Below are 57671 nucleotides of genomic sequence, written 5' to 3'. Positions count from 1 at the left end.
AACATAATTTACTTTTGTCGCGATCGGGCTTTTGTATCCCATTCTACTACATAGGGTAAGTTTTGCCCGATCGCCCCCAATGAACTCCAAATGAACTCAAGCCGTTGCCTTCCCAAGGATATCCGACTTCAGCCCTATGAGGATGTTCCCGCACGCACCAGGTATTATATATGGGCGATCGCCCCCAAGCCCGCTTGCCATCGAGCTTAACAATAGATATTACCCCAAAAATCAATCAACACACGAAGACGATCGCACTCAAGCGATCTACGAACACGGGCGATCGGGTAAACTAGAAAGGTCGATCGCACCCAACCCCCGTGCCATTGACTCAAAGCCCAAATTAAACTATATCGAGATCGAGCAAATTTTTAAGGAGAGAGGTTAACTATGGATTTTTGGCAAGTACGGAGAAACATTGCTTCTCAATACCTAAGCGGCGAGGGAATAGAAGTAGGAGCCCTTCATGCCCCTCTAGAAGTTCCGGCAGGCGTGAAGGTTCATTACGTCGATCGGATGTCTGTAAGGGATTTGAGGAAGCAGTATCCAGAGTTAGCGGCGGTTAATCTAGTAGAGGCGGACATCGTAGATAATGGTGAAACTCTCTCATCCATACCTGACAACTCTTGGGATTTTGTGATCGCCAATCACATGATAGAACACTGTCAAAATCCGATCGGCACTCTAGAAAATTTTTTGAGAGTTCTGAAACCGGGAGGACTGGTGTATATGGGGGTACCAGACAAACGCCATACATTTGACATCGATCGGCCTCTAACTTCGATCGACCACCTCATTCGGGACTATAAAGAAGGGCCGGAATGGTCTAAGCTCGGTCATTATGAGGAATTTATCAGGCTAGTTGACAAACCTCCAGAAGAACAAGTGGCTGTACGGATACAGCATCTACTTGACATAGATTACAGCATTCATTTTCATGTCTGGACCGCAGAGAGTTTCCCTGAGTTGCTCGAATATTGTCAAAAACAGCTAGGCTTTGATTTTACTATAGAACTCTTGCAAGAAAACTCTATGGAAATTGTCCTGATTCTCAGGAAAAAAGCAAATTGACATCAAGCTTAGGAATGAAAAATAAATAAGGTGACTAATAGAGCAATAGTTTACCTTGGAACAAGGCTTCTGGGGTTTAATTGTGCAATTTATTTTTCATCCCTTACTCTTTGAGTAATGCTCATTTGAGCTTGGCAGAATATCCAGGCTTAGCTAAATTTTATGCTGTTCCACGTTTAGCTAAATATTGTACTATTAGCGGGCTATTTCAACACATCATCTCTGAAAACAACGTTACGCAATTACTAAAGTTATGGCCATCTTAGAACAAGACGAGAACTTAATATTAGCGATAGACCATTCATGGTCTGATGACTGCGGACTCGGAATCCAAGGATGGATTGTGGGCAAAAAAGAAGGTGTTCTCGATGAAGTAGTAGTTGGTGTGGGTGATACCTTCGTCCCCATCTCTGCTTGGTATCCCCGCGCTGATGTAGCAGCAGCCTACCCCCAATACAACAGCAACCCCAACTGTGGCTTCATTGTCTACTTACCTCGGACGGCAAAACATCAACTTACTTTCCACGCCAAAGCTCAAGGTGTGAGTTACAGCAAAAATGTAACCTTTGCCGGGTCAAAGCCCTCAGTATACGATTTCGCAACTTTCACAAATGACGGTAACGGTATTTTCCTTGATTTTATGAATCGGGTTAATAACAATAATCTCCGGATTCTAGAAATTGGCTCGCGCATCGTAAGTCCTGGAAGCAGCAGCAAAAGAGCTTTATTTCCTGGCGCAGCGTCTTACACTGGATTTGATTACTACCCAGATGGCAACACAGATGTAGTTGGGGATGCTCACAAACTCTCTCAATACTTCAGTAACCAGAAGTTTGATGCCATCTTTTCTGCATCTGTATTTGAACACTTAGCAATGCCTTGGGTAGTGGCAATGGAAATTAATAAGTTGCTAGCAGTTGGTGGAATAACATTCCACAGTACCCACTTTGCCTGGCCTCTTCACGAGAGACCTTGGGACTTCTGGCGTTTCTCTGACGAGGGTCTTAAAGTTTTATTTTCTCAGGCTATAGGATTTGAAGTAATCAGATCGGAGCTTTATGCTCCTTTACGAATGCACTTAGACACCATGATACAAGGTCAAGAAACACTAACAACTCAGCCAGCCTTTGGAGGAGTTGCCATCCTTGCCCAAAAAGTAGGTGAAATTAATTCAGAAAAATTTAGATGGGATGTAAGCATAACCGATATTTTGACATCAGAAAGCCATTACCCCAAGCCAGCAGCTTAACTGTTCGGATTGTCATACTCCGCAACAATTTCCTGTCAGCCCAAGCAAATCAAAACTTCCTGACGGGGTGACAAATCCACCAATTGTCACTTCCTATCAACACACAGCGGAAACCGCTGTTATGAGGTACACCCACTTGTCGTTCAATCCTCGTAGGGACACGGCATTGCCGTGTCCCTACCGTGTTTCATAACAGCGGGAACTGCTTTAGCTTCATGGCTGTAACCTTTTTCAAGCATGATTCCTAGCTATTTTGTCACCCCAGTATCAATCAACATCTAGCCAAATAAAATGTAGGATGGACTATTGAAAGTTGAGAAGTCTGTTGCCTTTGACATTCCTCCTGAAGTACAGGATAATCATGCAAAAACTTTTCTTCAACAAATAAAAGCATATTTTGAGAAAACCAAGGAGCTACATTTTGATTATTCCAAACTAGCTTCCTCAGACAATCAACAACAATAAAGCCTCTCTCGTGAAAAGACTGCACCCAATAATCCTGCCACTGTTCATTACAGTTGTTAAATCCACCTTGATATGGGATAGCAGCAGAAAAAAGGCAGACTTTCCCTAATTTCACTAAAGAATCAATAAAAATATCTTTCTTGTCAATGGGAATACGTTCTGCCACTGCCAAAGAAACTACTAAATCAAATTGTCGATCAATCAGCAAAGGTTCCTCTAAATTTGCTACTAAAAAGTGGTCGGGTATTTCTAATATTTTTTGATCTATCCACTCTCCATCCACGCCGCAAACATCTTCCACGCCATGTTCTCGAAAAACAGATAACCAACTGCCCAACCCACACCCTACATCAATCAAGGTTTTAGGTTGAAGAAATTTCATTACTAGGGGGACAACCTGTTGAGCAGACTGTCGCGAAGTATGCTGTACTTCTCTATAAAAACTTTCTGGGTAAGGATGCCGAGTGATGTTATCAGAAAAAGCGAGACTTTGACAACTACCTTTTTGCGAGCATTTAGACACAAACAATTCAGGATGAATCAAAGAGTGCTGTAAACTGTTATTGATGAGTTCTCGTTGTAATAAGGGATAGTTTTTAAGACAGTATGATTTAACAAATAAAAATAGGTTTTGTTTATACCACCAAGCAACTTTAGTATTGTTCCAAATCTTTTTACGAAGACAATCAATGACTACATATCCTCTATCTTGAAAGCGTTTAATCCAATATTCAGGCCATTGCTCATTCACATGATGAACCCCACCTTGTTGACAAATAGCCGCTGAGAACAGACAGGCTGAACCTAGCTTTTCTAGGGAATCTAAAAACACTTCTGCTTTTTCTGAATAAAGATGTTCAGCAACCTCTAGAGAAACAACCAAATCAAACTTTTGTTCTATCGGTAAAGGTTCTTCTAAATTGGCCACTAAAAAATTTTCTGCTGGTATTTTCAACCTGTTTGAGTCAACCCAACCCCCATCTACCCCTATGATTTCTTCAACCCCATGCTCTTTAAATACTGATAGCCAAGTTCCAATGCCACATCCAACATCTATCATGCGTTTGGGAGAAAGTAATTCCAAAACTAAAGGAACCACCTCTTCTGCTGAATTACGGGAAGTAGATTCAACCATGTAATAAAAACTGTCGTTGTAGGTTTCCATAAATTTTGTGACTATTCCTATAAGATAGTTGTTTCTGAGAGTATTGGCAGGCTGGCAAGACAAGGAGTACAATTCTTAGTTGAAGATATTTCTCCTGAATATTTGATGAACTATTCAGGATATCAGAGGATCGTACAAAGCTCCCGGATTTTGAGATTCTGCTGCATAGAGGGTGCTGACTAGCTCTTCTCCTTTTTGTTGGTATTCTCTATACCAAATTCTCCAATGTAAACCAGCAGCTTCAGGCAGATTAGGAGCAGATTCGTAGGCTTTACCACCATTTACTATTTTACTTCTAATATGTTTTTTAGAACGTAACTGATAGTGTCTGAGAAACATACCAAAGTCTTCGGCGGGTATATGGGCTAAAATGCTGCCATCACTGTTACGAACACCATGATTGCCTTGATCGATTACCATTCCTCGTTGCCAACGGACTATAATTTTAGCATTTAATTGATCTTCTTTTCGGCGATAAACTATCCTTTTCAATACATTTGGTTCAGACTCATTATCAAAGGATGTCGTAATCTGTGTTCTCATTGGCAGCCCCAAACAACGATGTTGATTAATAGAATTCAAAACTATTTTTAATGGAGCACGATATAGATACATGAATTCATCAGCATCAAAAGGATAAATCCATTCTACACCCCAGATTGCATAAGCAATTTCAGCTAATGCTGTTAGCTTCTGACTCTGGTAATAACCAACTTCATTGTCTTGAATTAGGTGGACTTTAGCGTCAGGATAATCCTTAGCAAAGCGTTGAATTTCATAAGGCGTATCATCACTAGATAAATTATCGAGAATAACGAAATTGCGAATCCCTAAATAATAATGCCATAGGAGATTGATGTAGGCAACATCACCTTCATCTTTAAACATAGATATAGCTGCTATGTTATTGGTTGCTGGCATGAGGGGTACTCCAGGTAAATCAGCAGATGTTGGTCTCCACTTTAGCTGATGGAATTCTTTGTCTATTGTTGTCGTTGTTTCGGGATTTAATTCAATCATGTGCGTAACTTCCTGGACAGAGAGATTCCTATTATGTTTATCTACGGTGGTCATACCTGCGGGCGCGAGGTGAGAGGTGAACTAAGTAAGTAAGTGACTCTAAAAAAAATCTTGGACATGGGCTCAAAGGTCGTTCCAGTAATTTTTCCCCGGCTTTACAGAGTTACCTTGAATCAGGGCTATCTACTTAGTCACAACATTGAGTCTGGCTAAGGGTTAAGTCTTAACAGCCCCCATTCACTATACTCCCAACACAAATTGATTGCGCTTCGGAAAACAGATACCGCCTCCTCAAGCTGACCAACTTTTGCCAGACATTCCCCGAAGTTATAGTACAAATCGGCTTCATTAGGGTTGGAGGCAACGGCGTGGCGGTAAACAGGGATAGCCTCTTCTAGTTGACCTGCTTTTAATAAGGCATCGGCCAGATTGCGGTAAGGCCAAGGCAAGTCAGGAGCGAGGGCAACGCCTTGGTGGTAGACAGCGATCGCCTGTTCCCATTGTTCCTGTTTCAGCAGCGCCTCTGTTAAACGGCAGTAAGCCCAAGGCAAGTCAGGGTTGAGTTCTAAGGCGCGGCAGTAGGCGGGTACTGCGTCTTCCCATCGTTCCAACTCGATCAGTGCTTCCCCTAAGTGATAATGGGACCAATAGAACTTTGGATTAAGGGTTATGGCCTGTTGATAAACCTCAACCGCGTCCTCCCGCCGTCCCAAACGGATTAAACAATCCCCTAAACTACTATAAGCCCAAGAAAACTCCCGATTCAAGTCACAAGCCCTACGATAGGCACACACCGCGTCTTCCCATTGTTCTAACTTCTCCAAGCTCTGACCTAAATTATAATAAGACCAGAAAAACTCCGGGTTTAACTCAGTGGACTTACGATAAGCAGCCGCGGCTTCTTCCCACTTTTCTAACTTGAATAGGGCTTCCCCTAAGTTATGATAAGAGCCAAAAAAGTCTGGGTTTAATTCACAGGACTTACGATAGGCTGCCGCGGCTTCTTCCCACCGTTCTAACTTTAACAGGGCATCGCCCAAACTATAATAGGACCAGGCAAACTCCGGGTTCAGCCCGATCGCGTTCTGATAAGCATCAACCGCGTCGAGCCATTTTTCCTCTTCTAATAAACTCTTGGCTAAATTATATTGATTCCAAAATTTCTTTTCTGGGCTCAATTCTACTTGTTTATTAGGCGCGATCATGCCCTGCACTTCTCCCGTTTGTCCCAGAAGTCCCCCTAATTTTTGACGTACCTCTGACAAATTGGGTTCAATTTCTATGGTTTTGCGGTAATGCGCGATCGCCTCATCCCGTTGCCCTTGAGAGAGAAGACTATCACCCATTTTCCCATAAGCTTCTGCACAATCAGGCTTTAAATAAACCGCCCGACGGAAACAAATCATAGCTTGTTGGGGTTTCTGGACTTGTAATAACGTATTTCCTAAAGTCAGATAATCTTCTGCTGTCCCCGTATTAGGTTCTAACATGAACGCGACATACCAACACTCACAGGCTTCGGCTTGATTATTTAGTTGGGCAAAGACTTTCGCGAGATTGCGATAAAATCCAGCACAGGGCTGAATCGCGATCGCTTTTTGATAGGACGCGATCGCCTTTTCCCACTGTTGCTGCATAGCATAAATTGTACCCAAATTCGCTAAAGCCGGAGCAAAATCTGGTTGAATTTCCAGAGCGCGAATGTACCAACTCTTTGCCTCATCCAGTTTACCCTGAGCTTGCAAGACATTCCCCAAGGTCTTGTACGCCGGAGCAAATTTGGGTTGAATCTTTAATGCTTGCTCGCAGACTGCGATCGCATCTTCTAACTTTCCTTGAACTAAATACAACTCTGCCAGTTGATTTAACGGAACCGCTGCACTCTCCATCTCTCGCAGTTTAGTCTGAGCTTCGATTAGCTGAGACTTGGTGTGTGCGAGTTCTTCATGAGTCTTGTGGCATTGAACCTGCCAGAGTTCAAGCTCTTCTTTAATTGGTTGCATTTTTTCTTGAACTTGTTGTAGTTTGGTTGTCAATTGCTCAAAATCCCCTGGATTTTGGTGCAGTTTTGTTTCAGATGCCTCTAATTCCATTTGCATCTGGTACAGCTTAGTTTTCAAGCTCCACTGTTCCGTTAAAATCTGCGCTATTCGAGATTGTGGTTGCGGTTCAAAATAGATGACTTTCGCACCAATTCCTATGAAAAAATCTGCTTTTTGTCCGATATTAGCTCCGACATCAAATATAATTTGTCCGGCTTCTACAAAATCACGAATTAAATCTATAACCATTTGTTTGCTCGTTTTTAGTCAATTAAATTATCAATTAAACGTGAAATCTTGGGAAGCGAACTGGCTCAACAAATTCGCTTTCAAATATGCGATCGATTACATAACTTAAATTGGGAAAACTTGGATCTATGCCGTCCTTCATCTTTCGATAATCCCGATCGCAACTAATCACCCCTTGGTTAGTATAAGCGATCCACTGACCCCGATATTTCTTCAACTCTCGGCGGTTGGCTTTATACCACTCCTTAGCTGTTGCATATTCTGCATCCATATTTTCACCTCATAATTTTCCCTCAAATCATCCTCGCTTCCACCATCATCCGCACCACATCGGGCATTTTATACTTCGCCTCCCACCCCAACTTTTGCTTCGCCTTAGCCGGATTTCCCCTCCCCACAGCAATATCCGTCAGCCTGTAAAGACTCGCATCCGTTACCAAATGTTCCCGCCAATCCAAACCCGCAGCAACAAAAGCTGTCTGCACAAACTCCTCCAAAGGATAGCTTACACCCGTTGCAATTACATAATCGTCCGGTTCTTCCTGCTGCAACATCAAATACATCGCCTCCACATATTCCGGCGCCCAACCCCAGTCCCGCTGCACTGAAATATTTCCCAAATGCAGTTTTTCGGAACTACCCGCAGCAATTCGGCACACAACAGATACAATTTTTTGGGTAACAAACCTCTCCGGTCGCAGCGACGACTCGTGATTGAACAGAATACCAGAGCACGCAAACAAATTGTACGCTTCTCGATAATTCGCTACTTCCCAAAATGCGGTTGCTTTCGCTACCGCGTAAGGACTTCTGGGGCGAAAAGGCGTATTTTCATCGGCTGGATTGCCTCGGGTATCCCCAAAACATTCGCTGGAACTGGCATTGTAAAGTTTGATTTTTCCGCCTGTAAACCGAATTGCCTCTAAGAGATTCAATGTGCCTGTGGCAATGCTTTCGAGGGTTTCTACGGGCTGTTCAAAAGACAGACCCACGGAACTTTGACCTGCTAGATTGTACACCTCATCTGGCTCAATTTTCGCTAGAACCTGTAAGACGCTGCGAAAATCGTTGAGAGACATGGATTCTAGTTTTACTCTGTCTCGGATTCCCAAACGCGCCAGGTTTCCGAAACTAGACATTTGGGCGTCCCTGGAGGTGCCGCAAACTTCATAACCTCGATCGAGTAACAGTTTAGCTAAATAAGCTCCGTCCTGACCTGATATACCACAAATTAGCGCTTTTTTCATATCAGATTTTGTTGGCAAAACTACACCGTAGCTGTTGCTATTTTTCCAGGTTTTTAACTTTTATCGTCGGTATTTTTATTTTTTTAATATTTGGGATTTTCCGAAAACTTATTACAGCAATTTTAAACGGTTACTACGAACAAACAACAAATTTATCATCCAGCAGAGCCGAAAGCCCGATCGAAGTATGATTGCAAAAAGTTCGATAGCTGGGAGTAACAGCATACGGATATCGTAGGGAGACGGCACTACCCATTGGTGTCAACTTAACGTCAAACCCTGTCACAGACGGCTGTTTGACTATTAACCCTAGATCCCCCCGGCGCCAAGGGCGGGCACGGGGGCACCGCCCCTACGAAGGGGGGGGACAAGAGTCTTATCAAAGTCAACCCCTACTCCCCAACAATCAGGGGGATTTAGGGGGATCTAGACTTGGCTATGAACAAGAGATACCAAGGCTTTCAGGCTTAAGTTGACACCTGTGGACACTGCCGTGTCCCTACGATATTTCATCTTCTACTCGCCAACTATCGACTGCCAAAAGTCTCTAGGGCTCGAAACAGAAATAACCAGTCAGCTAGAAATCGACTCACAAGTAAAAAATATCAGCATTTTTTAGCTTCTGCCGAATGACTAATACCTTCTGCCTTCGGGTACTAGGCTTCCCACCTTTCGGCGACTAATTCAGCCAAGTCAACCACCCGCTGACTGTAGCCCCACTCATTGTCGTACCAAGCCAAAACCTTTACCATGTCGCCATCCATCACCAGCGTTAAGCTGGAATCCAGAATCGAAGAAGCATCACTTCCGCGATAGTCGCATGAAACTAAAGGCAAATCGTTGTACTCCAAAATCCCTTTCATGGAGCCTTCGGCTGCTTCTTTGAACACTTGATTTACTTGCTCGGTAAAAGTCTTTTTCTCTACCTGAGCCACAAAATCGACTACGGACACATTGGGAGTCGGCACGCGCATGGCAATACCATTTAACTTGCCCTTCAATTCTGGAATCACCAAAGCCACAGCTTGGGCTGCTCCGGTAGAAGTCGGCACAATATTCATTGCTGCCGCCCGGGCCCGCCGCAAGTCGCGGTGGCTGGCATCCAGCAAGCGCTGGTCCCCAGTATAGCTGTGGGTAGTGGTCATCATGCCTTTGACGATGCCAAAATTTTCGTGCAGCACTTTCAGTACAGGAGCTAGACAGTTAGTAGTACAGCTAGCATTGCTGATGACAGTGTAGTCACTGTGCTTGTAGTTGTGGTGGTTGACTCCCATCACATAAGTGCCAACTTCAGAACCCTTGCCGGGAGCGGTAATTAGCACTTTTTTAGCGCCGGCAGTGATATGCTTCGATGCACCAGCTTGGTCAACGAAGACGCCGGTCGCTTCAATAATCAGATCAATACCCCAATCTTTCCAAGGCAAGTTTAGCGGGTTGCGATCGCTCACGCATTTAACTGTCTTCCCATTTAGGGTAATGGAATTTTCATCCGCACTGATGTCCACATTCTTCAACGTTCCCATCATGGAATCGTATCTGAGCAAGTGAGCATTACTTCTGGGATCGGAAGTGTCATTAATAGCTACCAACTCTAGCTGGCTGTTTTCTCTGCCCAGCCAGCAGCGCGCAAAACTGCGCCCGATACGTCCAAAACCATTGATCGCGACTCGAATCACTTTAGTACCTCCTAACGATGGCAGCCCCTAGCTCAGGCTTAAATTTTGGAAAAATTTAAGAATTGACTTATGACACAAGATCATATCGCAAAGGTCGATCCTTTATAACTTTTTGTGTCGATCAAAAAAGCTTGAACTTTTCTAGAAGGCTGAAATTGCAAGGCAGAAGGCATTAGGCTTTCTGCCGCTGGTTACTGGTAAAGCTGATGGGCTGCAATATAAGTCCCGACAACTTCCGGGACTAAGTAGCGGAGGTCGATCTTTTCGGCGCAGCAGCGGCGGATGTGGCTCGACGAAATTTCGATCGCCGCCATCGAAAGCACCTCCCAGCGAATTTCCACGTCCAGAAGAGCCATTTGTTCGGCAACTCGCCGGCCCACAGCATTTGCCTGAACCTGCATCCTGTCCCCCCCGGAATCGAGGGGTTTTCCACCCGGACAATCTCCCCACTCGGACAGTCCCCCAATCTCGCCGCTTTCTGCTGTCACTCGATCTCTCTGAGTCGGACGTGGGGCCACCAACCAGTCGCACAACCGGGCAATTTCGCCGCACCGGTGCCATTTGGGAAGAGTAAGGAGTGCGTCACTACCAATAATCCAGTACCAGCGATGATCGCCGGGATACAATTTTTGCAAATACAGCAGGGTGTCGATCGCAAAACAACTGCCTCTGGGATTTGCCGACTGTGGCGAAATTACGAAGTCTGGGCGATCGGCGATCGCCAAAGCGAGCATTTCCCGCCGCTGCTCAAAACTTGCCAAATCCGGGCGCTCTTTGTGAGGAGGAGAGCGATCCGGTACCCAAATGACTCGATCGAGAGCAAATTGACTCGCAGCCGTCTCGGCTACCAAAACGTGACCCCAGTGAACCGGGTCAAAAGTTCCCCCCAAAATCGCTATTTTCCCCATATTTCCCCAAAATCAGGATTAATACAGACATCGCGCCAATTTTATGTTTATACACTTTTAACCGTAAACTCTATCGCTTTTCGACTTATTCGACTAACTGCATAACTTGGTATATATACAATTAAGTGAGAATACATATTATCTATAGTTGAGTTGCGATCGTGTCAATCTCTGACTTTCAAGAAAAAATAACCGTAGGAGTAGATAAATGACTACAAAATGAGCGAAATTTTGTTGTTCGTGGTAGTGTTTGTAAATCCTTATGGGTTTTACCCTCAATCTTGGTAGAAAGGTTGTGGGGCTTTTGCTGCCGTATCCCAGCACAGCAGGCGGATAGAAATAGAAAGAATGCAGGAGTATGCAACCACCCAAAATTAGTCTATTGGCACAGGCCCCAGACCCCGTTTTCTCTTACCTGCAATTTTCGAGCTGTGACTGTTCCGGAAAACTACTCGGTACTAAGTCATATAGGATACAAGACAAACATCTCTACAAGTCCCTCAAATCTAGGGACGCGCAGAGAATTTTGTACAAAATCTCTAGCGAACTGTATCCTGAAAAAACAATTCTTGATATGATATCGCGTGTTATTGGCGTGGTGTGGTGTGTGAGGAGCAAAGATGCCGAGTTCTGTTGATTTTAGCGGTAGACCATTTCATTTCATCGGCATTGGTGGGATTGGGATGTCAGCCCTTGCCTACATTCTAGCTAAACGCAAGTTGCCTGTGTACGGCTCCGACATTAAATCGAGTCACATAACCGAGCGCTTGCAAGGAATGGGAGCTCATATTTTTTGGAGTCAAGACGCCAGCAATTTTGAACTATTTCAAACGGCCCTTAACGGTAGCAGTCCCGACAGCGGGCAACAGGAAAGGGCAGTATCCTCGATAGTCGCGGGTACGGTAGGGACTTCTGTCGCGACAGCCAAAGCTGTCCAATTGAACGGCAACGGTTCAAGCGCCCAAGCAGTTCCGGGATTGCCTCAAGTAGTATGTTCGACGGCTATTCACCCAGCCAATGCCGAATATCGAGCTGCTTTAGATTTGGGCTGTCCGATTTTTCATCGATCGGATGTGTTGGCAGCGTTAATTCAAGATTACCAAAGCATAGCCGTAGCCGGGACTCATGGCAAAACTACTACTAGCAGCTTAATCGGCTTCATGCTGATGGCAGCAGGTCTAGACCCGACCATCGTAGTAGGAGGCGAGGTAAATGCTTGGGAAGGCAATGCCCGTTTGGGGGAAGGCCCCTACTTAGTGGCCGAGGCTGATGAATCCGACGGTTCTCTCGTTAAGCTGGTAGCCAAAATTGGCATAGTAACGAACGTGGAACTGGATCATCCAGACCATTACGATACCCTTGACCAGGTAATAGACACTTTTAAGGTCTTTGCCCAAAACTGTCAAACCTTGGTGGGCTGCATTGACGACCAAATCGTCAAAGACTGCCTTCACCCTCATGTCACTTATAGCTTGCAGCCGGACAGCGGTGCTGACTACACGGCATCGGGCGTGGAGTACGGGGCCGAAAGTACCAAGGCTCGGATTTGGGAGCGAGGAGCTTTCCTGGGGGAAATGGAGTTGAAGTTGCTGGGTACACACAATCTCAGCAATGCACTAGCTGCGGTAGCAGTAGGCCGATTGTTGGGGTTAGAGTTTTCGGCGATTGCCAAAGCGATTGCTGGCTTTGAAGGAGCTCGCCGCCGTTTTGAGGTGCGGGGTTTTCACAATGACATCCTGTTTGTGGATGACTACGCCCACCATCCTAGCGAAATTCGTGTCACCTTGGCGGCGGCTCGCTTGCGTATCGAAGGTAGTGAAAAAAATCCCAAATCCCGAAGAGTGGTTGCAATTTTTCAACCCCACCGTTACAGCCGGACTCTGACATTTTTGCCAGAATTTGCTCAATCTTTTGGGGATGCTGATTTGGTTGTGGCTTGCGATATTTATAGTGCTGGGGAACCGAATTTAGGAGAGATTAGCGGGCAGCAGGTTGCTGATTTGATTGCTAAAGAAGGCCGAGAGGTTGAGTTTGCGCCTTCCCTGGAGTCAGTCACTAAGTTTTTAACCCAAAATCTGCAACCGGGGGATTTGGCTCTGTTTTTGGGCGCTGGTAATCTGAATCAGATTATTCCAGAGGTTATGGCTTTTTATCAACAAGCCGATCGCCCCGATTAGCTCGCGAACAGAGTAGAGTTGATCGACATTATGGCGTTGCACGTTGTGCCGAAACTTCTGTCGGACGGCTCGCTCAAAGGGGCGACATAAGTTAGCTAAATGGATTTTCAACCACGTCTTCGAGCGAAGGTATTTTTAAGGATTTTCAAGATGGTGACTATCTCGAATGACTCCTCTGTTAAGGACAATCGGCGAGTGTATTCTCCTATTTCTTTGCGGGGAACTGATTGCAAGATTAACTCCCAAGTTTCGCTGGCGGGCCTGACTTCTTTCCGAGTCGGTGGCCCGGCCGAGTGGTACGTTGCTCCCCGCAGTATGGAGGCTTTGCAAGCGAGTTTTGCTTGGGCTGATTCTGAAGGGGTGCCTGTGACTCTGCTGGGTGCGGGTTCTAATTTGTTGGTGAGCGATCGGGGTTTATCCGGTTTGGTCGTCGGCACTCGCTACCTCAAACAGGTGAATTTTAACCCAGAAACAGGTCAAGTTACAGCGGGGGCGGGAGAATCAATTCCCCGCCTCGCTTGGTTGGCTGCTAAACGGGGCTGGAAAGGTCTAGAATGGGCAGTCGGCATACCGGGCACCGTGGGAGGGGCTGTGGTGATGAATGCAGGCGCTCACAGAGGCTGTACTGCTGATATTCTGGTCAACGCTCGCGTCCTATCCCCTGGTGGCAAGGTGGAAATTCTGACTCCCCAAGAGTTGGAGTACCGCTACCGGACTTCGGTGCTGCAAGGGGGCGATCGGCTAGTAACAGAAGCGACTTTCCAGTTACAGCCGGGGTTCGACCGATCGCAAGTAATGGCAGAAACTAATGACCATTTCAGCCAGCGGCGGACAACTCAACCTTACCACTTACCGAGCTGTGGCTCAGTCTTCCGTAACCCCGGCCCCAAGACTGCCGGTTGGTTCATCGAACAAGCGGGACTGAAGGGATATCAGATCGGTGGCGCACAAGTAGCTCAGCGCCATGCTAATTTTATTCTTAACTGCGGGTCGGCAACGGCCAATGATATTTTTCAAGTGATCCGCCATGTTCAACAGCAAGTCGAGCAGCGGTGGTCGCTGTTGTTGGAGCCAGAAGTTAGAATACTGGGAGAGTTTCCCTTCTAAGGCATCATTGAAGTAATACGGAAACGGCAGACTGCCAGCCCACACACCATCACAAAGTAGTTGTCAAGAACCTCAGCCCTGACGGCATGAGGCTTGAAAGAGAAATCTAACAAGCCATCTTGACCCGCCTAAGTCTTAACTGACTACGTTTTTTGAGTCACGACACCGGGCGAATGCGAAGCTAGTTCCCTGCTCTGTCGCTAGTAGTTAAACAGTTCTAAGGTCACTGGAACAGTGCTGCTAGCCTAACAAGCTCAGAAAACATTGGCAAAGCTAACTTTACCCCAGAAATGGGAGATTGAGGACAACCATATCCTCACGGGGGGGGCAACCATACCCCCCTACCCCGCAAGGGGATTAAAATTAAATGTAAAGCCGTCCTGTAAGGACGGGGTTTCAGACCCGAGGAATTTTGATGACAAAATCAGGACAGGGATTTGGCTTCGGCCTGGGCAAAATGAAAGAACTGACTGAAGCTTTCAAAAAAGCTCAGCAGGTTCAAGAAGGAGCTAAAAAGCTCCAAGAAGAGTTGGATGTCATGGAAATTGAGGGAACAGCAGGCGGCGGCTTGGTCAAGGTTTTTCTCAGCGGCAACCAAGAACCCCGCCGCGTGGAAATCTCGCCGGATGCCCTCGGTGAAGGTGCTGATGTGGTTTCTGAACTCGTCACGGTGGCGATGCAGGAGGCTTACGCTAAGTCTACGATGACGATGCGGGAGAAAATGGAAGAACTCACCGGTGGACTAAATCTCCCCGGTTTCGGTTAGTCATTAGTCATCAGTCAATTGTTGACTGTTGACTGTTGACTGTTGACTGATTAAACTTTCTGGAAAACCGCTATAGTAAGGTGCGTCGCTGCTCCATGTTCGATGGAACTTGCACATTGACTCTGAAAGCGACGCACCCTACAAATTAGCACTGTTGACTGTTGACTGACTAATAACTAATAACTAATAACTAATAACTAATAACTACTAACTAATGACTAAATTATTGTTTGTCTGCCTCGGCAACATCTGCCGATCGCCCTCAGCAGAAAATATTATGAATCACTTAATTGAACAAGCTGGTTTGAGCGATCGCATCACCTGCGATTCGGCTGGAACTGCTAGCTATCACATTGGCAGCCCCCCTGACAGGCGGATGGCATTGGCGGCGAAGAAGCGAGACATTGAATTGCTAGGCGAAGCCCGCCAATTTACCAGGAAAGATTTTGAAAATTTTGATTTGATTCTGGCTATGGATCGGGAGAATTATCGCAATATTATTGCCCTGGACCCGGCTGGAAAGTATAAAGATAAAGTGCGGCTGATGTGCGATTTTTGCCAGAAATACGACCTTAAAGAAGTGCCCGATCCTTACTACGGCGGCCCGGAGGGATTTGATCGAGTAATTGATTTGCTGCTGGACGCTCAAGCGGGTTTGTTGGAGTATGTTATAAATCAGGAAAAATTAACAATTACCAATTAACAATTACCAATTACCAATTACCGACTAAATGGTGTTCCATCGCAAAGCGAACGAGTTCTGCACGGTTGTTGCTGTCGGTTTTTCTGAACAAGCTGCTGACGTGCTTTTCGACAGTTCGAGGACTCAGGTGGAGTCGATCGCCTATTTGAATATTAGAAAGACCTTCTGTTAGCAACTCTAGCACTTCTCGCTCTCGCTGAGTCAAACTCGGAGCATTTTGGCTGGGAGAGGGGCGTGAAGCGGAGCTATCCCGTAGGGAATCGCCTGTGTTTGACTTGTGAGTGAAAAAATCCGCTTCTGGCTGGCTGTTGGCTCTGCTGCGTGCCTCTGTTGGCGTCGGTTCAGGTTTTGGGGAATGAGACGGTGCCTGAGCGATTAGAGCGTAGCGATCGAGCAAAGAGCGAATTACCGCCCCCAACTCTGGGAGTTCAAAAGGCTTAGCCAGATAATTGTCGCACCCCATCTGATAGCCGCGAATCCGTTCCTGCGTGCTCGTGCGTTCCGTCAAAAAAATCACCGGCAGCAAGCGAAAAGCGGGACGAGTCCGAACTCGGCGCACGAATTCGTAGCCATCCATCTCGGGCATTGTAATGTCCGTAACAATCAAGTGGGGCTGAAATTCCTCTACCAAGCCTAAAGCTTCTTTGCCGTTCTCAGCAGGGATTACAGAGTATCCGGTAATTTCCAGATAATCGGTAATCGACAAGCGAGTCGCGAAATCGTCGTCAGCAACCAGAATGGTCAAGGGCATGAGGGGAATTTAAAAATTAAACCTTAAAAATTAAAAGTGACTAATTTCACTTTTAATTTTTAATTCTACTGTTTAATTCTGTTTATAACTTGCTGTTAAAGTAGCAGGCTGCCCTAATGTTCCCTCGAAAGCTACGCCGCGCCCGTTGGCTGCCAAATGCCGCAGAGTTTTGTAAATTGTCTCAATTTGCTCTGGCTTTCCTGCTTTTTTGGCTATTTCTGAGACAGACAGAGGTTTTTGGGCGTCTTTTAGCACTTGCAGTACCCGTTGCTGCAAGTCCAATACAGCAGCGGCCGCTTTTTTGCCGGCTTCGACGCCCGGTTGGTGATAAGCATTGACATTCACCAAGGAACCGTAAAAACCTACGGCTCTTTCGTAGAGGGCGATTAATGCTCCTACTGTCCTAGGGTTGACTTGGGGAATGGTGACAGTAATGGAATCTCGGTGATTTTCGTACAAGGCTTGTCGAGTTCCCTGCAACAAACCAGACAAATAATCTCCGGAAGTGACGCCGGTTTCTACTTCAGGGGAAATGCCTTGCCTGTCTTCCAACACTTCGATAAATGTTAGGAAGAAATTCGGCACCCCGTCTCGCAGTTGCTGGACGTAGGCGTGTTGGTCGGTGCTGCCTTTGTTGCCGTAAACTGCGATTCCTTGATGAACTGTGTTGCCGTCTAAATCTTCCTGTTTGCCGATCGATTCCATGACTAATTGCTGCAAGTAGCGGCTGAACAATAGCAGTGAATCTTTATACGGCAAAACTACCATATCTTTTTCGCCACGTCCGTTGCAAGCAAAATACCAGGACATTGCTAACAAGGCGGCGGGATTATGTTTGATTTCGGTGGTTCTGGTAGCTTCGTCCATGACTTTAGCACCGTCGAGCATCGCCCGAATGTCGATGCCTTGCAAAGCTGCGGGCAAAAGTCCTACTGCTGACAGTTCCGAAGTGCGCCCTCCCACCCAGTCGGCCATTGGGAAGCTGCCAATCCAGCCTTCGGATTTGGCTAATTTGTCTAGTTGGCTGTCAACTCCGGTGATGGCAATTGCTTGTTTGGCAAAATCCAGTTTTTCGGCGGCGAAGGCTTTTTGAACTTCGATCATCCCGTTGCGGGGTTCGGGGGTGCCGCCGGATTTGGAGATAGTAATTACTAGGGTGCTGGCGAGTTTGTCTTTGATTTTGTTGAGGACTCGATCGATCCCAGCGGGATCTGTGTTGTCGATAAAATGTATTGCTAGGGGCGGAATGTCTGGGGATAAAGCTTCAGCGACAAATTGGGGGCCCAGGGCCGAACCACCGATGCCGATCGAAATTATGTCGGTAAATTGCGGAGCAAAGGGCGGTTTAATATCGCGGTTTTGAACTTTCTTGACAAATGTTTCGACTTGTGCTATGCCTTCGACTATTTCTTGTTTTAATTCTGGAGTGGGAGCTAAATCGGGGTTTCGCAACCAGTAGTGGCCCACCATGCGGTTTTCGTCGGGATTGGCGATCGCACCTGCTTCCAAAGCTGCCATGTCTTTGAAAGCTTTGTCAAATTTGGGCTTCAGTGCTGCTGCGAAAGCATCGTCGAATCCCATGCGGCTGATATCGAGGTAAAGTCCCAATCCCTCGTGATAGTAAAGCCAGTCTTGATAGCGTTGCCAGAGTGCTGCGGCGTCCATAGGAATTCTCTACAATTTTTTTAATGTTCGATCGGCGTCGTCAGGAATCCACCAATTGTAGTTTAAAACGATCTGATGTACGGCTTTTGCAGAATCCTAATAAATTTAAGCATTAATCGTCTGAAGGCAGCCGGAGCCGAAGGCAGCCAAACCATTCGGCACAATTAAACAAGAAAAATATGACTTGGGCAACACTCTTAGTAGGTAGATCCCTCATTAATGGTCACACCCCATAGATAGATGGAAGCGGCACAGAGATTTAACTGTGGTCGGCGTTGGCGTTTGAGTCCGGGTTTCACAATATTCAAATTCGGGCGATCGGGATGTGTAAAATAGGCATTGCGGTAGGTTAAATATACTTTTAGCTGTCAGTCAATAATCGGCTAAAAATATAGTTAACAACGGTCAACTATCTGAAGTGTAGTATAATATACAGATATTAGAATTAAAGTGCGATCGACTATGCTTACTCTATCTCCCGAATTAAAAGAAAGGTTAGCAACTCCACTCAAAATCGGCGATTTTGAAGTTAAAAGCCGCGTCCTGCAATCGCCCTTATCCGGCGTTACCGATTTGGTATTTCGCCGCCTGGTGCGCCGCTACGCGCCGGATTCGATGATGTACACGGAAATGGTGAACGCTACGGGTTTGCACTACGTGAAGCAACTGCCGAGAATTATGGAAGTTGACCCAAACGAGCGCCCGATTAGCATTCAATTGTTTGACTGCCGGCCGGATTTCTTGGCAGAAGCGGCGCAGAAAGCAGTGGCAGAAGGAGCGGATACTGTTGATATTAATATGGGGTGTCCGGTTAACAAAATTACTAAAAACGGCGGCGGTTCTTCCCTGCTGCGAGACCCGGAAACGGCCGAGGCAATTGTGCGGGCTGTTGTGGAAGCAGTAGATGTTCCTGTCACGGTTAAAACTAGGATCGGTTGGACTGACAAAGAAATAAATATTTTGGAATTTGCGAAGCGGATGGAAGATGCGGGAGCAAAAATGATTACCGTGCACGGCCGCACTCGATCGCAAGGTTACACAGGCCCGGCAAAATGGGAGTGGATTCGTCGAGTTAAAGAAGTTTTATCGATTCCAGTTATTGCCAACGGGGATATTTTTTCAGTGGAAGCAGCGATGCGATGTCTGGAAGAAACCGGCGCCGATGGAGTGATGTGTTCGCGGGGAACTTTGGGCTATCCTTTTTTGGTGGGAGAAGTTGATTATTTCTTGAAAACTGGTGTGGAAAAGATAGCTCCGACACCAATTGAACGCCTCGAATGTGCTAAGGAACATTTGCGGGCTTTGTGGGAATATAAAGGTGAAAGCGGTGTCTGCCAAGCGCGCAAGCACTTAACCTGGTATGCTAAGGGTTTCCCTGGCGCTGGGGAATTGCGGGGCGTGTTGGCTGTGGTAGAAACGGTGGAACAAGGTTGCGATTCGATCGATCGGGCGATCGAGCAATTGCCCGCAAGTTGAAATAAACTTAGATATTGCACCATTGTTAATAAGCCTTTCACGGGCGGGCTCTCCTGCCCACCCCACAATAAAATCTAATCTTTGTGGAACAGGCATCTTGCCTGTTCTTGAGAATGGTGCAAGCTAAAATAAACAAAACCCGCCTCTGCGGGCTAAGATTTAAGACAAAGTTAAAAATTTGTGTGTGGGGGAAAGCATGGATTCCTTAAAAGGGCGAGATTTATTAAGTCTGGCAGATTTAAGCATTGACGAATTAAATTATTTGCTGGATCTAGCAGCCAGTTTAAAATCGGGAATGGTCAAGCTGAAACGCAATAAAGTTCTCGGCTTGTTATTTTCCAAAGCTTCAACGCGAACGCGGGTAAGTTTTACGGTAGCAATGTATAAATTGGGAGGGCAAGTGATTGACCTCAATCCCAACGTTACACAAGTCAGCCGCGGGGAACCTTTAGTAGATACAGCCAGGGTTTTAGACAGATATTTAGACATTTTGGCGATTCGGACTTTCGACCAAAAGGACTTAGCAACTTTTGCCAATTATGCAAAAATTCCTGTGATTAATGCGCTGACAGATGACGAACACCCATGTCAAGTGCTGGCGGATTTAATGACAGTAAAAGAGTGTTTTGGCAAGCTAGAAGGATTGACCCTGACTTATTTGGGCGATGGCAATAATATGGCTAATTCGCTGATGTTGGGCTGTGCAATGACGGGAATGAATGTAAGAATTGCTTGCCCTCAAGATTTCGGACCGAATGCTGAGATAGTGGAAAAAGCTAAGAATATTGCTAATGGAAAAACAGAAGTTACTGTGACGGCGGACGCAGAAGCTGCTGTGAAGAATGCTCAAGTGATTTATACTGATGTTTGGGCGAGTATGGGACAGGAAGAGGAAGCAAAAATCAGGATTCCTTTGTTTGAACCCTATCAGGTAAACGAACAATTGCTGAAGTTAGCAGATAAGAATGCAATTGTATTGCACTGTTTGCCCGCACACCGCGATGAAGAGATTACCGATGCAGTGATAGAAGGCAGTCAATCGCGCGTTTGGGATCAGGCAGAAAATCGGATGCACGCTCAGCAAGCTTTGCTGGCAAGCATTCTAGAAAGCGATTAGGAATAGAGAAGGGAAGAGAAGAATCGCCAGACTAAAGAATAAGAGAAAAGCCATTCTCTCTATCTCTTCTATTCTCTTTCTCTGCGCCCTCTGCGCCCTCTGCGGTTAAAAAAAAACATAATTCACAAATCAAGACAATTGATACAACTGTTTTCAATTTGATACCAGAGGGGGCAACATTGCCTGAATTGCGATATTGAAAGCGGGAAATTCGAGCGGTGAAACGATCGCGCTTTCTCCCAGAATAACCTCGCTTTGATACCCATCTTCCGCAGGTTCTAGAAAAACGTGCAGTTGTCTTTCGCCCACATTTAGCACCCAATAATCGGCAATTCCCGATCGCGCGTAAATTTGGGCTTTAATTTCGCGATCGAAAGTTAAGCTGCTGTCTGCCACTTCGATAATGAGATATACCTCTGAGGGAGTCGGATGGTGAGTCGCATAGTCAAAAGGATCGATTCTGACTACGGCGATATCCGGTTCGGGTTCGGAATTGTCATCAAGGGCGATCGGGCTTTTATTATAAACAGTGGCTTGATTTCCGAGAAGATTGTGCAGCCGGCTAGCAGTGCGTCTAGTGGCGGCAGCGTGAAGAGTTCCTTTTGCACGTATTTTTATAATATTTCCTTCAATTAATTCGAGTCGTTCTTCGGGGTTAAAAATTCCGATTTCTGCCAGCTTGTGATACTCTTTAACTGTCCATTTACGGAGCGTGAAAGCAGCTTCTGTTGTTAGCATATCTCGATTGATAAATTTATAACTGATTTAACTGGTTCCCAGGCTCTGCCTGGAAACCGATATCTAGAGGCTCTGCCTCGCAAGCTTTTAGGGAAATTGGAGGCAAGCCTCCGGATCTGCGTTACCAGGCAGAGCCTGGTAACGAGTAGACCAGTTAAGATGCTCCGAGATGGATTTTTGTTACTTCACCGGCGACAACATTAACTGTTTGTTGAATTTGACTTCCGTCAACTTTCAACTGATAAGTTCCCGGAGAAAGCTCGATCGCCCCAAACCATCCTTTACCATCGGCGCGCAGTTGACGCACCTTGCCAACAGCATCGATCGACTGCAATGTCAAGCTGGCACCGTCGCAAGTTCTATCGCACTGCTGCAAATTTCCGGCGATCGCACCTGTAGTCGGCCGCGACTTCCAAGGCATATCGGGAACGGCTGCTGCTGTCGGCCACACAGGCTGAGTTTCATAGGTTTTGCCCGTCGCAGCATCAACGTATTGACTCGGCTGCGAAAGCGCGGTGTAAAACAAATCGTTGCTTTGGGGAACGTATTTCCAAGGCTGGCGGGGCAAATCACCGCTACCGCCCGATCGCAGTTCCACATTCGTGTACACGTTGCTGCTAGCGTAGGAATACAGCACCGTACCTGCGACGTGATTTCCTTTCGCAGAAGGCTGTTCGGCGCGGCGAACCTGCGCGAGGGTGTCTTCGATGTAGTTGAGGTAATTGCCGGGGCCGATCGCAATTTGGCGGTTGTACTGGTGGTCTTTGGCGTACTCGATCCAGTTGTCGTAAGCGAGTTTTTGCTGCCGTTTGTACTCGCGCTGGTAAGTCATCGGCATCGCCATGTCTACGATCCCTTCTTCCAGCCAAGCGCGCCAATCTTGCAATACTTCTTTGTAAGGCTGCGTTTGATACCACCCTGCATCGTTTGCGGGGCCGTCTCCCCAGGCGATCGTGGCGGCGGTAATTTTAACACGCGGTTTAATCGCAAGGCTTTCTACATAAAGCTTCCGCACTAAATTTGTCACCTGTTCGCGCCGCCACTGCATCCAGGCGGGATCGGTGGGTGCGGGTTTGCCCGATCGACCTGTTTGCTGATTGAAACGGGCGATCGCAGTCGGATTGTAGCCCCAAGTCGGCCCGCCGTAGCGCACGTAATCCAACTGTACGCCGTCCACATCGTAGCGCTTCAGCAAATCCAAATAGACGGAAACAGTATAATCTAGGGCGTCTGGATGGCCGGGATCGAGATAGCCTTGGGCTTCCCCACCGTAAGTCAGCATCGCCCAATTGTCGTTTCCTGGGGCAGAAGGCCCGTGTTGTTGCCAAACGTGACCGGCGGGAAGTTTGGTGCCCGAAACCACCGGCAGCGTCACCATCCAAGCGTGTACTTCAATGCCTGCGGCGTGGGCTTTGTCAATCAAATCTTGCAGGGGATCGAAACCCGCCGGAACGTTGGGATCGAGGGTGCGGGGTTCGATCGCACTTGTGTAAAAGGCATCGCCACGGCGGCGGACTTGGGCGACGATCGCGTTGGCATTGGCCCGCTGCGCGTCTGCGATCAATTTTGTGACTTCTTGAGGCGTTTTGAAGCCTGGATTAAATGCGTCCACCCAGAAGGCGCGAAATTCGGCGGTTTGGGTTTGCGGGGGCATAGTTGCGTTAGCGCGGTTTGGGAACCAGTTTGATAACCAACCAGGAGTCAGCAGAAAACTAATTGTTAAGCCAATCAGGAACAAGCTTGACAAAAAGAATGTTTTGGGTTTAGGCATCAGAAATGTGTGAGAGAGCGTTTAACAGTCCTTTACGGACTTTTGGTTTGAGCGTCCGCTTGACATTTTCGCACAATGGTAAATTAAGTGGGCCGATCGGTAAATAGTTGAGTAATACCGCTGGGAGAGTCGAGAATGAGATTAAAATTGACCTCGCCAAAATGGGCGATATTTTCCGATCTTTCAATATAGCGGTTGAGCCAGTAAATTGAATCCGCTACACCACTTAACATAGTTTTACAGGCTAAATAGGGTTTTAATGATTTTCATTTTGGCTGTATCAATGCCGCATTCAAGTTTGGAAATTGGACTGAGGGTTTTCCACTTGCCTTTATTCGCGGTGAAGATAGCATCGGCTGTTTTTTCAGGATCGATAGTTTCAAAGCCTCCTATTTTATTAGTTAATAAATAGTTGAGACGGTCAAAAATTTCATCTCTAGATGCACGTTTCACGCTGACTGCTTGAGGAGGAGGAGGCGGCGGCGGTGGCGGTGATATAGAAAATACTTTAGCAATAAAATCTAATCTGGCCTTAGTCAAACCACATTGTAACTTAGTCAGGGGGGTGAAATCTGACCATTGCTCGCGGTTAGAATCTACAATTTTATTGGCCGTTTCAACGGGTTTTACATTCTTCCAATTATGCTCTTTAACTAAGTATTTAAGTCCAGCTATAATAGTATCTTTTGATGCTGTACTCAGATTGACTTGGGGATTTGCTTCTCGCGCTAGAATCTTCGCTTGTTCAATATTTGATGGTGTTGGGTCAATGACAATACACCATACTAAATCTAATTTGGCTTGTTGAGCTACAGCATAGACAAAGCGATTGCTCACAACTTGATATTGATAGTCGCCTGTTTCTTTAACGATAATCGGAATCCAATTGCGATTACCTGCTTGCAAGACGGCTTCGGCGGCTCCGGCAATGATAAACTCTGACTCAGAGCAGGGTTCTGCTGACTCAATTTTAGATAACTTCAAGTGCATTAACTTACCGATGTTCTCAGAATTACTCATACAAAAAATACTCCTTCGCTAATTTTAAGTAATATTCAGCGGCTTTTTTGTGTTGAAAAACCGCTGGTTTTCGAGAAAAAGCTGCAGTAGAAACAACTTCATATTCTGGAACACTGAATATAGTTGTGTCAATCACCGTTTTTGTAGATTTAGGCCAATAAGAGGGTAACAAATTAGTATCTAGAATATAATTATCTCCTTTCTTAACTGTAAGAATTGCTTTAATTTCTGCATTTGCTCTTTTGAGTGAAGCCTCGGTTTCTTTATGTTTATTGAAAAATATCGGCAAGGCAATAGGGCCACCGTCCTTCCTAAGCTTCTTAACTTCAGGTAAGAATTCTTTAATAACTTTAGCAGCATTTTTTAACGATGAAAAGTTATTGTGTTCGGTTGGCATGAGGATTACATCAGAAGCTATTACACAGCTTTTACTAAAAAAAGTCCAGTTCGTAGGTGCATCAATTAAGATGTAATCATAATTACGAACAAAAATATCAAGTAAATCTCGCAGCTTTGCTGAACCTTTCTCAATTTTTGCTTCATAATTATAAGCCATGAACTTAGATAACCCTGAATCAGATGGGATTACATCAAACATCTTAACTAATTGACCAGCTTTATTCTTTAGATAAAATGGTTGAATAGTTTCTTTAACATTCAATGATTCATCAACCAGACAATCCGATAATTTGACTTTTACCTCCTGTAAGCCTAATGAATCTGTTAAATCTCCTTGTTGTGGATCGAAGTCAACAACAAGCACTTTTTTCTGCTGTAGTCGAAGAATCGCAGCCAAGTTGATTGTCGTTGTAGTTTTTCCCACGCCTCCCTTATCATTATAGATGCAAATTGTTAAAGCTTGGGGTGGATTTTCCAGCAATTTCTTAAGTCTAGTAATAATCTCAATGATATTATCTTTGGTTATCCTCATGCAGTCAGTAGCAGGCAATACGATTTTACCATGTTTACGGAATAGCTGGATATCTGTTGAGTTAGTAATTATACCCCATTGAGATGTTTGGCACTTAGGATCAAGAAGATAACGTGTTATCTGTTCTTTAGCTTTTTTGTACGTGGGAGTACCTTCTGCTAAGTTATTGATTGACTTTCCTGATACTCTCCCTTTAACTTCAATGATTAAGTATGGGTTAATCTTAGAAACTGAAAATTTATCCTCATCGTGATTCTTGCGAGCAGCAAAATCAGCCTGACCCTTCCCTGTTTTAAACTGTTGTACCCACTCATCAGATGTGAATCCAAGTGCATTTAGAAGGCGTTTGACAAATCGATCTTCGACTTCTGGCTCTTCTGCATTCTCTGAAATACTATCTAAAACTTCATTCCAGTTGATAGTTGTCATAACTTAGGCCTAGATACTTAAGTAAAATCATAACGCTTGGTTTGAGTTTGTGTCATCGTTAGCTACCTCCCGATCTAGCTATATGAACAGTCAACATACTTTTGGATAAGTTATATATTTTCTAGTGCGCTTGACATTTTTGCACATCGGTGCAATTTTAGGCGAAAATAAACTGAACTCGAAATGGCACTTTTTGAACAAATGATAGTACCGCACTTTCAAACCCTAGCCCTTCCGGGTAACAGCTACTCAACTGCAAGCAATTTACTCGATCGAGTAGATAGCTGGCGCCAAGAAGCAACCCGAAAGTTGCAGCAAAGCCAGAGAGGAGAAAAGGGACAATTTTTAACACCTTCCTCAGTCGCAAGTTTAATGGCGGGAATGTTTGAATTTAACTGTCCCGATATATCGCTTTTAGATGCCGGCGCAGGAATTGGTTCCCTGTTAGCAGCCGTTGTTTGCGAACTTTGCCAGCGCCCAAACAAACCGCGTAGTCTGCACGTTACAGCGTATGAAATTGACCTTATTTTGATTGAATACCTCAAGCAAACTTTAGAATTATGCAGTATAGAATGTCAGCGTTTTGAGATATCTTTTACCTGTGAGGTTCACGAAATAGATTTTATTCAAGACAGCGCCGATATGTTGCAGCCCAATCTATTTACACAGCCAGTAAAACGGGAATTTACCCATGCAATTATTAATCCTCCCTATGCCAAGATAGACGCTAAATCCCAAGCCCGAACCTTGCTGCGTTCTATAGGACTAGAAACCAGCAATCTCTACGCTGGCTTCACAGTTGCTGCCGCTCACCTGCTCAAACCAAACGGTGAATTAGTATCGATTACTCCCCGCAGCTTTTGCAACGGTTTATACTTTCGAGATTTCCGCAAAGTATTGCTTCAAATGATGGCTTTGCGCCAAGTACACATCTTTGAATCCCGACAGTTGCCATTTCGCGATGATGCGGTGCTGCAAGAAACTATTATTGTGCGCGCCACCAAACAAATAGAACAGCCAGATACTGTACTAATTACCTCAAGCAGCAGCGTGGGCGACGACCTGGTTTTGTCTCACCAACTGCCCTATACCGCCTTAATTAATCCCAAAGACTCCGAGCAATTTATTCGGATTCTACCGGATTCTGTCAGCCAGAAAGTAGCCGAGCAAATGGCTCAATTTACTTGCACCCTAGAGGAATTAGGCTTAACAGTTTCTACCGGAAAAGTTGTAGATTTTCGTGTTCGCTCTGACTTGCGGCTAAAACCTGAAAACGGTACAGTTCCGCTGATTTATCCCGCACACTTCTCGGCTAGCGGTGTTGAATATCCCACAGCAACGAGAAAGCATCAAGCTTTAGCTGTCACGGAAAAAACTGCTGCACTCCTCGTACCTAACGAACATTATGTTTTGAGCAAGCGCTTCTCGTCAAAGGAAGAGAAAAAGCGAATTGTTGCAGTTGTCTGGGATGCGAATAAAATTAATAGTTCTAGCGTTGGTTTTGAGAACCATTTGAATTACTTTCACCAACAGGGACGTGGATTAGACCTCACCCTCGCGCGGGGATTGGTAGTTTATCTAAATTCGAGTTTGGTAGATGCGTTTTTTCGACTGTTCAACGGACACACTCAAGTTAATGCTACGGATTTACGCAATTTGAAGTATCCTAATGTAGAGCAATTACTTTTACTTGGCGCTCAAATAGGAGAAATATTTCCTACACAGCGGGAGATTGATCAACTTGTCGAGAGACAACTGCTGAAGGGGACCAATCCGTTAGAAAATAGCCCGATGACAATCAAGAACCGTATTGATGAATCTCTAGAAATACTTGCAGCGCTGGGTTTTCCAAAAGGTCAGCTTAACGAACGTTCCGCCTTAACCCTTCTGGCTTTGCTTGACCTCAAGCCAAAGGATGCTTGGGAATCGGCAAAATCTCCACTTCGGGGAATAACACCAATTATGGAATTTATGGATCAGGAGTACGGGAAAAAATATGCACCAAATACGCGGGAAACTGTGCGCCGCCAAACGGTGCATCAGTTTCTAGATGCAGGTTTAATTGTTGTTAATCCTGACAGTCCCGAACGTCCGGTGAATAGTCCAAAAACTGCATATCAGATAGAAGAAAGTGCTTTGGAACTGCTGCGAACTTATGACACTTATGATTGGGACAAGAATGTTCGCGCTTACCTCGTTCATTTTAACGGAGAACATCTTTTGCAGGCTTATTCAAAAAATAAAAATTGTTTTGAGTATGAATGATGCTAAAATGCACTATTTATATGGCTGCCGCTGGCATCACAGTATAGCAATCCTAAATGATTTGCGTAATTATTGTAGGGGCAATCCCCCCGTGGTTGCCCCGATAGATAGGGGGTAGGCACGGGGAGTAGGGGTAGCACTACCCCTACAAATTTATCTGAATGATTTAAGATTGCTATACTGTGAGGCCAGGGGTTGAATTGACCGGAATTGTCGATCGCACTCAGTAAATCAAATAAGTAACTAGGTAAAATATCTATCCAATGGAAAAAAAGCATAACGCTGGATTGTGGGTATCAGTATTATACTTCGCTCAAGGTCTCCCTTACACCGTCGTTAATTTAATGTCGGTGATTTTTTTGAAAGGTATGGGAACCAGCAACGAATTGATCGGATTGACAAGTCTTTTGTCTTTTCCTTGGGTTTTAAAAGGTTTGTGGGGGCCAGTTGTTGATTTGTATTCCACCAAACGCAAATGGATTTTAACAACCGAAATCATTTGTGCTTTCCTGTTTGCTTTCCTAGCTTTTGGTGTATTAACGCCGGCACCGATTATTATATCGCTTGTTATCTTTACCGCGATCGCCTTTGTCTCAGCTACTCACGACATCGCCATTGACGGATTTTATTTAAACACTCTAAATAAAGACCAACAAGCACTATTTGTCGGGGTTCGCAACACGGCTTATAGAGGTGCTGTCATTGCCGGCAGCGGTTTATTGGTGTTCTTAGCGGGGAAACTGGCAGAACAGCATTTAGTCACTGGAAATACAGGTGACACCAAAATATATCAAAACATTCCGCTGTCACTTTTCGGTTCGGATTTTAGCGTGTCTGCGCTTAACTACGGGTGGGCGACAGCCTTTGGCATTTGTGCGATTATGTTTGTGCTGATATATCTTTTTCAGCGGTGGTATCTTCCCTATCCTCGCAATTACGATCTGGAATCCGACACTCCTCAACAAAGAACCAGCTTTATCGAAGCATTCAAAACTTATTTTCAGCAAGATAAAATAGGTTGGATTGTGGCTTACGTCTTGATTTTTCGCTTGGGCGATGCCTTGACGTTTAAAATGGCTCCTCCATTTTTAATGGATAAAGTTGAGAAAGGAGGATTAGCAGTTTCTACGTCGGATATGGGCTTATTATCCGGTACTTTAGGGGTAATGTTTTTGTTAATTGGAGGGTTGCTAGGCGGCTATTTGATTGCCAAACAAGGATTGAAAAAATGGATGTGGCCGACGGCAATTCTGCAAAATTCGACTAACGTGCTGTATTGGCTGTTGGCAATCAATCAACCGGGGATTGAATGGGCTTATGCTGTAAACTCGATCGAGCAATTTACTTATGGACTGGGCGTAGCTGCCTATACAGTGTTCTTGATGCGGACTGTCCGCCCTGAATACGAAGCATCTCACTATGCAATTACAACAGCTTTTATGGCCGCAGGAGTGCTGATTCCGGGCGTTTTTAGCGGCTACTTGCAGGCGAGTCTCGGCTATCAAAATTATTTTTTGATGAGCGCGCTGGCTGTGATTCCCGGTATGCTGACGATTTTCTTTCTGCCCCTAGAAGATGAGCCAAAATTAGCATCTATGCCCAGGCCTGGACTCGACGATTTCGATTAAGATCAAGTCCGATCGCTATAATTATCAGATCCGGGTGGGGCGGGTTTACCCGCGTTGCACAATTTGAGGATGATTCTTGTGGAGAGTAGGGGTTAGCCGTCCCGCCTGCTGTGAAAATACACTGGATGGGCGGGACGCCCATCCCACAAAGCAATCAAAATCATCCCGCAATTATGCAACGCCGGTTTACCAATGTCTGCACTAATTTTTCGAGATTTCGGTGAATCCGCCCCTGCTGGAATATTAATGTTTTTAATCATCGAACGAGTATAAATTCTGTGCGCTTGCGTTCATAAGACAAAATAAGGACACAACAATGTTGTGTCCCTACCGAATATCTGTATTGCCAGCCGCCAACTAAATCGCAATAAAATCGCTAGCTGTTAGCGGACTACTGGGAATGCCAGGAATACTGGCAAGAACTTCGCCGTTACTGGCAATTTCAATCGTCGTTATAAAATCGCCTGGAGTAACTCTCAATTGGTTGAAGCTCAAACCTCGGCTCAAACCGATTAAATCTTCACCCTTTTGAAAGTCTACAAATGTATCTGTACCGGCACCTGCTCCTAACACCAATACGTCGCGTCCCGCGCCACCAATTAAGAGATCAGCACCCGCTGCGCCAATGAGTGTATCGTCTCCTTCTCCACCGCTCAAATTGTCATCCCCTTTGCCACCGAATAGCTGGTCGTTGCCGACGCCACCGCTGATAATATCGTTGCCTTTGTTGCCGATGAGAGTGTCGTTTCCCCCACCGCCATTCATAATATCGTCCGCGGCTAAACCTGATGCTGTATTGTTGGCATCGTCGCCTACTAAACTATTAATTTGGGAGAGATCGAGAGCAGTTTTCATTGCCACAACGTTTGCTAAAAAGGAGCTTCCCGGAGCGGTTCTTAATTGTTCTAAACTGCTGCGCGATTCCAGCGATGCTCCCAAGGCTGGCAGTGCAAAGTCTAAGCCAGCTAACAGTTCTAAATAATCGGAATCTGTGAAAGTGAAATTAGGCCGACTCAACTGGTCTACAGAGATTTCGGCCTGAGTTAAGCCGGGAGGAGGAGCAGTTAACAAACCGCTTTGGGTGTGCTTGTCCAAGACAAGTAGTGGGTTGATAATCGGGTTAGTAAATGTTTGAAGAACTACTTTTCCGGGGAGAAAAGCTTCTCCTCCCAAACTCACAAAATCGCCGCTAACTATGTAGTGAGTTACATTTTTTCCGGCGCCGACTTTCTGCTTAAATGTATTGACGGTGCTCTGAGCAACTCCGGGAGAATTGAAGGTGACAACATCTCCGATCGCAGATGTGAATTCTGTTGCGGCTAACTGCGTTAAAGCACCGCCCAAGCTGTGTCCGAGAACGTCTGGGGGCAAGCGACGAGGGTTTTTTGCTGTGTCTTGACCGATTTGTGTCAGCCAATTTCCTAATGCCTGTTTGTTGGCTTCAAATTGGTTGAAACCGACGCCGCGCTTGTCTGCGTTGGCAAGATCGTCTGTGGGCGAGTCGGTGCCGCGAAATACCAAAACTGGCGGTTTGTCTGGGGTGGTGGAAATTAAGCCGATCGCGTGAAATCCAGTCGCGGGATCGTCAAAAGTGCGATCGATTTGGTAGCCCGCAGCGGTCAAACCTGTTTGAACTAAAGTTTGAGACTGCGGGTTGTTATCTATGTAAACAAGTTGCTTGGCTATAGTTTCGTAAGCGGCGGGAGAGGAGGGCATATTTTTTTATTTCCTGTCGTTAGATTGGGAATTAGTGTTTAAGCTACTTAATTAAGTTTACTGTAAACTCCGGTTATTAACCATATTAATTGGTCATATTTCGTTGCTTTTTAGGGGCAGATTTAGCAGAGTTTTTTTTGTGAATACAAAGAATTTTGCTACAAAACCCACCCCGATTTCGCGCCACCAAAACTACAAATTTTTCTCGCCCTAAAGCTATACAAAATCTACCCGCGTAAGATCGCTGGCAACTACGCCTCTGAGAGTAGCAAGAATTTCCCCAGTAACGGGGATAGTAATTAAAGCTCCGTCACCACCTTGGGTTACTCTAATTTGAGGAAAAGTTAGACCCCGCGACAGTGTAATTAAATCTTCACTGTCTTGAAAATCTAAAATCACATCTCCTCCGCCGCCGGATTCCAATACAAAGCGATCGCGCCCCGCACCACCAATTAAAAAATCGTTGCCAAACTCGCCGGAAATCAAATCGTTTCCGTCGCCACCCTCGAAATAATCGTTATCTCTGCCGCCGTACAAGAAATCGTCGCCATCACCACCGGTGATGCTGTCATTACCTCGATTGCCTCTGAGAGTATCGTTACCGCCGTTGCCGATAACTGTATCCTCTCCAGGGCCCCCCGTAGCAGTATTGTTGCGAGCGTCGCCTGATAAATAATTGGGTTGTAAGGGAGCTAAACCGTATTGCATTTCTCTGATCAACTGCACAAAAGAAAATTCTGGTGCTGTTCTCACACTCTCTGCACCGCCTCTGCTTCTGATCGCTACTGACACATTGGGCAGGGCTAAATTCATGGCAGCGATAAACTCGTTAAAATCTGAATCGTTGTTATAAGTAAATTCGGGACTGTTTAATTGTTCTACGGAAATTTGCCTCTGCAAAAAACCCACGGGCGGAGTAGTTAACAAATTTTCAGTTCGATGTTTTGCCAAAACAGTTAAGGGATTAATACTCGGATCAGTAAAACTTTGGATAAATACTTTACCTGGGATAAATGCTTCGCCAAACAAGCTGACTACATCTCCGCTGACAATGTAGTGAGTGACATTTTTGTTGCCTGCCCTGCTGAGATTTCTCCGAAAAGTGTTGAATGTACTCGCTGATACTCCCGGAGAGTTGAAAGTAAAGATATCGCCGGTCAGAGATGTGTATTCGGTTGCTACAATTTGAGCGACTGCTCCGCCCCAACTGTGTCCGATGACATCGGGCAATAATTTGTTGGGGTTTTTACCAGTATTTTGACCGATTTCTGTGAGCCAATTTTGGATATTATCTTTGTTCTTTTCAAATTCAGGTACACCAATGTCCCGCGAGTCGGAAAAGATAGCGTCGCCGTCGATGAAGTCTGTACCTTTAAATACGAGGGCGGGCGGGTTTTCGGGATTGGATGATCCGAACCCGATCGCATAAAAGTTTGTTTCTGGGTCGTCGAATATGCGATCGATATAGTAGCCATTAGTATCCAGGAAACTCGAAACTTCATTTTGCTCGCTCGGCTTTTGATTCAAAAAAACAATTGATTTAGCCAGAGCTTCATAAACAGCAGGCGAGGCAGCCATAATATTATATTTTGTGTTTGTTGGTATTTGCGATCGCTCTCTTCTTGAGCTAAGTGTCCAATCAACCATTATAGCTGACAAGATTTGTATGGTACACTTGATAATATCAACTCAAGAATAAAGTTTTTGCGGTTATGGGTATCATTCGTCAATACATTGCTCCATTTATAGCGGTATTAGTATTTTTCGCGGCTCTGGTAGCAGTCAGCGCTCGCATCTTTTTGCCTGGTGACATGGCTGCCCCCGCACCGATTGAGGAAGCGATCCCCCAAAAGCAAGCGGCAGTAGTGAATCCAATTTTCTTGGGGCTAAATTATTCAGCTTTCCGTGTCCGCTGAGCTGATGTCTGCTCAACTAATACCGGGCTACCGGCTGCGCTCAGGATCGGGACTCGATCGGGCAAAACTGGTAAAGTTTATGCACCGGACTTACCAAGAGCTTTACCCTGATGGGGAATTGGGACATTTGGCTCAAACTGTCGAGCAGTATTTTTCTAACCAGACGCCGGTTTGGTGGGTAGAGTGCCAGAAAAACACCCAGGAAGAGGCAGAAATGTTGCCCGCGCTTCCCTCGCAGTATCTCAATCCCCAATCTCAGGCGCAAAATCTCCAATCGGTTGTCGGATGTTTGTGGTTGGGAAATGCGATCGACCAAACCACCGGAGAACGCTATGCTCACATTTTTTTGCTGTACGTAGCACCGGAACATCGCCGTCTAGGAGTGGGTGCAGCTTTAGTTATTCATGCTGAAAATTGGGCACGGGAAAGGGGCGATCGGCAAATTGGTTTGCAAGTATTTCTGAGCAATCAGCCTGCGGTGAATCTCTATCAAAAATTAGGCTATCAAACTCATTCCCTCTCAATGCTCAAGTCTCTTTGAAATATAAATTCTACTGGTTTGGAATCAGGGCTAAAGTCCTGATTCATCCCAATTAGGAGGACTTCAGTCCTCACTACCAACTTAAGTAACAGCAGAGATATTCGTTTGTAGTAAGGATTTTAGTCCTGATTCATCCAAATTATGACGACTGAAGTCCTCACTACAAACTTAGGTGACAGCAATTATGAGGACTGAAGTCCTCGCTACCAACTTAGGTGACAGCAGAGGTATTTGTTTGTAGTAAGTCCTATGTTGCACCCTTCTCAATTAGCCTTTTAGGAACAGGCAAGATGCCTGTTCCACAAGAAAATTTATCTGTTGTGGAACAGGCATCTTGCCTGTTGCTGACAATGGTGCAATATCTCAGTAGTAAGGTACTGCGCGTGCACCCTACAATTATTGACTGCTGACTGCTGACTGCTGACTGAGTTGCTTAGGAGCATCCTCTGTGCGGTAAAGTTTTTTTATGAACAATAACGACTACTCCAACGCCCTTGATACTGACACGGAACTGGAAAGCCCTTTGGAGCAAATTTATGACTCCGAACCCCCGCTGCCAGATCCCGAGGAAATGCTGCCAATGCTTGCATCCCCGGAACCTCAGCACCGGATGATTGCGGCGCGGGCTTTTTGCGAAGTGCAGGACGATCGAGCAATTTCGCATTTAATTAATTTATTGAGAGACGGTTGCCCCTTGGTGCGGGTGAGCGCGGCTTATGCTTTGGGGCGAAATCCGAGCCCCGATGCTGTGGAACCGCTGATTCTTCAGCTTAACTGCGACTGGAACGGTTACGTTCGCAAAGGGGTAGTTTGGGCATTGGGAAATTGCAGGGACCACCGCGCTTTGCCATCTTTAATTGATGCTCTGAAAACAGATATTTCGGCGGTGCGTTTGTGGGCGGCGAGTTCTCTGGGTCAAATGGCAAAAGTTGGTTACTATGTGGTGATTGCGGCGATTCCACCGTTGATTCAAGCGCTGCGGGGAGATCCTGTATCTGCTGTGCGGAGCAACTGCGCTTGGGCGATCGGGCAACTGGCACGCGAATTGCCGAATAATATAGTGTACGCTGGGGCGATCGACGGTTTGATTGAAGCTTTAGAAGAAGATGAAGACATGGGCGTGCGGGAAGATGCTAAATCTTCGCTCTTGCGAGTCGGCGACCCGCGCGGATTGCAGATAATTGAAGATTTAGAAATGGAAGGACTTTTGTGATTTAAGCGCCCCCATTACCAATTACCCACTATTAATTATGCCTTTCATCAGTGCTAAAACAGATTTTGGTTTCAAAAAAATTTTTGGTTCGCCCCAGAGCAAAGACATTTTGATTAGCTTCCTCAATGCGATGCTCTATGACGCGCAGCCAACCATTGAAGACTTAGAAATTATTGACCCTTACGCCGCGCCGAGTGTTACTGGATTAAAAGACACTTACCTGGATGTTAAAGCCAAAATTACAGGCAACAAAACTGTGATTATCGAAATGCAGGTAATAAATGTAGAAGCTTTTACTAAACGGGTAGTGTACAATGCCGCCAAAACCTACGCAACTCAACTCAGACCCAGGGAAGGATACTCTAAATTAAATCCTCTGATTGCTTTAACAATTACAGATTTTATTCTCTTTGAAAACACAGAAAAATTTCTCACCCATTTTGTCTTTAAAGAACTCGAAGAAAACTTCGAGTATTATAACAGAGAAATCGAATTAGTGTTTGTCGAACTTCCCAAGTTTAACAAAGAACTAGAACAAATCGAAAACCTAATTCAAAGCTGGATTTATTTTATCAAAAATGCTCCCCTATTCGATGAAATTCCGGAAAAATTTGCATCAATGCCAGAAATTCAAACAGCTTTTTCCATCGCCAGCAGAACTAATTTAACCCTTAAGGAATTAGAGGAATTGGAAAAGCGGGAAATGTTTTTTGAAGACCAACGCGGTGCTGTTATTAAGGGGATGCAAGAAGGTCGCCAAGAAGGCATAATTGAGGGGCAAACAGCATTAATCTTGCGTCAAGTCGCGCGGCGCACTGGCGAAATCCCACCAGAAATTAAAACTCGCATCCAGCAGTTATCTCTCGAACAATTAGAGGATTTAGGAGAAGTCTTGTTAGATTTTACCAGTCAACAGGATTTGATAGCTTGGCTGGAATCCGTGTCAGCATGAATTTATAACTTTTGCACTCCTGATACTAAATCCGGCTTTAATACCCCCTTCATTCTTTATTCGCCGCAGGCGGACGGTGTTTATGTAGTAGCGGTTTCAACCGCCTAGTTCCTAATCTAATAAGTCAGGTTCCCGACGCACTATCATGTCATAAAGCGGTTGAAAGCTAAACCATCCCATGCGGTGAGACCCTACTTGCTGCTGTGTTAAACGCGCACATTCTGGCTTGATGAGAATGGGTTTTCCCGCAGCTTCGGCCATTAACTGCGCTTGACAAGAACGTTCCATTGCAATAAACCACCAAGCGGCTTCATCTACTGTTTGACCTACTGTTAACAGTCCGTGATTTTGTAAAATAATAGCTTTTTTCTCACCTAAAGTTTTGGCGATGCGTTTAGCTTCTTCGATTTCCAAAACAACTCCGGTGTAATCGTCAAATAAACTTTGGTCTTCATAAAAAGAACAAGCATCTTGCGTCAGCGGGTCAAGCAGGCGGCCCAAACTCGACCAACTTTTGCCGTAGGGAGAATGAGCGTGGGCTGCTGCGATTACGTCGGGGCGGGCGCTGTGCACTTGGGAATGAATGGCAAATGCTGCTTCGTTTACGGGTTTATTTCCTTCAACAACTTCGCCTTTGTGGTTGACTAAAATTAGGTCGCTGACTCGAATTAAACCAAAGTGCATTCCAAAAGAATTGACCCAGAAATGGTCGAGGTGTTCGGGGTCGCGAACGGTGATATGTCCGGCCACTCCTTCGCTGAATCCGAAGCGGGCAAATAATCGGAATGCGGCGGCTAAACGTTGTTTCCGGTGGCGGCGTTCTTCTTCAATTGAGTTGAATGTTGGGGGTTGAAAAGTGACTTTGGGGATTTTTATTGCAACCATATATTTTATTTTGTAATGGGGAATGGGTAATTGCTAATTGTGGGGCAGGCATCTTGCCTGCCCTACTGACTGGCGACTTCACTAAGGCGCAAACCTGCGATGTTTTTGCAGTCAAAGGTGGCGTTGTTGCCGAGGCGACGTTCTATTAATTCGATGATTTGTCCGGCGGGGTTTTGCAGAAACCACTGGGTTAATGAGCCGTAGTCTAGAGGGCGCTCTGATAGCGGTTTAAAGTTTTTATTTTGCCATATTTTAGCAGCATTCTGCACGTTTTCGACTCGAAGCGCGACGTGGTGAACTGCTTCTAATCCTCTTTCTTGCTGAAAGCGGTTTTTTTGGTCGCCGGCTGCGTGGGGCGCATCTAATACTACTAAGCCGCCCGCTGGCATTAATAAAGTCATTAAATGCAGCCACAAATCGGAGGGAACATTGATATTTTGCGAACAAAAGTTAATTGGGAACAAGTCTGGGCCTTCGACAATTTTGGCACCGAAGGGGCGGAAAGATGCGGCGTATTTTTCGAGTTCGGTTCGGCTGGGAAATGTGATGACAAAGTGGTCGATCGCAACTTGTTCGTCGTACAGGTGTGTTTCAAACGTCCAGGTTGTTAAAAATTCGGGAGTGATAAATTTGGGGTTGAATTCCAGCAAGCCATTTTTTTCGATGAAAGGTGAGTCAAAATGGCCCTCAAGGTTGCGATCGAACTTTAGGGTTTGTAGATTCAAATTTTTCATGTATCTCACCCGATGTTGAAGGACGCAAAACTGCGAATTTTGTCTACAAGCTGAATTTGACACACATTTGGTGCGCCTTCAGTCAAAAATAACACAAAATTTAATACAGGCAAGCCGATCGCCCGATCGCAACTCCCAAACCTTTACAAAGCAAGTATTCCCCAATCTAAAATCTAAAATCTACAATCGGATGGTTTGCCGATCGCGTTTCCGGCCAACCACGCCGTAGTCCAGGCACTTTGGAAGTTGAAACCGCCCGTCACCCCGTCGATATCCAAGATTTCCCCAGCAAAGAAAAGTCCGGGACAGCGGCGGCTTTCCATTGTCTTAAAATCGACTTCTTTGAGGTTGACACCGCCGCAGGTGACGAATTCTTCTTTAAATGCGCCTTTTCCGGCAATCTGATATTCGCCTTGAACGAGTTCTTGCAGGAGGCGATCGAGGATTTTATTCGATAAGTCGGCCCAGCGTTTTTGCTCATCAATGCCGATCGAACTTGTCAAGCGTTCCCAGAGGCGGCGCGGCACCGGAAACGGACAGCTAGAAACTATCAATCGGTGCGACAACTGCGACTTAACCGCTAGCAGTTGCTGCCGCAAAACTTCCGCATTGTACTGGGGAAGCCAATTAATCAGCACAGAGGTTTTATAATGGCGATCGTGCAAAAATCTCGCACCCCAAGCCGAAAGTTTTAGTACAGCAGGCCCGCTTAAACCCCAGTGAGTAATTAGCAAAGGCCCGCTTTGTTCTAATTTAGCTCCCGGCAATTTCACCTTAGCATTAGGAACCGAAATTCCGGCTAAATCTTTGATTCTGCTGTCGGAAATATTAAAAGTAAATAGAGAAGGAACGGGCAGTTCTACAGTATTACCTAACTCTTTTGCCCACTTATAACCCAATGGATTGCTGCCTGTAGCGAGAAGAAGGCGATCGCACTTAAATATCTCCCCCGATTTCAACTCAATTTCAAACCTAGGGGCGGTGTCCCCGTGTTCGACCTCTGCGGTATTGGCCGTTAATTTCTTTACGGAAACGACTGCATCACCAGTGCGAATTTTTACGCCTGCATCCTCAGCAGCCCCAATCAAACAGTTAACAATTGTCCCCGAATCGTCTGTGATGGGAAACATTCGCCCGTCTTCTTCTGTTTTCAACTTCACACCGTGACCTGCAAACCATTCTACAGTATCGCGGGGTTGAAACCGAGTAAAAGCACCGCGCAGAGCTTTCCCTCCTCTGGGGTAACTCTGCACTAAAACACCGGGGTCAAAACAAGCGTGAGTAACGTTGCAGCGCCCGCCGCCAGAGATGCGAACTTTTGCCAGCAGTTGCCGGCCAGCTTCTAGTAAAGTGACGCGGGCCTGGGGGTAGGTTTTGGCACAGGTAATTGCACTAAAAAAACCAGCAGCACCGCCGCCGATGACTGTAATTTTGAGCATTCGATCGGACAAATTATTTCTCGCTTATTCTGGTTCAAAATCGGATTTTGCCGCCCCGCAAGTGGGACAAACCCAATCGTCGGGGATATCTTCAAAGGCAGTACCGGGATCTATGCCTCCGTCGGGGTCGCCTACTTCTGGATCGTAGACGTAATTGCAAACTGTACAAACGTATTTTTGCATTTGCTTAACTCAATTTTATATTGTAAGCTTATAGATTGTACTTGACAACGCAACCTAGTGCAATACCAATTTCCCAACGTAATGCGACTTTCGGCCATTCCCAAATTATTAAAAATTAAATTTTGCACAATTATAAAATCTAAAATCTAATTAAGTCTTGCACAATTATAAAATCTAAAATCTAAAATCTAAAATCGTCAAAGCCTCCAGAACCGCAGTTCTAGAGGCTTGATTGTATTTTTTATTAGTTTACTGCGAGGGGAAGACTAGACTTTCGCTAAAGGCTTAGTCCAAACGCCGCTTTCATCTTCTTCGTATTGCTGGTGAATCGCGTCCCAAGCAGTGTGTTCCGCTTGTATCGAGTCGTTGCTTTCGTCAAATGCGGCGTTGTAGGATTCCATAAAGGTTTTTTGAGCTGCTTCCGACAGGTGCGATCGCACTTCTGGAGATAAGTCTGCCGGACTATTGCAGCGACCTTTGACGGCGCGCGGCAGCGTCATTTCGCTAACTGAAACTTCTTCGCCGCCGGCACTTTCTAGCAAGAGTTGAAATTCGCCCGATCGGTCGGCCGGAACTTCTGCCATCACTAGAAATTCGCCTGCTTCAACGCGAGTTTGATAGATAGTTGCTTTCTCTTCCGGCATTCCCACAGCGACTAAAGCGGAAACTAGACCCGCACCGGCCGAACCTGCGATCGCGCCGCTAGCTGCACCCAACAGTACCGCACCCAGCGGGCCCGCCGAGACTACTGCACCGACAAAGGGAATAAACAGCACGCCGACGCCTGTTAGCAAACCCAAAAAAGAACCGAATAAGGAACCAAAAATTGCCCCGCTTCGCAGACCGCCTAATATCACATCTTTTTTAGTAATAAAGCCGGCAATTTTAGTTTTAGATTGAAAGTTTTTTCCCATTACTGAGATGTGGTCGCGGGAAACTCCGCGATCGAGCAAGCGCCGAATTACGCCGTCTAATTGTTCTTCTTCCTTAAATACGGCTGAAACTGTGCGTTCGGCTAAATATTCCTCGGTCATTGTTCCTCCTTGATGGTTGGTAGATTACTTGTGCTGGTTTTCAGTATAGGAAGACACTGTAGGGCGATCGCATCGACCGCGAGATAGAGGTCGATGCGATCGGATATAGTTTGAGGCTCTATCAAAAGAGTTAAATAGTTGTGCAAGCTGCTATATTTGCCTCGCATTTTGCTTTTATTTAGCTCGAATATAAGCACCCATAAACTCCAATTGATTTATCATTTCTTCCGCTGAGTTCGCAGCAATCAATCTCACAATTACTTGCATTTGCTCCCCCACTGAGTAACAATATCTTTGCGCAAGAATGATTCCGGCATGATTTCTCTAGCCTTCCTAGAGCCAAAATTGGCGATCGCCCTCAAGCACCCCAGGATAAATGCCCTGTAATCGGCGATAAGCAATGCGGTCAGAGCCAAAAAGTGGTATGGGCAAACGTGGCTCATTCAGCGAGCCATGATGCAGCAAAGTAAGTTTTAGGGTTGTTTCTACCACACTTTCAATTGACACTTGCTGTCCTGGATATGGAATAACATTCAAACGAAGTGGCAGAGGTAAACCCATACTTTCCGACTTGACTTCAGTAGTCACTAAAATCCCCTCCCAATCAGATATGCGCAACGCTAAACCTTGTGTCGGCGCTCCTACAAATTGTTGATTTAAGTTGTACATTCGGGGAATACCAGACTTGTAACACTCCACCAGAATAAACTTAGAACTAATTGCATTAGCTCGTTCCCGTAAATGTTTGACTTCTTCTCCACAAAAACGCCCATCTCGGTAAATTAAAACAGTTTTATTTCTCAGGTCAGCCGCTGGCAAAAAGCTCTCTAGAATGCGTTGTGGTATTTCTTCTCCTTCAATCAGAGCATCTTCTAGCCGATAGCGAATAAACTCCCCTTGCTTGCCATATAGACGCACGCTCGCACAAGCATTCATGGTCCCCGCTCCCTTTTTTTTGGAACCTCTGGAGATATCTAAACCGATAAAATAATCCGCAATCTCTAAGGGTTCAGCCAGAATAAAAGGTAAATTTCCCAATTTAGCTAAGGCTCCTGGAATCACCTGATTGAGAAGATAGTTAGCTTGGACATTTCTCAAGGTATCTTCATAAATCATTTGGCTAGCAATTCCGCGTCGGAGCAACCGCGAGTAAACCCAAGAATAGAGACTGCCCCCTTCTTTGTCGTCAGCGTGGCGATCACTACTCGGTAAAAACGTCAAGACAATATCAGGTTGCCTCACCATTAAATCGTCAACGGCTTCTTCAACTTTAGCTCTAGCTTCAGCACCTCTTAAACTCTCTACAGATAATTCCTTTTTGTTCTCTTCAGGAAGAATACTTTCAAACCCATAGCGTTTTAGCCGTTTCTGAACTTCACTTAGAAAGAAACCCACCTTAAAATTGCAAAGTTTTAGAGCGGCAACACGAATAGGTCTTGATGGATCGAGGTAATCTTCATGACGGCGATAGACACCGCCTTTAGATAAACCCGTGAGAATTTGACTTTGGATGCCAGTATAATTTTTCCTAAACAGTAGTTTGGTGTGTTCGACCTTGACTTTGGGTTCCCAGAATAAGTTAGGATAATCGCGGCTGTTAATACTGCGCTCTAGCTGAAAGCCATAATTAGATAGAGCCTGTCCTGCTTCTTTTTTGTACAAAACTAAGAGGTCTTTTCGGTCTTTGTAGGAAACTTTAGTTGCTTTGAGTAATTCTCCGTAGTCTACCTCGAATCGCTTAGCAGTTTCTGGCGTGATGCAAGGACGCAGAGCGGCCATAGCATAGTGAAAAGGCCTTGCATCTTTGCCAAATTGAACAGCAACAACTGGTTGCTCATGTGGTGCATCTTTAAGTGCTTGTTTGCTGATTGCGCCAGTTGCTTCCTTGAGGAGTTGATCTCGGTGTTCTTCAATCGTTCCCACAATGCCAGTTATTCTAGCAAAACTATTTTTTTCAATGTCTCGAACTTTTAACCCAATCAAAAGATTTTTTGGATCTTGCCGATAGGGATGATTCTCGTAGAACTGAGCTAAATCGCCATTGAATAGGATACGGCTGTGAATTGTTAAAGTTAAAGCAGGCTGTGGAACTCCTTGCAAGTCAATAGTTTCTTCCCAAAAGTCAACCTCACGCCTAACCTGAACCTGATTTTCAGATAGAACGCTATTAGATGAGAAGGGACGAGTGATTTTTAAGACTCGAACAGCTAACTGAGCAACGATGGAAGCTGTTACCTCCGGTTCCCGTACCCATTGAATTGAGTAGTAGCCATCGCCAATATCTTTTTTCAACTCCTCCAGGATTTCTGCCAGTTTCTTTCGCCATTCATCTTGGCTTGGCATTGGTTGATTAGGTTTAGCCAAGACCCAGAAATATTTATGTTGCCAGATAACAACAACATCAGGAAACTTCTGACTAAAACGCCAACTCAATCGGTTGCCTATTTCCTGACCGACTTCAGGAGTTACTCGAAAGCCGATTAAATTGAGTTGAGAAATCCTCAGAGGGAAAATCTCGCTCAAAAATGTTGGTAATGGCGCAGCTTGAGTGGGAAATTGAACAGCAACAGTCATGCAGCTACCTCGCAAATGGAAAATTGACAAATTGAATTGAACGAACAGAACGAACACATTACACCAGGATTGGGCGGGAAAATTTGGCTGAACTCAGCAGTTTTATTGCGGTAACTGCTCAAATCTTTCTGATGCCTTTTAGCTATCAGCGTTAGTTCTATCTGGAAGCATTTTAGTGTCTCGGATGTTGCAGAGATTTGCGGCGACCATTTTCCATTTTCTAAGTTATAGAAAATGGCAATAGTTTGCCGTTGCGGGTAGAGATAGCTAGCTGCTAGCAGATAAATATAACCCTGTCGCAGATCGAAGTCTGATTTACCCGTCTTGAAGTCCAAGATGTGCAGTGTGTCATCTGTGAGACTAAAAATGCAGTCAATTGCTGCATAAAATTTAAATAAATAATTACCCTCTCGAATCAAAATTGGTTCGGGATATCCCTCATCACCTCGGCTTAACTGGACGATATTTTTTCCGACAAGAATGGGATTGTCGCGGTAATTTTTCAGGATGGAAATGACTCGTTCCTGAATTTCCAATGATTTTTGGCTTAATTGCAGAATCTCTGCTGTTTGCTGCACACCGTCTAACTGGTGCAACAGATCGGTATTTTGATGAAATTCATAAACTCCTCTTTGTGCTAGCATCCCAATCTGTTGAGGAATGGTGTCTTGCTCCAAGAGTGCTTTAACTTGCGGTTCTTTGTTTCGCGCCTTGGCAAAACCCCGCTTCATATCGCAATGCAAGTGTTCTTGACCTATTGCTGGAGCAAATTGCAACCACAAGTTATAACTAGCAAACGGTAGCCAATTTTTTGCCATTGTTAAACTCCAACTGATACTTGTAATTTTTTGGGTTATTTCCAACTGTGTTGGACAGCTACTTTTTTCAGCACGTTTTTGATAACTTGTTCAGAAGCCGAAGACATCAAAATACCGGGGTAAACGGCACTGCCCCAACTGGGATGCTCCAAAATAGAACAACTATTGTGAACGATAGGGAAGCCTAACAAAGCTTTGACAACTGCGGTATCGTCGTGGGCGATTTCTCCGGGACGCGAGAGTTGGGGATAACCAGTACGGGGGTCAATCAGATCTGTTAGGAAACCGCGATCGCGCAGATTGCGTACTACGTCTGAGCCGAAGTTGATAAACCTTTCCCGCAACCTATCTTTCTCCCTCTCAATGTGGAGTGCAGTGTCCGTTAGAGGGTAGCGGGATTGCTGTAGTACCACAACCACTCGGCAAGTCGTCACGGGCAAAACCCAATCGGGAAAGACTCGCTCTAGGTTTTGGGCGATGAACTGACTGCACCGATGAACTGACATCTGAACAGCTTGTCCCGTTTCCGCAACCCTGTTGATTCGAGAGCCGCACTGGGATGTACCTAGCCTTGACAGCTCTACTTGATGTACCTCGTTCTCCGCAATCTTTCTTATATACACCATATGTAGTGCCTTGTTTGGGTTGATGTACAGCGTCAACCTTATTTAGATCCTAGCGCAGGTTGACGTTGAGCGTCAACCCCTACTATGATTGATAGGTAAGTAGGAAAAAACCGTGACTCAGACTTTTGGTAAGCGTATTCGTGAAGCTCGTCAGAATAAGGGATACAGTCAGCGCGATTTGGCTGCATTGGTAAAGGTAGATTACACCTACCTTTCCAAACTAGAGAACGATCGCGCTGAATATGCCCCAAAGGAGGAGGTGATTAAGTTGTTAGCGCATCACCTAGAGTTGGATGCGGAGGAACTAATCTACTTCGCTGGTCGGATCACCTCCGAAGATGCCAAAGTTGTTCAAGAACTGGCCAAAACCTACCAAAAACAGATGCCAGTTTTGCTCCGTCAAATGCGAGATAATCCTGAACTGACTCAAAAGTTTATTCGGGAAGCCACACAAGCAGAAAGCCAGGAGAAGCCAACTTGAGTGTAATTAAGCCCTATCGGTACTTGACCAAAAATGCAATTGAGAGTGAGGCTAATGAGCTTCTTTTGCAGATGCAGGGAACGCCTAATTCTCCTAAATGGCCCTTTGTGGCTGACCAGGCAGCTAATTATTTAAAATTGAGTGTGGTCTGGGATAGCTTACCTTCTCACAACAACAGACCCGTATTCGCGAGAATTTATCCCCAAACCCGTATAATAGAATTTAATGAAGATATCCCGGAACTCCAGCAAAACCGAGGACTGGAACAATCGACACTGGCACATGAAATTGGACACTGGATGCTTCATGTTAATCAAGATGAGGCTGATGGTTTTGTACAACAGCTAGAGTTATCTCTCTCTGATGAAACAGCAGAACAGCCATTCTTGTGCCGGAAAGTTACCGCACAACAGATTTCTCCAAATAGCGCTAACAAGCAGCTTGATTCAATTGAATGGCAAGCGCAATATTTTGCTAGTTGTCTGCTGATGCCGACCCATATCTTGGAAGAAAAACGAATAGGGCGCGATCTAACAAGAGAGTCCCACCTCGACGCAATGGCCCAAGATATTGGCGTCACAAAAGCTAATCTAAAACATCGTCTCAAAGATGTTGGGTGGATTTGCATTCCCAAGGGGTCTAAGCAAATTTATCTAGGTAATGGTGTACCCAATGGACAGATGAGGTTGTTTTAATAGCGAGCGTATCTCACCCACTTAACTACATAAGATTGGTGCTAACTATGAGTAATCAGTTGTTATGGCAACTTGTCTACCACTTGTCAGGACTTACACTTTTAGGCAGAACAGAGCAAGAACCATTGGGATCATTACCAATTCCAATACGGACGGCTGTTCTTAAAACTATTGGTCTGCACAATCCAGGAACCATTGAACTCACATTATTCAAAAAATCTCCTCTTGAGTTCGCCGAAGGAGAATATGAATGGGTAAATAGTTGGCACGATCAAAATAGTTACCTAGTTGACGCAATAGAAGAATCGCAAGATAGTTCTGTTTTCCCTTCGAGTCTGTTGCACCAGCTTCCCGATCGATACCCAACATATCAGAAAGTGGCTTTCACCTTACTCTGGAAAGCAGTACAAAGTGGAAAATCTCTTCTCAAAATAGCTGAATACCAGACGAATGTAGCAGCTTTGGCTTTAGCTGTACTGGATTCATTAGCCTTAATAGAACGGGTAGCAGAACTGTACGGATTACCCGTAGAGCTACCAGAAGTAGAGCTTTACTTGGTAGGTGCGGTTGATGAATTGGGCGTGACGCAATTACTGCACCATTACCGAGGGGCTGAACTTGGTGAATCAGCGAATCGTGTAGATTGTTGTCACACATCTGTGCGATTAATGCTAGCAACACATTTGCCAATCGACGTGGATTTTGTGTCATGTGCTAGGTCTTTAAATAATTACATCCCAGAAAATGCTTACACATTTAATGAACTAGAAAACTTTACTTCTCCTTTTCGAGCTTATGTTGAAAACGTGCTACCTCTGCACGCACATCCAGTGTTATTTGAGCGACCTACTCTCGACTATTTTGCGCGTCGTTATTTTCTGATTCGGGAATTAAAACCAGCGCAAGTAGAACTTATACAAAAGGCTTTACGCAACGAGTCAACAGTGGGGATTTTACCAACAGGCTTTGGTAAGTCTTTAATATTTCAACTATACGCTTTGTTGATTCCTCGCACTACCTTAGTAATCAGCCCTCTCCAGGCACTCATCCGCGACCAAGTACATAACTTAAATCGCCCTGGTCTTACCTGTGTAGATTCCATTATTTATACAGATTCAAATACAGCTAGGAAAACTAAACTTAGAAATTTTAAATCTGGTCGCTATCGGCTGCTATACATTTCACCTGAACGCTTGCAGATAGGCGAATTTTACGATGAGATAAAGGCTACGATGCAGCAAACCCCAGTTGGTGCTTTGGTTATTGATGAAGCTCACTGTGTGTCTGAGTGGGGACACGATTTTAGACCTGCATATCTGCAAATTGGGCGTTTGCAGCAAGCTTTAGAAGAAGCCTCCAGACGACCAGTACCGATTATTGCTCTGACTGCAACAGCCTCGGAACCAGTGCGTAAAGATATCTTGCGTGTCTTGGGGCTAACTTCAAATAGTGTAGTACAACTAGCAAGTAGCGATCGACCTAATCTCAGCCTTTCAGTACACTCTGTCAGCAAACCCGAAAATAAGCCAGAAAAACTAGCTTATCTACTGCAAACAATTGTTCCCCAGATACTCGGAATTCCTTTTGCAGAATTGATTCCAGAAGATGACAAAACTCGCCATGCTGGAATCATGTTCGGCATTTATGCGAATCCTCATGGTAAATCCACTATCCATGAGGGAGTACATTACATCAAAGACGAACTTACAAAACGAATCATTCCTAACACCAATTTAGTCCAAGTACACGCCAGCACTCAGCCAGAATACTGCCCAGAATGTGAATCTCCTTTTTTCATTAGATCCGATCAAATGGCTCGGTGTCGCTCCTGTCAAGCTTCCTTCACAGCCAGCAAAAGTAAGAAACCTCAAGACTGGAATAGCCAACTGCAAAAGCGCCAAGACGCTTTTCAAAACAATCAATTTCCTTTGTTAGTAGCCACCAAGGGATACGGTATGGGAATTGATAAACGCAATATCCGCTTTATCATTCACCATGCCTTTGCCAGCAGTCTTGAGGCATATTACCAGGAAGCAGGACGTGCAGGACGCGATGGACGACACTCTCACGTAGCTTTGATGTACTTACCGCCACATCAGGAATGCAAAGACAAGCATATTTACGCTGGTGAAATTGAGCCTCCCTGCGTTTCTAACGGTCGAAACTACATACGCCACGAGTGTCCTTATTACGAAGATCATTTGTGTGACTACGGACTGCAAGCCCATTTCATAAAGGATGACTACCGTGGCATAAAAAAAGACAGTGAGCGCGTTATCTCAGTCTATCAGAAAATTATATCGGGAGAACCTATTGGATTCAAAAATGATAAAGAGGATAAAAATTTGCAAATTCCACTTTACCGACTACAGCAGTTAGGAGTTGTCAAGGAATATTCCAAGCATTATTCTAAAGGTTTTAGTGGCGGGTACAAAATAGAGTTTGACCGTAACTGGTCTTTAGACCAAATAGCTAGTAACCTAAAGAAATTTTTAGTTCAGACAGGTACCAGCGAAAACTATGCTGAAGGACAGCTTAGTCGGATTGATAACACAGTCTTTAGCCCATACCATGAAAATTTACCACAGAGGAGATTAACCGAGGCTTTGCATATCCTTTTAGAGCGTATTTACGAAACTGTGCCTCGGATGCGCTACCAAATGCTTCTCAATGAACTAGATTATGCTACAAGCGATGAAGAAGGAACTTGTCGCCGGGTTGTCATCAGAGGTCTTTTTGATTCTATTGAACATCTAACCACTGAAAACTACCGATGTGGTTTCTGTGATGTCTGTACTCCAGATCTAAACTTTCAGGGAGACAAAGCTGCTGTTCCTCTACAGGATGCTCAAGTTGATGAGATTGCCGAAAAACTTCCCGTTTTATTAGAAGGGTTTGATACAAAAGCTCTGCTGGAAGTGTTGCGGCTTACTATAGAGCGTGGGGCAGTAGCAGGGCTGTTTGCTCGTGTTGCTAACCGCCTTGAGCGAGACTCTACTAGCTTGGCTGCATTCTTCTTGGCGGGTGCGTTAGCACGACAGCGCCCAGGACGGGAAACCCTAGCATTTGATTATCTAAAGCGTGGGTTTAATGAAGGAATTAAACAGGGGTTATCTCCCGAAAATATTCTACTTTTCTATGAAGAAGGTGTGCTTTTACAGCCTAAAGAAGCTTTTGAATGGCTAACTCAGGTTGGTGGATATTGGGATAGTGAGGAGGGATTAAAATTCTTGATTCAGGAAGCAGCTCAAAGGTTCGGTACTGATTCCACGCATTACCGCGTACTAATTGTGAGGTGGCTTCTTGGAAGGTTCAATGAAGTCAGTGATGATTGTGCTGCTTTCAAGCCAAGGATTGAGGTTATAAAAAATGGCTTTGAGCGACTGATTTAAATTATTATCTGAGGTAAAATCATGGCAGAATTTTTGGATAATTTAGAGCTAATGGAGAAAGAAATTGCCAAATATCGCAGTAAATTTCAAGAGTCTTCTGAGGTCTTGAATGATTTGGCTAAAGTTCAGATTAATTTTAATAATCTTGCACAAAAGTATCAGGAGTTACAAGAAGGATATCATCAACTCACAGAACATATAGATGAATCCCAAACAGTCTCATCTTTGTTACAAGCTGAGTCAAAGAGTTCCATAGAGCGAGTATTGCAAGCACAGAGAAGCTTTGAACAGCGCTTTTTAGAACTAGAAAATGCAACAAAGACAAGCACAACTCAAGCACGGGAAAGCTTGGCTCAACATTTTGCTAACTTCGAGAGCGCTGCTGATGACCGATGGGAGGAATTTTGCGATAGGTTTTCTGTCCGTTTAAACGAGCTGGAGCAACAAATTCAAGAGCTTAAAAAAGAATTTGCACAAAGTCTGAAAACTTTAGGAGCTAACGATTCAGCAATTAACGCTAGATTAGGCCACGTCGAGTCTGAAATGAACTCAATCAATCAAATTCAAGCAAGTACGGGGGAGCAATGTAAAGGTCTAGAAGAACGTCTGAGCCAAACAGAGCAGTCGCTTTCTAATTTAGAGCTGCATACAAGAAAAACTCGCCGATTAGTATATATAATGGCGGCAATAGGAAGCATATTAGTTTTATTTTTGGGAGGATTGCTATTTTTGTTCCAATCCCGGAATGTACAGCTCGATCGCCAAATCGAACAACCTCGGATTTTAAAGCCTGGTAAGTCAACCAAATAGCTAACTCCCATCACGATATTTATCGGGAAAAAATCCTAATTACTAACATGACTGGTTCCATATCAATACAACAATATCTAAACGGCAAGCTTGAGAAAAAGTAAATTTGACTTTTGTTAAACTTGAACTGCGCCAGAAGAAAGGCGCAGCTTCATTTCTACCCGATCGCACTAAACAACATTAATCAATGCCATTAGCACCCCTGTTTCCTGTAGTTCATCCCATCCTCAAATCGGCTTTTCCCAGATGTCTGTGGACTGGAGATATCAACAGCCGAGAGATTGCCCTCACGTTTGACGACGGGCCGCACCGTCAGCACACACCTCAACTGTTAAAAATTTTAGATAAATACGACATCAAAGCTAGTTTTTTCTGGCTAGGCTTTTGCGTGGACAGGCATCCAGAAACGGCTAAAGAAGTGTACGATCGCGGACACTGGATCGGTCTCCACGGCTATCAGCATATATCGTTTCCCAAACTCAAAACCCACGAACTCAAACAAAGTTTAGAAGACACGCAAAAAGCAATTGCCAAAGCTTGCGATTTAGATCCAAAATTAATCCTGGACGTGCGGCCACCCAACGGCATTTTTACGCCGCGAACATTAGAGTTATTGCAACAGTGGGAATATCGCCCTGTAATGTGGAGTGTTGTCCCGGAAGATTGGGTGCGACCGGGGGTGAGGAAAGTTATTAGTCGCATCGTGCAGCAAACAGAAAACGGCTCAATTATTGTACTGCACGACGGCTATTGCGGTGGCGAAGATGTGGCAGCTTCGGCTGATAAAATAATTCCATTGCTTTTGTATAAAGGTTACAAATTCGTGACAGTCGATCGCCTGTGGGAACAGGCTAACATTCAAATACCAGGAAATTAAGTTAATGAAAAAAAGACAGTTTATTGCATCTCTTTGTTTGGTAAGTGCCGGATGGGCGATCGAGCTTTCTCCTGCTTCCCTGAGTGCGGAAACTCCACTTGTAGTGCAGCAGCCAGACCGTGGCGTATCCGCGCCTGCCCCCAACTCGAAAACCCCGCAAGTGGAACTGCTAAATCCGGGAGTGGAACCACGACAGCAACTGCGTTTAAAACCAGCTATCGATGTCAAACAAACAACTGTTATGACCGTAAAAATGGATATGGAAATATCCGCATCCGGTCGGTCTTCGCCTGGGGCTAAAATTCCAGTATCGGTGATGACTTTCGAGACAAAAGTCACTAAGATTGATCCCAACGGCGATATTCACTACGAGTTTGCTTATACTAACTCAGATATCGTCGGCGATACTGGAAATATGCCGCCAGCAGTCCGAGATGCCATGCGTTCCGCACTCAAAAGCATGGTGGGAGTGAAAGGCTCTTTCATCATGGACAATCGCGGTTTTCATAAAGGAGGTAACTTTATTTTGCCCGAAAAAGCTGACAACAACCTCAAACAAATGGTTGGACAAATGTCTAAATCTATAGAGCAACTTGCCTCGCCGCTGCCCGCAGAAGCAGTCGGAAAAGGAGCCAAATGGCGCGTTTCTTCTTCTTCTGATTTGAGTGGCATGAATTTGAATAACATTTATACCTATGAATTGGCGAGCTGGCAAGATGGAGTTGCCTCTCTGAATGTAAGTATAGAGCAGCAAGCAAACCCTCAAAATATTACCTCTCCCCAATTGCCTGCTGGAACTACCTTAACCCTAAAATCTTTTAGTTCTCAGGGTGGGGGATCAACCACAATGCGCTTGGATAGATTAATTCCTTTTCGCTCTACTGTGTCTGTTAGTTCAAATAGCGAAATGAGTGGTAAAAATGCGGGCAGTTCTCAAGAATTAACAATCACAACAAAAATGGTGATGGAGATGACTTTAGAGTCGAAGTAAGCTTTCTTATACCAACTGGAAAAAGTAGGGACACGGCAATGCCGTGTCCCTGGTCGCAGCTAAATTTTTAATAAATGGTATTAAATCGGGCTAATATACTGGATATTATGTAAATTTTCCGAAACTTTCGATCGCCAATTTGCAAGTAAAGGACTCTGTTCTATGATTCGATCGCACAAAAGTCAAGCTGTAATTGCTTTTGTCGTAGCTTTAGGGATAATCATCGGGAATTTAGTGTTTCCGGGCCTGAATGTAGCGCCGGCATTTGCTGAAGCCAAATTTCAGGATGTTAAAGACCATTGGGCTCAAGCTTGCATTGAGGAGTTAGCAGAGAAAAAAATTATCAGCGGCTACTACGAAGACGGCACTTTTCGGCCGAATCGCCCAGTCAGCCGCGCTGAGTTTGCAGCGATGGTTCGCATGGCTTTTCCCGATGCCAAAACCGTCCGCGCTCCGATCGACTTTGCAGATATTCCTACAAATTACTGGGGTTTTAAAGCAATTCGAGAAGCTTATCAGACGGGTTTTATGTCCGGTTACAGCGGCAGTATTTTTAACCCGACTTTGAATGTTACTCGCTGGCAGGTTTTGGTAGCTTTAACCAGCGGCTTGAAGTATTCCCCTACGGGGCCAGCGGCTGAGATTTTGGATGCGACTTTTGAAGATGCGCGGGACATTCCCGAACTGGCCAGAAGTGCGATCGCCGCCGCCACAGAAAAACAACTTGTGGTCAATTATCCGGCTGTTAAACAGCTAGAACCTACTCGGAATGCTACTCGCGCCGAAGTAGCAAGTTTTTTCTGTCAGGCGATCGCCAAACCCGGCCAAACTGCCTTAATTCCTTCGGAATATATCGCCCAAGTTCCGCCCAATATCGGCCCGCCGAGAACAACAGAAACCTCGGAATCGGGGAAAGTTAGGGCGGAAGTTTCTTTCGTAAAAGAAGCAGAAAATGCTAAAAATCTCCGCATCAGAATTATCCGCGACGGTAAAAGTTTATTAGAAGAACCCGTGCTGATTCCGACTCGTTCTCTAGTAGATAACCCCGACAAAAGAGCCAGCGAAGAAGTATCGGAAGGACGTTTGTTATCGCTGCGAATACGTGATTTGGATGGGGACAAGGAACCGGAAGTGCTAGCAGATTTAGTGTCAATCAAAAGCGGCGTCCGCTGCTGCAATTATTCGTTTATTTACCGCTACGACTCGGCGGCTAAAAAATACACTCATATCAAGCATTTCTGGGGCAATGTGAGTTACGAAATTGTCGATTTTGGCAAAAATGATATCCCAGAGTTTAAGAGTCAGGACGGGCGATTTGCGGAGGCTTTTACAAATTATGCTGATTCTCGCTTCCCGCTGCAAGTTTGGGAGTACCGCCAAGGTAAAATGCAAGATGTTAGCAAACAGTATCCGGTGGAAGTATACACGAATTCTGCAGAGCTTTGGCTGGAATCTAACAAGCGTCTGAGTGAAGATGGGGAGGTGAAGGGGGTGTTGGCGGCTTTCATGGCGAACAAGTATGTCATGGGCCAGGATGCGGAAGGTTGGCAGTTGTTGGAGAAAGTTTATCAAGGACGCGATCGCACTCAATTCTTTGGGAAGTTGCGGGAGTTTTTGGTAAGTACGGGTTATGCTAGTAAGTAGATTGGCAGGTTTTTAACCGCAGATTAAAGCGGATTAACGCTGATAATATCTGTAGGGGCGGGTTTTACGAATAATATCTAATTCCGAGTAACAATATTACTAAACCCGCCCCCATACAACAGATAAGCCAAGTCAACTATTCATCAAATTTACCGTCACATATTAATTTGTTTAAATAAAGTAAATTACTACTCACATCTTGCCCCATTCTCCAGAACAGGCTTTTCGGCCTGTTCCACAAAGAGTGAATTTTCTTGTGGAACAGGCCGAAAAGCCTGTTCATAAAAAGCTTATTGAGAATAGTGCAACATCTCAGTTACTAACAACTTGTGAACAAATACCAAAAATTGTTGCTTTGTGAAGCGCCAAGCTAAAATAAGTATAAAATATCAGACATTAAATCACTTAAAATGGTATATCCATCTGCACCTTGGAATCTGCAAGGTTATGCTGTTGGGACTTTACAATTGGTAGATGTGGCACGAGTGCGCCCCTTGGTTCCCTCTGAGTTAGAAATTGTCTCTTTATTGCCGGGAAAAACCCTAGGCGGCATTTATATATCCTCCTATGGGTTGGGTTCGGTGATGGAGTACAATGAGTTAATTGTAGTTAGCGCGATCGCCAATTATGCAGGAAAATGGGGCGCTTGGATTTCCCATATTTACGTAGACAATCCTAACTCGGTAGCCGGCGGGCGCGAAATTTGGGGACTTCCTAAAGAATTAGCTCAATTTAGTTGGGAAGGTAGCGATTCGGTAAAAGCAGCACCGCTAGGCTACCGCGTCACAGTTCGCCAAGGAAACCGTCAACTGTGCAGCCTCAATTACAGCCAGCAAAGCTTAGCCTTACCGATGCCTTTTAGCGGAAATGTTTTCAGCGCTGACCGCAGCAATTTGCTGTTGTTTAAAGGAGGATTAGAGTCTCGCATCGGTTTGATTAAAGGCGAATTAGAAGTGGCAGAAGAAAGTCCTTTTGCCAGTTTAAACTTAGGTCAGCCCTTGCTAACAGTTGCCTGCGAAGATATGCGTTTAAAAGTCGCTGCGCCGGAAGTTGTGGGAAACAGAGCCGTTGAATTCAGTTATTAGCTGTAAAGTGCGGATATTTGCCGTAAACCTAAAAAAACACAACAGCCAGAAACCCGGTTTCTTGAAGAAGCCGGGTTTCTGGCGCGGCGTATTAGTTTGAGCTACTTACTAATCTTTTTGAGGACTTACGCATCAAAGGGCTAAAAACCCGGTTTCTTCCTAGATGCCTGGTTGCTGCACCCAATATTCTCGGATAAACGGGGTTTTTTTTCGTAAGTCCTATTTTTAAATGCCAGCGCCTGGAGCGGCTTCAGCACCCATTTCTAAAACTGTACCGCGAAGGAAATCAATTTGCTGCTGAAAGTCCATCCCCTGAACTTTTCCTAATAAAGCTTTTCCTGCGTCAGGAAGTTGATAGTCTGGAGGCACAGGAATAATAGTTCCTTCGTCCATTCCTACTGCTAGGAAATACCAAAAAGCCAGCTTGGTTTCTGGGCTCATCGAACCGTACATCCGGCTGATTTCAGTATTGGCTTTTGAGGCAATGTCGCGCATTACTTGTAGTTGTGCTTCGTGGGGCAGCGGCTTGACTTGCTCGAACAAACCCTGAGCGATTTCGGAACCGGAAGCACCGGGAGCCGCTGGCGTTATTGACTTGCCCATTTCGGTGTAAACAAACCACAGCACACCTAATTGGTCGTCTACACTCAAGCTCTGAATATCTGCTTTTCCTTGGTCGTAAGCACCGGCAGTAGTAAATGTCATTCAAGCCTCCAAAATAATATGTATTGCTCAGTTTTCTTATTTGTGAGAAAACTTTTGTTTGCTACTTAAGTTAAAGTACCTAATAAATAGTGAGGCTAGAATCTTGCTTAAGACAGAGATGATCCCGGACATAAGTTCGGGGAGTAAATTCACCAAAATTGGGAAAATTTGCAACCAAAGGATGAGGCAAATTTGACACGATTGTTGTTAGCGGAGTTCATGATTAGCATTGTTTAGCCGATCGACGATCGCCTATAATCGCAACATACCTGTATTGAGGTGGCTGTTATGTCGATCGCAACTGCAAAACGCTTCACCCTAGCGGAATATCACCGCCTGACAGAACTGGGGTTCTTTAGTGAGGACGATCGAGTTGAGTTAATCAAGGGAGAACTTGTCAACATGGCTGCTAAAAGTACCGCCCACTTTGAATTATAAAAAACTTTGATATCATTCCAAAGAAAATAGGCTGGCAAACAGCCAGCCTAGAATCAGGAGAACTTTATTTCAAACTCGTTGAAAATCTAGCTAAACAAACCCGAAATCCCGTTGACTGCTATTGCTCCAGCCAAAGCGGAAACAACCACAGAAGTCAGAGCCGTACCGAACAGCCACCAAGCTGCGGCTGCTGCCGCTTCGCGCGCATCTTCTGCTTGCTGCTTGGTCTTTTTCTTGAGCTGTTTGATGCGTTTTTTGGCTTCATGTTGCAGGCGTTCCGATCGCAATAAAACGCTGTCCCTGGCTCCTTCCATTTGGTCAACAATTCGGTGAGCGTCAGTCTCGGAAATATCGGAACGAGAACTCAGCAGGGCAACTAAAGTACCGCGATCGAACTCACCTAAACGCTCTTTAATCGCGTCAAATCCTGCCTGCGGGTCATCAAACACTTTGCGTAAGTCCCGCTTGATGCCTTCGTAGTTGAGCTCTGGTCGATCGAGCGAATTGAGGTAATCCCGGATTTTCCCGAAAATACCATCCATTGCTGACTGAAACTTGTCCTGAACCATTTGAACTTGTTCGACAATTTGGTTGCGGACAGATTCAATTTGGTCGGCAATTTTGTTGGCTTCCTCTTCCGAGATATCTTCCCGCTGCGACAGCAATGCTACCAGAGTCGATCGATCGAAGTGCTTCACGCGATCGCCCAAACTTTGCATCCCCATTCCCGGCTCGCTAAACAGCAACTGCAAATCGCGTTTGATGCTTTCAGGATTGAGTTCTTCCTTGTCCGTATTCCGCAAGTAATTTTCCAAACTTCCTTGGAAATCCCGGACTGTTTTTTGAGCGCGAGATGCCAAGCGGCGGGGCGATTTCACGATGCTGCGAATTGAATCTTGCACGCGATCGATCGTCCGATTGATCTGTTCTTCGCTCAAATCTTCCCGCTGCGACAGCAGCTTGACTAAAGTTTCGCGATCGACCTGAGAAAGTCTGTCTCGAAGTGCCAAAGCACCCTCTTTCGGATTTTCAAACAATTTAGTCAAATCCCGATTGATGGCTTCTGGATCGAGTTCTTCCAGGTTTGTATTCCGCAGGTACTCGCCAATTTTTCCAGTAATGTCCTCGTACTGTTGCTTAGCTCTATCTGCAACTATTTGCGGCGCGTGGATAATGTTGTCGCGCACAGATTCGATCCGGTCGATCGTCTGATTGATCTGTTCTTCGCTGAGGTCTTGGCGCTGTGACAGCAACTGCACCAGCGTATCGCGGTCGAATTGAGACAAGCGTTCTCTCAGCGCTTTAAATCCCGCTTCCGGGTCGTTTAACAGCGTTTGAAACTCGCGCTCGATCGCTTCAGGATTGAGTTCTTCCTTATTAGTATTGCGGAGATAGTCTTCTACCTTTTGCCGCAATTCTTGGGCTTTCGATTGCGCTTGCTCTTGCAATTCTTGAGCTTTAGAAATCACGCGATCGCGCGAACCTTCGAGCCGCCCGATTAACTGATCGGCTTCCTCTGGACTGAAATCTTCGCGCTGACCCAGCAACTGCACCAAAGTATCGCGGTTAAATTGCGACAGGCGATCGCGCAAAGCCTCAAAACCAGCATCCCGATCTTCCAAAAGCGCTTGGAAATCCCGCTCGATAGCTTCAGGATTCAATTCTTCCTTGCCGGTCGATCGCAAATAATTCTCAATCCGACTCCGCAAATCTTGAGACTGTTCTTCACCAGCAGCAGCTTGCACAATTTCCAACACTTCTTGTCGGACACCTTCAAGCTGTTCGGCAATTTCCGTCACCTGTTCAGGAGCAAACCCCTCACGGCGGCCCAGAATACCTACAAAATAATCTGGATTAAACAGCTCTAACTGGCGCAAAACTGCCCCCGGAGAAGCTTCCGGGTCATAAATCACATCCCTAAATTCCTGCTTGATTGTCTCCCGGTTGAGATGCCAAGGTTGGGCATTCATCAAGTAGTTTTCCACATCAGCCTTAGCTGTATTGAAAGGCAGCGCAGGCACTTTGTCGCCCACCTTAGAAGCCAAAGATTTAGCTTGTTCCGTCCCTTTGGCTGTCAGTTGCTGCAACTGACCAGTGATTTTTTCAACATCCAAATCCGACAAATCCGTCCGCGACAAAACAGTGTTCACAAGAGATCCCACTCCCAACTGCATCGCTCGCTTCATGCCGCTGCTGGATTCCGATTTGTTTTCCCTACTTTCCAGAATTTGAGACAGCTTGGCGTTGAGTTCGTCAGACTTCAGCAAATCGGGAGCCGCAAACTTG

Annotated in this window: 49 protein-coding genes and 2 pseudogenes (1 of these 51 cut by a window edge); 24 read left to right on the top strand and 27 right to left on the bottom strand. The window is 45.2% G+C overall.

The genetic code is table 11. The features are described from left to right. Positions 1 to 142 precede the first annotated feature (142 nt). From QUB04_RS01050 to QUB04_RS01040, 3 genes are all read left to right on the top strand, one after another. Positions 143 to 388, top strand: coding sequence for a hypothetical protein (locus tag QUB04_RS01050; protein ID WP_333280082.1), 246 nt, complete (start codon positions 143 to 145; stop codon positions 386 to 388). Positions 389 to 390: 2 nt separating this feature from the next. Then, positions 391 to 1071, top strand: a complete 681-nt coding sequence (locus QUB04_RS01045) for a methyltransferase domain-containing protein (protein ID WP_333280080.1) — start codon at positions 391 to 393, stop codon at positions 1069 to 1071. Between the two features lie 253 nt (positions 1072 to 1324). Then, a complete protein-coding gene (locus QUB04_RS01040; RefSeq protein WP_333280078.1) occupies positions 1325 to 2320 on the top strand; it encodes a methyltransferase domain-containing protein in 996 nt (331 codons plus the stop codon). Between the two features lie 271 nt (positions 2321 to 2591). Here QUB04_RS01040 and QUB04_RS01035 read toward each other — a convergent pair whose 3' ends face one another. From QUB04_RS01035 to nadD, 7 genes are all read right to left on the bottom strand, one after another. Continuing rightward, positions 2592 to 3950 (bottom strand): methyltransferase domain-containing protein, encoded by a 1359-nt coding sequence (locus QUB04_RS01035; RefSeq protein WP_333280076.1) that lies wholly within the window; start codon positions 3948 to 3950, stop codon positions 2592 to 2594. Positions 3951 to 4064: 114 nt separating this feature from the next. Beyond that, the gene (locus tag QUB04_RS01030; RefSeq protein WP_333280074.1) at positions 4065 to 4970 is read right to left on the bottom strand and encodes a glycosyltransferase family 2 protein; all 906 of its coding nucleotides are present in this window, start codon (positions 4968 to 4970) and stop codon (positions 4065 to 4067) included. Between the two features lie 209 nt (positions 4971 to 5179). Continuing rightward, positions 5180 to 7261: a tetratricopeptide repeat protein gene (locus QUB04_RS01025; RefSeq protein ID WP_333280072.1), complete on the bottom strand. Its 2082-nt coding sequence runs from the start codon at positions 7259 to 7261 to the stop codon at positions 5180 to 5182. A gap of 34 nt (positions 7262 to 7295) precedes the next feature. Next, positions 7296 to 7532 (bottom strand): DUF5678 domain-containing protein, encoded by a 237-nt coding sequence (locus QUB04_RS01020; RefSeq protein WP_333280070.1) that lies wholly within the window; start codon positions 7530 to 7532, stop codon positions 7296 to 7298. Between the two features lie 22 nt (positions 7533 to 7554). Further along, positions 7555 to 8508 carry a GDP-mannose 4,6-dehydratase gene (locus tag QUB04_RS01015; protein WP_333280069.1) on the bottom strand — a complete coding sequence of 318 codons (954 nt, stop codon included), beginning with the start codon at positions 8506 to 8508 and terminating at the stop codon, positions 7555 to 7557. Between the two features lie 656 nt (positions 8509 to 9164). Beyond that, positions 9165 to 10184, bottom strand: a complete 1020-nt coding sequence (locus QUB04_RS01010) for a type I glyceraldehyde-3-phosphate dehydrogenase (RefSeq protein WP_333280067.1) — start codon at positions 10182 to 10184, stop codon at positions 9165 to 9167. 191 nt (positions 10185 to 10375) lie between these two features. Further along, positions 10376 to 11092 carry a nicotinate (nicotinamide) nucleotide adenylyltransferase gene (gene nadD / locus QUB04_RS01005; RefSeq protein WP_333280065.1) on the bottom strand — a complete coding sequence of 239 codons (717 nt, stop codon included), beginning with the start codon at positions 11090 to 11092 and terminating at the stop codon, positions 10376 to 10378. A gap of 620 nt (positions 11093 to 11712) precedes the next feature. Between nadD and murC the strand changes: the two genes are divergently transcribed. The 4 genes from murC to QUB04_RS00985 all read left to right on the top strand — a co-directional run bounded on the left by murC (position 11713) and on the right by QUB04_RS00985 (position 15845). After that, on the top strand, positions 11713 to 13269 hold the full coding sequence (murC, locus tag QUB04_RS01000; RefSeq protein ID WP_333280063.1) for a UDP-N-acetylmuramate--L-alanine ligase: 1557 nt from the start codon (positions 11713 to 11715) through the stop codon (positions 13267 to 13269). Positions 13270 to 13419: 150 nt separating this feature from the next. Further along, the gene (gene murB / locus QUB04_RS00995) at positions 13420 to 14376 is read left to right on the top strand and encodes a UDP-N-acetylmuramate dehydrogenase (RefSeq protein WP_333102382.1); all 957 of its coding nucleotides are present in this window, start codon (positions 13420 to 13422) and stop codon (positions 14374 to 14376) included. 415 nt (positions 14377 to 14791) lie between these two features. After that, entirely contained in the window at positions 14792 to 15142 is a 351-nt protein-coding gene (locus tag QUB04_RS00990) for a YbaB/EbfC family nucleoid-associated protein (RefSeq protein ID WP_333144612.1), read from the top strand. A gap of 214 nt (positions 15143 to 15356) precedes the next feature. Next, a complete protein-coding gene (locus QUB04_RS00985) occupies positions 15357 to 15845 on the top strand; it encodes a low molecular weight protein-tyrosine-phosphatase (protein ID WP_333280061.1) in 489 nt (162 codons plus the stop codon). A 10-nt stretch (positions 15846 to 15855) separates the two neighbouring features. On the opposite strand, the gene QUB04_RS00980 is transcribed toward QUB04_RS00985, so the two are convergent. Together QUB04_RS00980 and QUB04_RS00975 are read right to left on the bottom strand one after the other, a co-directional pair. Continuing rightward, on the bottom strand, positions 15856 to 16596 hold the full coding sequence (locus QUB04_RS00980; protein WP_333280059.1) for a response regulator transcription factor: 741 nt from the start codon (positions 16594 to 16596) through the stop codon (positions 15856 to 15858). A 72-nt stretch (positions 16597 to 16668) separates the two neighbouring features. Then, positions 16669 to 18261 (bottom strand): glucose-6-phosphate isomerase, encoded by a 1593-nt coding sequence (locus QUB04_RS00975; protein ID WP_333280057.1) that lies wholly within the window; start codon positions 18259 to 18261, stop codon positions 16669 to 16671. A 462-nt stretch (positions 18262 to 18723) separates the two neighbouring features. Between QUB04_RS00975 and dusB the strand changes: the two genes are divergently transcribed. Next, complete coding sequence (dusB, locus tag QUB04_RS00970; protein WP_333280055.1) at positions 18724 to 19737, top strand: tRNA dihydrouridine synthase DusB; 1014 nt, start codon at positions 18724 to 18726, stop codon at positions 19735 to 19737. A gap of 196 nt (positions 19738 to 19933) precedes the next feature. After that, on the top strand, positions 19934 to 20854 hold the full coding sequence (gene argF, locus QUB04_RS00965; protein WP_333280053.1) for an ornithine carbamoyltransferase: 921 nt from the start codon (positions 19934 to 19936) through the stop codon (positions 20852 to 20854). Between the two features lie 153 nt (positions 20855 to 21007). Here argF and QUB04_RS00960 read toward each other — a convergent pair whose 3' ends face one another. The 5 genes and pseudogenes from QUB04_RS00960 to QUB04_RS00940 all read right to left on the bottom strand — a co-directional run bounded on the left by QUB04_RS00960 (position 21008) and on the right by QUB04_RS00940 (position 25743). Beyond that, on the bottom strand, positions 21008 to 21592 hold the full coding sequence (locus QUB04_RS00960; RefSeq protein WP_333280051.1) for a Uma2 family endonuclease: 585 nt from the start codon (positions 21590 to 21592) through the stop codon (positions 21008 to 21010). Positions 21593 to 21746: 154 nt separating this feature from the next. Beyond that, positions 21747 to 23363, bottom strand: coding sequence for a family 10 glycosylhydrolase (locus tag QUB04_RS00955; protein WP_333280049.1), 1617 nt, complete (start codon positions 23361 to 23363; stop codon positions 21747 to 21749). A gap of 107 nt (positions 23364 to 23470) precedes the next feature. Then, positions 23471 to 23596, bottom strand: a pseudogene (locus tag QUB04_RS00950) (alpha-E domain-containing protein); the annotation flags it as partial. Between the two features lie 4 nt (positions 23597 to 23600). Beyond that, complete coding sequence (locus tag QUB04_RS00945) at positions 23601 to 24383, bottom strand: hypothetical protein (protein ID WP_333280047.1); 783 nt, start codon at positions 24381 to 24383, stop codon at positions 23601 to 23603. Further along, positions 24376 to 25743, bottom strand: coding sequence for an AAA family ATPase (locus QUB04_RS00940; protein ID WP_333280045.1), 1368 nt, complete (start codon positions 25741 to 25743; stop codon positions 24376 to 24378). Before QUB04_RS00940 ends, QUB04_RS00945 begins: the two co-directional genes overlap by 8 nt. A gap of 183 nt (positions 25744 to 25926) precedes the next feature. On the opposite strand from QUB04_RS00940, the gene QUB04_RS00935 reads away from it, so the two are divergent. Both QUB04_RS00935 and QUB04_RS00930 read left to right on the top strand, forming a co-directional pair. Then, positions 25927 to 28008, top strand: coding sequence for an Eco57I restriction-modification methylase domain-containing protein (locus tag QUB04_RS00935; protein WP_333280043.1), 2082 nt, complete (start codon positions 25927 to 25929; stop codon positions 28006 to 28008). A gap of 263 nt (positions 28009 to 28271) precedes the next feature. Beyond that, on the top strand, positions 28272 to 29636 hold the full coding sequence (locus QUB04_RS00930) for an MFS transporter (protein WP_333280041.1): 1365 nt from the start codon (positions 28272 to 28274) through the stop codon (positions 29634 to 29636). A 357-nt stretch (positions 29637 to 29993) separates the two neighbouring features. On the opposite strand, the gene QUB04_RS00925 is transcribed toward QUB04_RS00930, so the two are convergent. Both QUB04_RS00925 and QUB04_RS00920 read right to left on the bottom strand, forming a co-directional pair. Next, positions 29994 to 31352: a lipase family protein gene (locus QUB04_RS00925; protein ID WP_333280039.1), complete on the bottom strand. Its 1359-nt coding sequence runs from the start codon at positions 31350 to 31352 to the stop codon at positions 29994 to 29996. 216 nt (positions 31353 to 31568) lie between these two features. Further along, positions 31569 to 32930: a calcium-binding protein gene (locus tag QUB04_RS00920; protein ID WP_333280037.1), complete on the bottom strand. Its 1362-nt coding sequence runs from the start codon at positions 32928 to 32930 to the stop codon at positions 31569 to 31571. Between the two features lie 134 nt (positions 32931 to 33064). Here QUB04_RS00920 and QUB04_RS00915 point away from each other — a divergent pair, with 134 nt between their 5' ends. The 4 genes from QUB04_RS00915 (at position 33065) to QUB04_RS00900 (ending at position 35974) form a co-directional block, all read left to right on the top strand. After that, positions 33065 to 33268: a hypothetical protein gene (locus QUB04_RS00915; protein ID WP_333144596.1), complete on the top strand. Its 204-nt coding sequence runs from the start codon at positions 33065 to 33067 to the stop codon at positions 33266 to 33268. Between the two features lie 4 nt (positions 33269 to 33272). Beyond that, positions 33273 to 33809: a GNAT family N-acetyltransferase gene (locus QUB04_RS00910; RefSeq protein ID WP_333280035.1), complete on the top strand. Its 537-nt coding sequence runs from the start codon at positions 33273 to 33275 to the stop codon at positions 33807 to 33809. A gap of 466 nt (positions 33810 to 34275) precedes the next feature. After that, complete coding sequence (locus QUB04_RS00905) at positions 34276 to 35022, top strand: HEAT repeat domain-containing protein (RefSeq protein ID WP_333280033.1); 747 nt, start codon at positions 34276 to 34278, stop codon at positions 35020 to 35022. 37 nt (positions 35023 to 35059) lie between these two features. Beyond that, the gene (locus QUB04_RS00900) at positions 35060 to 35974 is read left to right on the top strand and encodes an Rpn family recombination-promoting nuclease/putative transposase (RefSeq protein WP_333280031.1); all 915 of its coding nucleotides are present in this window, start codon (positions 35060 to 35062) and stop codon (positions 35972 to 35974) included. A 111-nt stretch (positions 35975 to 36085) separates the two neighbouring features. On the opposite strand, the gene QUB04_RS00895 is transcribed toward QUB04_RS00900, so the two are convergent. From QUB04_RS00895 to QUB04_RS00855, 9 genes are all read right to left on the bottom strand, one after another. Continuing rightward, positions 36086 to 36859, bottom strand: coding sequence for a class II aldolase/adducin family protein (locus QUB04_RS00895; protein WP_333280029.1), 774 nt, complete (start codon positions 36857 to 36859; stop codon positions 36086 to 36088). A gap of 62 nt (positions 36860 to 36921) precedes the next feature. Further along, on the bottom strand, positions 36922 to 37593 hold the full coding sequence (locus QUB04_RS00890) for a hypothetical protein (protein WP_333280026.1): 672 nt from the start codon (positions 37591 to 37593) through the stop codon (positions 36922 to 36924). Positions 37594 to 37766: 173 nt separating this feature from the next. Continuing rightward, positions 37767 to 39032: an NAD(P)/FAD-dependent oxidoreductase gene (locus QUB04_RS00885; protein WP_333280024.1), complete on the bottom strand. Its 1266-nt coding sequence runs from the start codon at positions 39030 to 39032 to the stop codon at positions 37767 to 37769. 24 nt (positions 39033 to 39056) lie between these two features. Beyond that, complete coding sequence (gene rd / locus QUB04_RS00880) at positions 39057 to 39215, bottom strand: rubredoxin (RefSeq protein WP_333106888.1); 159 nt, start codon at positions 39213 to 39215, stop codon at positions 39057 to 39059. A gap of 266 nt (positions 39216 to 39481) precedes the next feature. After that, positions 39482 to 40249 carry a ChaB family protein gene (locus QUB04_RS00875; RefSeq protein WP_333280022.1) on the bottom strand — a complete coding sequence of 256 codons (768 nt, stop codon included), beginning with the start codon at positions 40247 to 40249 and terminating at the stop codon, positions 39482 to 39484. Then, positions 40246 to 40416: a hypothetical protein gene (locus tag QUB04_RS00870; protein ID WP_333280020.1), complete on the bottom strand. Its 171-nt coding sequence runs from the start codon at positions 40414 to 40416 to the stop codon at positions 40246 to 40248. Before QUB04_RS00870 ends, QUB04_RS00875 begins: the two co-directional genes overlap by 4 nt. 166 nt (positions 40417 to 40582) lie before the next feature. Next, positions 40583 to 42823 carry a Piwi domain-containing protein gene (locus tag QUB04_RS00865; RefSeq protein WP_333280018.1) on the bottom strand — a complete coding sequence of 747 codons (2241 nt, stop codon included), beginning with the start codon at positions 42821 to 42823 and terminating at the stop codon, positions 40583 to 40585. Further along, complete coding sequence (locus QUB04_RS00860) at positions 42820 to 43641, bottom strand: PD-(D/E)XK nuclease family protein (RefSeq protein ID WP_333280016.1); 822 nt, start codon at positions 43639 to 43641, stop codon at positions 42820 to 42822. The genes QUB04_RS00865 and QUB04_RS00860 overlap by 4 nt, the downstream gene beginning before the upstream one ends. A gap of 35 nt (positions 43642 to 43676) precedes the next feature. Next, on the bottom strand, positions 43677 to 44267 hold the full coding sequence (locus QUB04_RS00855) for a methylmalonic aciduria and homocystinuria type D protein (RefSeq protein WP_333280014.1): 591 nt from the start codon (positions 44265 to 44267) through the stop codon (positions 43677 to 43679). A gap of 112 nt (positions 44268 to 44379) precedes the next feature. Here QUB04_RS00855 and QUB04_RS00850 point away from each other — a divergent pair, with 112 nt between their 5' ends. The 8 genes from QUB04_RS00850 to QUB04_RS00815 all read left to right on the top strand — a co-directional run bounded on the left by QUB04_RS00850 (position 44380) and on the right by QUB04_RS00815 (position 54242). Beyond that, positions 44380 to 44748, top strand: coding sequence for a helix-turn-helix domain-containing protein (locus tag QUB04_RS00850; RefSeq protein WP_106149692.1), 369 nt, complete (start codon positions 44380 to 44382; stop codon positions 44746 to 44748). Then, positions 44745 to 45443, top strand: coding sequence for an ImmA/IrrE family metallo-endopeptidase (locus QUB04_RS00845; RefSeq protein WP_333280010.1), 699 nt, complete (start codon positions 44745 to 44747; stop codon positions 45441 to 45443). Before QUB04_RS00850 ends, QUB04_RS00845 begins: the two co-directional genes overlap by 4 nt. 47 nt (positions 45444 to 45490) lie before the next feature. Beyond that, entirely contained in the window at positions 45491 to 48835 is a 3345-nt protein-coding gene (locus tag QUB04_RS00840; RefSeq protein WP_333280008.1) for a DEAD/DEAH box helicase, read from the top strand. Between the two features lie 21 nt (positions 48836 to 48856). After that, positions 48857 to 49645, top strand: coding sequence for a hypothetical protein (locus QUB04_RS00835; RefSeq protein WP_333280006.1), 789 nt, complete (start codon positions 48857 to 48859; stop codon positions 49643 to 49645). A 187-nt stretch (positions 49646 to 49832) separates the two neighbouring features. Then, complete coding sequence (locus QUB04_RS00830; protein ID WP_333280004.1) at positions 49833 to 50522, top strand: polysaccharide deacetylase family protein; 690 nt, start codon at positions 49833 to 49835, stop codon at positions 50520 to 50522. A gap of 4 nt (positions 50523 to 50526) precedes the next feature. Then, entirely contained in the window at positions 50527 to 51513 is a 987-nt protein-coding gene (locus QUB04_RS00825) for a DUF6263 family protein (protein WP_333280003.1), read from the top strand. A 162-nt stretch (positions 51514 to 51675) separates the two neighbouring features. Further along, positions 51676 to 53157, top strand: coding sequence for an S-layer homology domain-containing protein (locus QUB04_RS00820; RefSeq protein WP_333280002.1), 1482 nt, complete (start codon positions 51676 to 51678; stop codon positions 53155 to 53157). A 410-nt stretch (positions 53158 to 53567) separates the two neighbouring features. Continuing rightward, the gene (locus tag QUB04_RS00815) at positions 53568 to 54242 is read left to right on the top strand and encodes an acetoacetate decarboxylase family protein (protein ID WP_333280000.1); all 675 of its coding nucleotides are present in this window, start codon (positions 53568 to 53570) and stop codon (positions 54240 to 54242) included. A 225-nt stretch (positions 54243 to 54467) separates the two neighbouring features. On the opposite strand, the gene QUB04_RS00810 is transcribed toward QUB04_RS00815, so the two are convergent. After that, positions 54468 to 54947, bottom strand: coding sequence for an orange carotenoid protein N-terminal domain-containing protein (locus tag QUB04_RS00810; RefSeq protein WP_333279998.1), 480 nt, complete (start codon positions 54945 to 54947; stop codon positions 54468 to 54470). Between the two features lie 288 nt (positions 54948 to 55235). On the opposite strand from QUB04_RS00810, the pseudogene QUB04_RS00805 reads away from it, so the two are divergent. Next, positions 55236 to 55373 (top strand): annotated as a pseudogene (locus QUB04_RS00805) (Uma2 family endonuclease); the annotation flags it as partial. 98 nt (positions 55374 to 55471) lie between these two features. Here QUB04_RS00805 and QUB04_RS00800 read toward each other — a convergent pair. Continuing rightward, positions 55472 to 57671: the 3' portion of an MFS transporter gene (locus QUB04_RS00800; RefSeq protein ID WP_333279996.1), read on the bottom strand. 971 nt of this gene lie beyond the right edge of the window; 2200 of the gene's 3171 nt are visible here — the last part of the coding sequence; its start codon lies beyond the right edge, outside the window; the stop codon is at positions 55472 to 55474.

The organism is Microcoleus sp. D2_18a_B4 (genome assembly GCF_036702475.1).
Classification (GTDB): domain Bacteria; phylum Cyanobacteriota; class Cyanobacteriia; order Cyanobacteriales; family Microcoleaceae; genus Microcoleus.
Note: the sequence above shows the minus strand (reverse complement) of the source record. Positions and strands in the feature narration are given on the sequence as shown.

Bases quoted from the DNA above. Each gene is read 5' to 3' on its own strand.
- QUB04_RS01050 (WP_333280082.1), top strand. From the start codon at position 143: ATGTTCCCGCACGCACCAGGTATTATATATGGGCGATCGCCCCCAAGC.
- QUB04_RS01045 (WP_333280080.1), top strand. From the start codon at position 391: ATGGATTTTTGGCAAGTACGGAGAAACATTGCTTCTCAATACCTAAGC.
- QUB04_RS01040 (WP_333280078.1), top strand. From the start codon at position 1,325: ATGGCCATCTTAGAACAAGACGAGAACTTAATATTAGCGATAGACCAT.
- QUB04_RS01035 (WP_333280076.1), bottom strand. From the start codon at position 3,950: ATGGAAACCTACAACGACAGTTTTTATTACATGGTTGAATCTACTTCC.
- QUB04_RS01030 (WP_333280074.1), bottom strand. From the start codon at position 4,970: ATGATTGAATTAAATCCCGAAACAACGACAACAATAGACAAAGAATTC.
- QUB04_RS01025 (WP_333280072.1), bottom strand. From the start codon at position 7,261: ATGGTTATAGATTTAATTCGTGATTTTGTAGAAGCCGGACAAATTATA.
- QUB04_RS01020 (WP_333280070.1), bottom strand. From the start codon at position 7,532: ATGGATGCAGAATATGCAACAGCTAAGGAGTGGTATAAAGCCAACCGC.
- QUB04_RS01015 (WP_333280069.1), bottom strand. From the start codon at position 8,508: ATGAAAAAAGCGCTAATTTGTGGTATATCAGGTCAGGACGGAGCTTAT.
- nadD (WP_333280065.1), bottom strand. From the start codon at position 11,092: ATGGGGAAAATAGCGATTTTGGGGGGAACTTTTGACCCGGTTCACTGG.
- murC (WP_333280063.1), top strand. From the start codon at position 11,713: ATGCCGAGTTCTGTTGATTTTAGCGGTAGACCATTTCATTTCATCGGC.
- murB (WP_333102382.1), top strand. From the start codon at position 13,420: ATGGTGACTATCTCGAATGACTCCTCTGTTAAGGACAATCGGCGAGTG.
- QUB04_RS00990 (WP_333144612.1), top strand. From the start codon at position 14,792: ATGACAAAATCAGGACAGGGATTTGGCTTCGGCCTGGGCAAAATGAAA.
- QUB04_RS00985 (WP_333280061.1), top strand. From the start codon at position 15,357: ATGACTAAATTATTGTTTGTCTGCCTCGGCAACATCTGCCGATCGCCC.
- QUB04_RS00980 (WP_333280059.1), bottom strand. From the start codon at position 16,596: ATGCCCTTGACCATTCTGGTTGCTGACGACGATTTCGCGACTCGCTTG.
- QUB04_RS00975 (WP_333280057.1), bottom strand. From the start codon at position 18,261: ATGGACGCCGCAGCACTCTGGCAACGCTATCAAGACTGGCTTTACTAT.
- dusB (WP_333280055.1), top strand. From the start codon at position 18,724: ATGCTTACTCTATCTCCCGAATTAAAAGAAAGGTTAGCAACTCCACTC.
- argF (WP_333280053.1), top strand. From the start codon at position 19,934: ATGGATTCCTTAAAAGGGCGAGATTTATTAAGTCTGGCAGATTTAAGC.
- QUB04_RS00960 (WP_333280051.1), bottom strand. From the start codon at position 21,592: ATGCTAACAACAGAAGCTGCTTTCACGCTCCGTAAATGGACAGTTAAA.
- QUB04_RS00955 (WP_333280049.1), bottom strand. From the start codon at position 23,363: ATGCCTAAACCCAAAACATTCTTTTTGTCAAGCTTGTTCCTGATTGGC.
- QUB04_RS00945 (WP_333280047.1), bottom strand. From the start codon at position 24,383: ATGAGTAATTCTGAGAACATCGGTAAGTTAATGCACTTGAAGTTATCT.
- QUB04_RS00940 (WP_333280045.1), bottom strand. From the start codon at position 25,743: ATGACAACTATCAACTGGAATGAAGTTTTAGATAGTATTTCAGAGAAT.
- QUB04_RS00935 (WP_333280043.1), top strand. From the start codon at position 25,927: ATGGCACTTTTTGAACAAATGATAGTACCGCACTTTCAAACCCTAGCC.
- QUB04_RS00930 (WP_333280041.1), top strand. From the start codon at position 28,272: ATGGAAAAAAAGCATAACGCTGGATTGTGGGTATCAGTATTATACTTC.
- QUB04_RS00925 (WP_333280039.1), bottom strand. From the start codon at position 31,352: ATGCCCTCCTCTCCCGCCGCTTACGAAACTATAGCCAAGCAACTTGTT.
- QUB04_RS00920 (WP_333280037.1), bottom strand. From the start codon at position 32,930: ATGGCTGCCTCGCCTGCTGTTTATGAAGCTCTGGCTAAATCAATTGTT.
- QUB04_RS00915 (WP_333144596.1), top strand. From the start codon at position 33,065: ATGGGTATCATTCGTCAATACATTGCTCCATTTATAGCGGTATTAGTA.
- QUB04_RS00910 (WP_333280035.1), top strand. From the start codon at position 33,273: ATGTCTGCTCAACTAATACCGGGCTACCGGCTGCGCTCAGGATCGGGA.
- QUB04_RS00905 (WP_333280033.1), top strand. From the start codon at position 34,276: ATGAACAATAACGACTACTCCAACGCCCTTGATACTGACACGGAACTG.
- QUB04_RS00900 (WP_333280031.1), top strand. From the start codon at position 35,060: ATGCCTTTCATCAGTGCTAAAACAGATTTTGGTTTCAAAAAAATTTTT.
- QUB04_RS00895 (WP_333280029.1), bottom strand. From the start codon at position 36,859: ATGGTTGCAATAAAAATCCCCAAAGTCACTTTTCAACCCCCAACATTC.
- QUB04_RS00890 (WP_333280026.1), bottom strand. From the start codon at position 37,593: ATGAAAAATTTGAATCTACAAACCCTAAAGTTCGATCGCAACCTTGAG.
- QUB04_RS00885 (WP_333280024.1), bottom strand. From the start codon at position 39,032: ATGCTCAAAATTACAGTCATCGGCGGCGGTGCTGCTGGTTTTTTTAGT.
- rd (WP_333106888.1), bottom strand. From the start codon at position 39,215: ATGCAAAAATACGTTTGTACAGTTTGCAATTACGTCTACGATCCAGAA.
- QUB04_RS00875 (WP_333280022.1), bottom strand. From the start codon at position 40,249: ATGACCGAGGAATATTTAGCCGAACGCACAGTTTCAGCCGTATTTAAG.
- QUB04_RS00870 (WP_333280020.1), bottom strand. From the start codon at position 40,416: ATGCGAGGCAAATATAGCAGCTTGCACAACTATTTAACTCTTTTGATA.
- QUB04_RS00865 (WP_333280018.1), bottom strand. From the start codon at position 42,823: ATGACTGTTGCTGTTCAATTTCCCACTCAAGCTGCGCCATTACCAACA.
- QUB04_RS00860 (WP_333280016.1), bottom strand. From the start codon at position 43,641: ATGGCAAAAAATTGGCTACCGTTTGCTAGTTATAACTTGTGGTTGCAA.
- QUB04_RS00855 (WP_333280014.1), bottom strand. From the start codon at position 44,267: ATGGTGTATATAAGAAAGATTGCGGAGAACGAGGTACATCAAGTAGAG.
- QUB04_RS00840 (WP_333280008.1), top strand. From the start codon at position 45,491: ATGAGTAATCAGTTGTTATGGCAACTTGTCTACCACTTGTCAGGACTT.
- QUB04_RS00835 (WP_333280006.1), top strand. From the start codon at position 48,857: ATGGCAGAATTTTTGGATAATTTAGAGCTAATGGAGAAAGAAATTGCC.
- QUB04_RS00830 (WP_333280004.1), top strand. From the start codon at position 49,833: ATGCCATTAGCACCCCTGTTTCCTGTAGTTCATCCCATCCTCAAATCG.
- QUB04_RS00825 (WP_333280003.1), top strand. From the start codon at position 50,527: ATGAAAAAAAGACAGTTTATTGCATCTCTTTGTTTGGTAAGTGCCGGA.
- QUB04_RS00820 (WP_333280002.1), top strand. From the start codon at position 51,676: ATGATTCGATCGCACAAAAGTCAAGCTGTAATTGCTTTTGTCGTAGCT.
- QUB04_RS00815 (WP_333280000.1), top strand. From the start codon at position 53,568: ATGGTATATCCATCTGCACCTTGGAATCTGCAAGGTTATGCTGTTGGG.
- QUB04_RS00810 (WP_333279998.1), bottom strand. From the start codon at position 54,947: ATGACATTTACTACTGCCGGTGCTTACGACCAAGGAAAAGCAGATATT.